This window comes from Nostoc sp., assembly GCF_036917555.1.
Classification (GTDB): Bacteria; Cyanobacteriota; Cyanobacteriia; order Cyanobacteriales; family Nostocaceae; genus Nostoc.
This window is the reverse complement of sequence record NZ_JBALDD010000012.1, coordinates 57,541-109,932: the sequence shown is the minus strand read 5'-3', so window position 1 is coordinate 109,932 and position 52,392 is coordinate 57,541. Positions and strand designations below refer to the sequence as shown.

Annotated in this window: 49 protein-coding genes and 1 pseudogene (1 of these 50 only partly in view); 18 read left to right on the top strand and 32 right to left on the bottom strand. The window is 42.4% G+C overall.

Annotated elements, in window-relative coordinates; translation table 11 throughout:
* On the top strand, window positions 1-532 hold a 532-nt coding region (locus V7K60_RS04970), incomplete at its 5' end, for a tetratricopeptide repeat protein (RefSeq protein WP_334923436.1).
* Window positions 533-1,076: 544 nt separating this feature from the next.
* Here V7K60_RS04970 and V7K60_RS04965 read toward each other — a convergent pair.
* The 3 genes from V7K60_RS04965 to V7K60_RS04955 form a co-directional block, all read right to left on the bottom strand.
* Entirely contained in the window at window positions 1,077-2,840 is a 1,764-nt protein-coding gene (locus V7K60_RS04965) for a Rieske (2Fe-2S) protein (protein WP_334923434.1), read from the bottom strand.
* Between the two features lie 417 nt (window positions 2,841-3,257).
* Window positions 3,258-5,711 carry an ATP-dependent Clp protease ATP-binding subunit gene (locus V7K60_RS04960; RefSeq protein ID WP_334923432.1) on the bottom strand — a complete coding sequence of 818 codons (2,454 nt, stop codon included), beginning with the start codon at window positions 5,709-5,711 and terminating at the stop codon, window positions 3,258-3,260.
* A complete protein-coding gene (locus V7K60_RS04955; protein ID WP_334923431.1) occupies window positions 5,704-5,940 on the bottom strand; it encodes a hypothetical protein in 237 nt (78 codons plus the stop codon). Before V7K60_RS04955 ends, V7K60_RS04960 begins: the two co-directional genes overlap by 8 nt.
* A gap of 79 nt (window positions 5,941-6,019) precedes the next feature.
* Here V7K60_RS04955 and V7K60_RS04950 point away from each other — a divergent pair, with 79 nt between their 5' ends.
* On the top strand, window positions 6,020-6,316 hold the full coding sequence (locus tag V7K60_RS04950) for a DUF3288 family protein (protein WP_094353136.1): 297 nt from the start codon (window positions 6,020-6,022) through the stop codon (window positions 6,314-6,316).
* A gap of 396 nt (window positions 6,317-6,712) precedes the next feature.
* Here V7K60_RS04950 and ypfJ read toward each other — a convergent pair whose 3' ends face one another.
* A complete protein-coding gene (gene ypfJ / locus V7K60_RS04945) occupies window positions 6,713-7,570 on the bottom strand; it encodes a KPN_02809 family neutral zinc metallopeptidase (RefSeq protein WP_334923429.1) in 858 nt (285 codons plus the stop codon).
* A gap of 577 nt (window positions 7,571-8,147) precedes the next feature.
* Between ypfJ and V7K60_RS04940 the strand changes: the two genes are divergently transcribed.
* Window positions 8,148-8,918 (top strand): GNAT family N-acetyltransferase, encoded by a 771-nt coding sequence (locus V7K60_RS04940; RefSeq protein WP_334923427.1) that lies wholly within the window; start codon window positions 8,148-8,150, stop codon window positions 8,916-8,918.
* Between the two features lie 155 nt (window positions 8,919-9,073).
* Here the strand turns inward: V7K60_RS04940 and V7K60_RS04935 are convergent, their stop codons facing one another.
* Window positions 9,074-9,241 (bottom strand): hypothetical protein, encoded by a 168-nt coding sequence (locus V7K60_RS04935; RefSeq protein WP_334923425.1) that lies wholly within the window; start codon window positions 9,239-9,241, stop codon window positions 9,074-9,076.
* A 239-nt stretch (window positions 9,242-9,480) separates the two neighbouring features.
* Between V7K60_RS04935 and V7K60_RS04930 the strand changes: the two genes are divergently transcribed.
* Together V7K60_RS04930 and V7K60_RS04925 are read left to right on the top strand one after the other, a co-directional pair.
* Window positions 9,481-9,651, top strand: a complete 171-nt coding sequence (locus V7K60_RS04930) for a hypothetical protein (RefSeq protein ID WP_334923423.1) — start codon at window positions 9,481-9,483, stop codon at window positions 9,649-9,651.
* A 260-nt stretch (window positions 9,652-9,911) separates the two neighbouring features.
* Window positions 9,912-10,874, top strand: coding sequence for a hypothetical protein (locus V7K60_RS04925; protein WP_334923422.1), 963 nt, complete (start codon window positions 9,912-9,914; stop codon window positions 10,872-10,874).
* 368 nt (window positions 10,875-11,242) lie between these two features.
* On the opposite strand, the gene V7K60_RS04920 is transcribed toward V7K60_RS04925, so the two are convergent.
* Both V7K60_RS04920 and V7K60_RS04915 read right to left on the bottom strand, forming a co-directional pair.
* Window positions 11,243-12,757 carry an MlaD family protein gene (locus V7K60_RS04920; RefSeq protein ID WP_334923420.1) on the bottom strand — a complete coding sequence of 505 codons (1,515 nt, stop codon included), beginning with the start codon at window positions 12,755-12,757 and terminating at the stop codon, window positions 11,243-11,245.
* Window positions 12,758-12,851: 94 nt separating this feature from the next.
* Entirely contained in the window at window positions 12,852-13,634 is a 783-nt protein-coding gene (locus tag V7K60_RS04915; protein ID WP_334923418.1) for an ABC transporter ATP-binding protein, read from the bottom strand.
* Window positions 13,635-14,317: 683 nt separating this feature from the next.
* Here V7K60_RS04915 and V7K60_RS04910 point away from each other — a divergent pair.
* Window positions 14,318-15,355 (top strand): threonine aldolase family protein, encoded by a 1,038-nt coding sequence (locus tag V7K60_RS04910; protein ID WP_334923416.1) that lies wholly within the window; start codon window positions 14,318-14,320, stop codon window positions 15,353-15,355.
* Between the two features lie 69 nt (window positions 15,356-15,424).
* On the opposite strand, the gene V7K60_RS04905 is transcribed toward V7K60_RS04910, so the two are convergent.
* A complete protein-coding gene (locus V7K60_RS04905; protein WP_334923414.1) occupies window positions 15,425-15,550 on the bottom strand; it encodes a hypothetical protein in 126 nt (41 codons plus the stop codon).
* A gap of 520 nt (window positions 15,551-16,070) precedes the next feature.
* On the opposite strand from V7K60_RS04905, the gene V7K60_RS04900 reads away from it, so the two are divergent.
* The gene (locus V7K60_RS04900; protein ID WP_334923412.1) at window positions 16,071-18,275 is read left to right on the top strand and encodes an ATP-binding protein; all 2,205 of its coding nucleotides are present in this window, start codon (window positions 16,071-16,073) and stop codon (window positions 18,273-18,275) included.
* A 204-nt stretch (window positions 18,276-18,479) separates the two neighbouring features.
* Here the strand turns inward: V7K60_RS04900 and V7K60_RS04895 are convergent, their stop codons facing one another.
* From V7K60_RS04895 to V7K60_RS04870, 6 genes and pseudogenes are all read right to left on the bottom strand, one after another.
* On the bottom strand, window positions 18,480-19,193 hold the full coding sequence (locus tag V7K60_RS04895; RefSeq protein WP_334923410.1) for a hypothetical protein: 714 nt from the start codon (window positions 19,191-19,193) through the stop codon (window positions 18,480-18,482).
* Window positions 19,194-19,249: 56 nt separating this feature from the next.
* Window positions 19,250-20,740 (bottom strand): nickel/cobalt transporter, encoded by a 1,491-nt coding sequence (locus V7K60_RS04890; protein WP_334923408.1) that lies wholly within the window; start codon window positions 20,738-20,740, stop codon window positions 19,250-19,252.
* Complete coding sequence (locus V7K60_RS04885) at window positions 20,737-22,149, bottom strand: tetratricopeptide repeat protein (RefSeq protein WP_334923406.1); 1,413 nt, start codon at window positions 22,147-22,149, stop codon at window positions 20,737-20,739. The genes V7K60_RS04890 and V7K60_RS04885 overlap by 4 nt, the downstream gene beginning before the upstream one ends.
* Window positions 22,150-22,154: 5 nt before the next feature.
* Entirely contained in the window at window positions 22,155-23,429 is a 1,275-nt protein-coding gene (locus tag V7K60_RS04880) for a DUF4331 domain-containing protein (protein WP_334923404.1), read from the bottom strand.
* A gap of 287 nt (window positions 23,430-23,716) precedes the next feature.
* A pseudogene (gene rpsU, locus V7K60_RS04875) lies at window positions 23,717-23,836 on the bottom strand (30S ribosomal protein S21); the annotation flags it as partial.
* Window positions 23,837-23,957: 121 nt separating this feature from the next.
* Window positions 23,958-24,368 (bottom strand): thermonuclease family protein, encoded by a 411-nt coding sequence (locus V7K60_RS04870; protein WP_334923402.1) that lies wholly within the window; start codon window positions 24,366-24,368, stop codon window positions 23,958-23,960.
* A 357-nt stretch (window positions 24,369-24,725) separates the two neighbouring features.
* Here V7K60_RS04870 and V7K60_RS04865 point away from each other — a divergent pair, with 357 nt between their 5' ends.
* On the top strand, window positions 24,726-27,236 hold the full coding sequence (locus V7K60_RS04865; protein ID WP_334923400.1) for a single-stranded-DNA-specific exonuclease RecJ: 2,511 nt from the start codon (window positions 24,726-24,728) through the stop codon (window positions 27,234-27,236).
* A complete protein-coding gene (locus V7K60_RS04860) occupies window positions 27,223-27,348 on the top strand; it encodes a hypothetical protein (protein ID WP_334923398.1) in 126 nt (41 codons plus the stop codon). The genes V7K60_RS04865 and V7K60_RS04860 overlap by 14 nt, the downstream gene beginning before the upstream one ends.
* A gap of 24 nt (window positions 27,349-27,372) precedes the next feature.
* Here V7K60_RS04860 and V7K60_RS04855 read toward each other — a convergent pair whose 3' ends face one another.
* Together V7K60_RS04855 and V7K60_RS04850 are read right to left on the bottom strand one after the other, a co-directional pair.
* Window positions 27,373-28,719 (bottom strand): NAD(P)/FAD-dependent oxidoreductase, encoded by a 1,347-nt coding sequence (locus tag V7K60_RS04855; protein WP_334923396.1) that lies wholly within the window; start codon window positions 28,717-28,719, stop codon window positions 27,373-27,375.
* 283 nt (window positions 28,720-29,002) lie between these two features.
* Window positions 29,003-29,914, bottom strand: a complete 912-nt coding sequence (locus V7K60_RS04850) for a LysR family transcriptional regulator (RefSeq protein WP_334923394.1) — start codon at window positions 29,912-29,914, stop codon at window positions 29,003-29,005.
* 231 nt (window positions 29,915-30,145) lie between these two features.
* Here V7K60_RS04850 and V7K60_RS04845 point away from each other — a divergent pair, with 231 nt between their 5' ends.
* Both V7K60_RS04845 and V7K60_RS04840 read left to right on the top strand, forming a co-directional pair.
* A complete protein-coding gene (locus V7K60_RS04845; RefSeq protein ID WP_334923392.1) occupies window positions 30,146-30,634 on the top strand; it encodes a nuclear transport factor 2 family protein in 489 nt (162 codons plus the stop codon).
* A 159-nt stretch (window positions 30,635-30,793) separates the two neighbouring features.
* The gene (locus V7K60_RS04840; protein WP_334923390.1) at window positions 30,794-32,107 is read left to right on the top strand and encodes a hypothetical protein; all 1,314 of its coding nucleotides are present in this window, start codon (window positions 30,794-30,796) and stop codon (window positions 32,105-32,107) included.
* An 83-nt stretch (window positions 32,108-32,190) separates the two neighbouring features.
* Here the strand turns inward: V7K60_RS04840 and V7K60_RS04835 are convergent, their stop codons facing one another.
* Window positions 32,191-32,400: a hypothetical protein gene (locus tag V7K60_RS04835; RefSeq protein WP_334923388.1), complete on the bottom strand. Its 210-nt coding sequence runs from the start codon at window positions 32,398-32,400 to the stop codon at window positions 32,191-32,193.
* A 65-nt stretch (window positions 32,401-32,465) separates the two neighbouring features.
* Here V7K60_RS04835 and V7K60_RS04830 point away from each other — a divergent pair, with 65 nt between their 5' ends.
* The 4 genes from V7K60_RS04830 (at window position 32,466) to V7K60_RS04815 (ending at window position 37,140) form a co-directional block, all read left to right on the top strand.
* Window positions 32,466-33,410, top strand: a complete 945-nt coding sequence (locus V7K60_RS04830) for an NADP-dependent oxidoreductase (protein ID WP_334923386.1) — start codon at window positions 32,466-32,468, stop codon at window positions 33,408-33,410.
* A gap of 317 nt (window positions 33,411-33,727) precedes the next feature.
* Window positions 33,728-35,248 carry an aldehyde dehydrogenase family protein gene (locus V7K60_RS04825; RefSeq protein ID WP_334923384.1) on the top strand — a complete coding sequence of 507 codons (1,521 nt, stop codon included), beginning with the start codon at window positions 33,728-33,730 and terminating at the stop codon, window positions 35,246-35,248.
* A gap of 272 nt (window positions 35,249-35,520) precedes the next feature.
* Window positions 35,521-36,567: an alpha/beta fold hydrolase gene (locus V7K60_RS04820; RefSeq protein ID WP_334923383.1), complete on the top strand. Its 1,047-nt coding sequence runs from the start codon at window positions 35,521-35,523 to the stop codon at window positions 36,565-36,567.
* A gap of 105 nt (window positions 36,568-36,672) precedes the next feature.
* On the top strand, window positions 36,673-37,140 hold the full coding sequence (locus V7K60_RS04815; protein ID WP_334819779.1) for a nuclear transport factor 2 family protein: 468 nt from the start codon (window positions 36,673-36,675) through the stop codon (window positions 37,138-37,140).
* A 95-nt stretch (window positions 37,141-37,235) separates the two neighbouring features.
* Here V7K60_RS04815 and V7K60_RS04810 read toward each other — a convergent pair whose 3' ends face one another.
* The 8 genes from V7K60_RS04810 to V7K60_RS04775 form a co-directional block, all read right to left on the bottom strand.
* Complete coding sequence (locus V7K60_RS04810; protein WP_334923381.1) at window positions 37,236-38,024, bottom strand: SDR family oxidoreductase; 789 nt, start codon at window positions 38,022-38,024, stop codon at window positions 37,236-37,238.
* Window positions 38,025-38,043: 19 nt separating this feature from the next.
* Window positions 38,044-38,865, bottom strand: a complete 822-nt coding sequence (locus V7K60_RS04805; RefSeq protein WP_334923379.1) for an NADPH-dependent oxidoreductase — start codon at window positions 38,863-38,865, stop codon at window positions 38,044-38,046.
* Between the two features lie 113 nt (window positions 38,866-38,978).
* On the bottom strand, window positions 38,979-40,100 hold the full coding sequence (locus V7K60_RS04800) for a sulfonate ABC transporter substrate-binding protein (protein WP_334923377.1): 1,122 nt from the start codon (window positions 40,098-40,100) through the stop codon (window positions 38,979-38,981).
* 148 nt (window positions 40,101-40,248) lie between these two features.
* The gene (locus tag V7K60_RS04795) at window positions 40,249-41,010 is read right to left on the bottom strand and encodes a class II aldolase/adducin family protein (protein ID WP_334923375.1); all 762 of its coding nucleotides are present in this window, start codon (window positions 41,008-41,010) and stop codon (window positions 40,249-40,251) included.
* The gene (locus V7K60_RS04790) at window positions 40,994-41,668 is read right to left on the bottom strand and encodes a hypothetical protein (protein ID WP_334923373.1); all 675 of its coding nucleotides are present in this window, start codon (window positions 41,666-41,668) and stop codon (window positions 40,994-40,996) included. The genes V7K60_RS04795 and V7K60_RS04790 overlap by 17 nt, the downstream gene beginning before the upstream one ends.
* Window positions 41,669-41,760: 92 nt before the next feature.
* Window positions 41,761-41,967, bottom strand: coding sequence for an RRXRR domain-containing protein (locus V7K60_RS04785; RefSeq protein ID WP_069068524.1), 207 nt, complete (start codon window positions 41,965-41,967; stop codon window positions 41,761-41,763).
* 254 nt (window positions 41,968-42,221) lie between these two features.
* On the bottom strand, window positions 42,222-43,937 hold the full coding sequence (locus V7K60_RS04780; RefSeq protein WP_334923372.1) for an RluA family pseudouridine synthase: 1,716 nt from the start codon (window positions 43,935-43,937) through the stop codon (window positions 42,222-42,224).
* Window positions 43,938-44,068: 131 nt separating this feature from the next.
* On the bottom strand, window positions 44,069-45,376 hold the full coding sequence (locus V7K60_RS04775) for a hypothetical protein (RefSeq protein WP_334923370.1): 1,308 nt from the start codon (window positions 45,374-45,376) through the stop codon (window positions 44,069-44,071).
* A 268-nt stretch (window positions 45,377-45,644) separates the two neighbouring features.
* On the opposite strand from V7K60_RS04775, the gene V7K60_RS04770 reads away from it, so the two are divergent.
* Together V7K60_RS04770 and V7K60_RS04765 are read left to right on the top strand one after the other, a co-directional pair.
* Window positions 45,645-45,761 (top strand): hypothetical protein, encoded by a 117-nt coding sequence (locus V7K60_RS04770; RefSeq protein WP_334923442.1) that lies wholly within the window; start codon window positions 45,645-45,647, stop codon window positions 45,759-45,761.
* Complete coding sequence (locus V7K60_RS04765; RefSeq protein WP_334923369.1) at window positions 45,754-46,017, top strand: hypothetical protein; 264 nt, start codon at window positions 45,754-45,756, stop codon at window positions 46,015-46,017. Before V7K60_RS04770 ends, V7K60_RS04765 begins: the two co-directional genes overlap by 8 nt.
* Here the strand turns inward: V7K60_RS04765 and V7K60_RS04760 are convergent.
* The 4 genes from V7K60_RS04760 to fdhD form a co-directional block, all read right to left on the bottom strand.
* A complete protein-coding gene (locus V7K60_RS04760; RefSeq protein WP_334923367.1) occupies window positions 46,001-46,816 on the bottom strand; it encodes a hypothetical protein in 816 nt (271 codons plus the stop codon). The two genes, V7K60_RS04765 and V7K60_RS04760, sit on opposite strands and share 17 nt — an antisense overlap.
* Window positions 46,817-46,861: 45 nt before the next feature.
* A complete protein-coding gene (locus V7K60_RS04755) occupies window positions 46,862-48,226 on the bottom strand; it encodes a DUF3696 domain-containing protein (RefSeq protein ID WP_334923365.1) in 1,365 nt (454 codons plus the stop codon).
* The gene (locus tag V7K60_RS04750) at window positions 48,226-49,341 is read right to left on the bottom strand and encodes a DUF262 domain-containing protein (protein WP_334923364.1); all 1,116 of its coding nucleotides are present in this window, start codon (window positions 49,339-49,341) and stop codon (window positions 48,226-48,228) included. Before V7K60_RS04750 ends, V7K60_RS04755 begins: the two co-directional genes overlap by 1 nt.
* 311 nt (window positions 49,342-49,652) lie before the next feature.
* Window positions 49,653-50,492, bottom strand: coding sequence for a formate dehydrogenase accessory sulfurtransferase FdhD (gene fdhD / locus V7K60_RS04745; protein WP_334923361.1), 840 nt, complete (start codon window positions 50,490-50,492; stop codon window positions 49,653-49,655).
* A gap of 143 nt (window positions 50,493-50,635) precedes the next feature.
* On the opposite strand from fdhD, the gene V7K60_RS04740 reads away from it, so the two are divergent.
* A complete protein-coding gene (locus V7K60_RS04740) occupies window positions 50,636-51,817 on the top strand; it encodes a serine hydrolase domain-containing protein (protein ID WP_334923360.1) in 1,182 nt (393 codons plus the stop codon).
* A gap of 41 nt (window positions 51,818-51,858) precedes the next feature.
* Here the strand turns inward: V7K60_RS04740 and V7K60_RS04735 are convergent, their stop codons facing one another.
* The 3 genes from V7K60_RS04735 to V7K60_RS35100 all read right to left on the bottom strand — a co-directional run.
* Entirely contained in the window at window positions 51,859-52,044 is a 186-nt protein-coding gene (locus V7K60_RS04735; RefSeq protein ID WP_334923358.1) for a hypothetical protein, read from the bottom strand.
* Between the two features lie 123 nt (window positions 52,045-52,167).
* A complete protein-coding gene (locus tag V7K60_RS35105) occupies window positions 52,168-52,290 on the bottom strand; it encodes a hypothetical protein (RefSeq protein ID WP_442944340.1) in 123 nt (40 codons plus the stop codon).
* 6 nt (window positions 52,291-52,296) lie between these two features.
* Window positions 52,297-52,392: the 3' portion of a hypothetical protein gene (locus V7K60_RS35100; protein ID WP_442944337.1), read on the bottom strand. It continues 84 nt past the right edge of the window; 96 of the gene's 180 nt are visible here — the last part of the coding sequence; the start codon falls outside the window, past its right edge; it ends in the stop codon at window positions 52,297-52,299.

Below are 52,392 nucleotides of genomic sequence, written 5' to 3'. Positions count from 1 at the left end.
CTACTCCCAAGAAAAATACAGTGAAGCCGAACCTTTGTTCCAGCAAGCTTTGGAACTGAGACAACGCTTGCTGGGAGAGGAACATCCAGATTTTGTACAAAGCCTGAACAACCTAGCAGTACTTTACTACTCCCAAGAAAAATACAGTGAAGCCGAACCTTTGTTCCAGCAAGCTTTGGAACTGAGACAACGCTTGCTGGGAGAGGAACATCCAGATTTTGCACAAAGCCTCTACAATCTGGCAGGACTCTACTACTCTCAAGGAAGATACAGCAAAGCTGAACCTTTGTACCAAAAAGCTTTAGAACTGAGACGAGGTTTACTGGGAGATGAACATCCTAACGTTGCACAAAGCCTCAACAGCTTGGCAGCACTCTACCATTCCCAAGAAAAATATAGCAAAGCGGAACTTTTTTTAATACAAGCTTTAGATATTTTTGAGCGAAAGTTAGGGTTGGATCATCCTGATACTATTACTACTCGTGATAATTTAGCAGATTTGCGCGATCGCATCCCCCCAAATCAAGAATAGACTACATGGGGATACAAATTTACAGGTTTTGTGCAAAGCATACCGTGATAAAACTGAAAAGCGCGTTAGCGTTCCTGTACCGTTCCAAAGGAAAGGTATCGCTTAGACTGAAACTCATATTGAATTAAGTAAAAATGCCTGATTACTTATGCAAAAGCAGCTTTTACTTTCTCAAAAGCAGCTTTTAATCTCGCATTTTAGTGTTTTCCACAAACAAAAGCAGCTTTTACTTCTTCAAAAGCAGCTTTTAATCTCGCATTTTAGTGTTTTCCACAAGCAAAAGCAGCTTTTACTTCTTTAAAAGCAGGTTTGAATCTCGCATTTTAGTGTTTTCCACAAACAAAAGCTGCTTTTGCTTTCTCATTTTAGTGTTTTCCGCAAGCAAAAGCAGCTTTTACTTTCTTAAACCCCAGTTTGCTTACTCATTAGAGTAATTCACGCATTCATTTTGGTATATCATTGAGCCGAAAGAAAAGCGTAGGCGTAGCCCGTCGTAAACATCGCTCTAGAAAATAGGATACAGTTCAAATTCTCTACTTTCCGGTCATGATTCCTCAAATAAGCGATCGCCTTGATGTAAACGTTCCGCAATTTGATAAGTTTGTCCTTGAGATCGCATTGTCGGAGAATGAGCAGCTAAATACCGAGACGCAGCCACTAGTATATGAATTCCAGCCGAAGTTTGACCGAGGAAAGAATACTGACGAAAAGCGGCTTCTATTTCTTGAATGACATGAAAATCACGGTTTTCTCGCAGCATCAATTTCCCCAGTTTTGCCATCAGTCTTTCAGCACTACCACCACTGTATAAATAATTAGCAACTAATTGCCCTGTCTGGTTTACTTGCTGCTGACGGTTTAATAAATCCGGTAGCTGCTGGAGTAATTGTTCGGGATTTTCTACGATGTCTTTGGGTTCTGGCAGCCTTGCTGGTGGGACATTCAAAAAACGATTTAAATATACACTCATCGCCGCATCAAACACACCTCTTAGTAGTTCGACCGTTGGTACTCTTCGTAAAGCTTGATGTACGGCATTTGCAAACGTAAATGGATGGTGGGCTGAATTCCAATCTCCAAAGTCATTATTAGTATGGAAACGAGCTACTCTTAATGCTGCTGTATAAGTAACTACACCAGCTAATTGTTCTTCAGTACAACCTGCTTTCAGTGCATTCAACAGCGAATTTGCGATCGCTTGTGGGTCTTCACCCAATAAAATTGGTACTAGTTCATCTGCTTGTGACCAATTTCCTTGTCGAGATTTTCCCACACTTAATACAGTCGGTAATTGCTCAAAAGCTGACTCTAATATTGCCACCAAATCTACAGGGTAGCGCCAGGAATTGGATTCTTCCATCCGCGAAGCATTGGCTAAACCCGAAACTAGGCTAGCCAAAATTGATTCTGCTGCTTGCCAAGCTGTAGTATCAAGTGCTTCTAATGCTTTATTGATAAAATCAAGCGTATGCCCAACATCAAGATAGCGACGATCTGTGGCAGCACAGAACAGCATATCTGCTATTTGCTTTGAATTAGCTCCCAAACGAACAGCAGATACTAAACATCTTTGTGCTGCTTCAGTATCCCGTACCTGAATAAATTGGCGAAACCAGTTTTTGAGAGTTGCAAAATCTACTTTTGAGTTGGGTAATGGGTGAACAACAAACTCTGGTGGCGCACCTGCACTATCATTAGCTACTGCCGACAGTCCGTGAAATAAAGCACGAGGTTTGTCTTCTACATCGAGATAAGGTAGTAGATTCATCATACAGGTGTGGATAGTCAAACCTGAACTCCAACCCGCTTTGTTATAACGAGTGCCAAATTCTAGCCCCATGAGAAATGGTTCTGTCGGGTTCACTCCTATATCTAAAAGTGCGAGCGTTGATTTTGCAATCACTAAAGAAATATTCTGCTCTAAACCGTCTAGCAGACGTTGGCGGTGGTGAGCATGAGGGTTAACTGGTGGTGCTAAATTTATCCAAACTTCACCATCACGGATTTCTACTGGGAAACAAGGAACATCATCTGCCCACGAGTCAAACGTTCCACCACTAGCAAGATCAAAGCGGGCATAATGCCAAGGACAGGTAACAATACCATCTTTGCAAGTGCTTCCTTGTAAGGGAAAGCCCATGTGAGGACAACGGTTATCAATTGCGTAAACTGTATTATTTGAGTAAAACAAAGCAATCGTATGCTTTTCCTTGTGGACTAACAAACTGCCTGCTGCCTGAACTTCCGCAAGTTGAGCAACACGGATATAATCGTCTGTTTTCGTCACATCTTCAAATATTTGAGTCATTTAATTACACATAGGTAAATATCAAATCCCTTATTTCTACTCTGACAAAGTTTTTCCAATTTGAGCATTTGTGCATTCTAATTTTTGTTAACTAAGGGAACTCCAAAAAATAAACTATCCAATTTTTGAAATTTTCCTTCCCCTGCTCCCTACTCCCCTGCCGTAAAAGTGATGGGATATTTTTTTATTTGGAAGTCCCTTATTGCCATATCCTAAAACTGATTATAAACAGTGGATAAGTGGATATTGACCACTCAAAAGGAATCGCATAAAAAACCCCTAGCATTTCTACTAGGGGTGGGAAATAATACCATTTCACTTGATGTTTGTCTGAGATGACCCTGTTTATGCCTCTGCTCTACGCAAAAGGCTGGAGTGTTTCTCAAATATTACAGTAAAAAGCGATCGGGTATAAAATTAGCCAACATTTGCCAAGAGCAATTCTCGTTTTTCTGATTTTTGTACTCTCACTTGAGAGTCATCATCAACATCGATAAGGGCTGTGTCTCCATCTGTAATTTCACCAGATAGCATTGCTTCGGCGAGAGAATCTTCTAAAAGACGCATAATTGCCCGACGTAATGGCCTAGCGCCATAGCTGGGGTTATAACCCTCTTGTACCACAAGCTCTTTGAAGCGATCGCTAACTTCTAAGATAATTCCCTTTTCTGTCAAGCGATTAGCAACATCGCGGAGCATAATTTCAGCGATTTGCTTAACTTCATCCTTGGAAAGCTGGGTGAAGACGATAATCTCATCAAGACGGTTAAGGAACTCAGGACGGAAGTAAGCTTTCAATTCCTCATTTACCAAGGTGCGGATGCGGTTATAACTAGCGTCGGCTTGAGTGTCAAAGTCAAAGCCTAAACCACTACCACCTTTTTCAATCACCTTGGAACCGATGTTAGAAGTCAAAATGATCAGCGTGTTCTTGAAGTCCACTTTCCGACCTTTGGCATCGGTAAGATGACCGTCATCCAAGAGTTGCAGTAGCATATTGAATACATCAGGATGTGCTTTTTCGATTTCGTCGAATAGCAGCACTGAGTATGGTTTCCGGCGCACGGCTTCTGTAAGTTGTCCGCCTTCGTCGTATCCTACATAACCAGGAGGCGAACCAATCAGTTTGGCGACGGTATGGCTTTCCATGTATTCGGACATATCTAGCCGAATCATCGAGTCTTCCGCGCCGAAGAAGTAGGCAGCTAGTGCCTTCGCCAATTCTGTTTTACCAACTCCAGTGGGGCCGGAGAAGATAAAGCTAGCAATGGGACGATTGGGATTTTTCAAGCCAACGCGGGCGCGACGGATACCGCGAGATACAGCCGAGACTGCTTGCTCTTGTCCGATGAGCCGCTGATGCAGAGTGTCTTCTAGGTGTAGGAGTAACTCTGACTCAGATTCAGTTAGCTTATTAACTGGTACGCCAGTCCAAGAAGCAACGATTTGAGCGATGTCTTCTTCGTCAACTACGCTAGAGTTGACAGGTTGCTCGTTTTGTGAAAACGTTGCTTGCAGTTGTTCTGCAAGTTTTAACTCTTGGTCGCGTAGTTGTGTAGCTTTGTCAAAATCTTGGACTCTGACTGCTGCTTCTTTTTCTTTGGTAACGCCAGCGAGTTCACGCTTCAGTTCTTTATTGGGAGAACTTTGGGAGTTCCGTAGACGAACGCGAGAACCAGCTTCATCAATCAAGTCTATTGCCTTATCTGGCAAGAAGCGATCGCTAATATAGCGGTCTGATAATTCTGCTGCTGCGACAAGTGCTGCATCCAAAATTGTGACTTTGTGGTGTTGTTCATAAGCACCGCGCAAGCCGTAGAGAATTTGTACGGTTTCCTCTACCGATGGTTCCCCGACCTTAATCGGTTGGAAACGACGCTCTAGGGCAGCATCACGCTCAATATGCTTACGATACTCATCAAGGGTAGTTGCGCCGATGCACTGGAGTTCACCCCGTGCTAAGGCAGGTTTAAGAATGTTGGCTGCATCCAAACCACCTTCTGTACCACCAGCGCCAACCAAGGTGTGAATTTCGTCAATCACCAAGATGATATTGCCTACAGTGCGGACTTCTTCCACAACTTTTTTGATGCGTTCTTCAAAATCGCCACGGAAGCGAGTTCCAGCTACCAACGACCCCATATCGAGGCTGATAACTTGCTTGTCTTGTAAGTTTTCAGGAACATCCTGGTTGATAATCCGTTGAGCTAGACCTTCTGCGATCGCAGTTTTACCAACTCCTGGTTCTCCAATCAACACTGGGTTATTCTTAGTGCGGCGACCGAGAATTTGGATTGCCCGCTCAATTTCCTTCTCACGACCAACTACGGGGTCGAGTCTGCCTTCTTGGGCTAATTTGGTCAAATTTCTGCCAAATTCTTCCATTGTTAGCGGTTGGGTGCGCTTTTGACTACCACTACCAGCAAAAGCTGGTGCATTTTCACCCAAACGGCGAACTATGGCACTGCGGACACTCTTGAAGTCAACCCCTAGATTTTGTAGTACTTTGGCGGCGACACCTTCACCAGCCTCGGTTAATCCTAAGAGTAAGTGTTCAGTGTTTATGTAATTCTGTCCTAGACTATGAGCTTCTTTAAACGATTGCTCAAAGAGGCTTTTCACTTTAGGAGTAAAAGGAATTTCTGGTGGTACAAAGCCAGAACCCCTACCAATAATTTTTTCTACCTCGCGACGTGCATCTTTGAGGGTAACGCCTAATTCAGCTAGCACTTTAGCAGCAACCCCAGTTCCTTCTCCCATCAAACCCAGGAGAATTTGCTCAGTTCCTACGAAGTTATGTCCCAGGCGACGTGCTTCCTCCTGAGCTAACATAATTACTCTAATGGCTTCGGAAGTGAAGTGTTCAAACATAATGGGTTATTGCTCCCTCGCTGCTTGGACTTTGGGTGAGATAAAATTCACCCTCATCTAAAGTTTTTTGTATTTTCTTAAGGACTAATGTAACTTTATTTAAAGTTAAGTGGCAGTGGTGAGAGCCGTAAGACATCAGGTGTACTTGCCGTCTAGTAGGAGTGCTGAGTGGAGTACGGAAAAATTCAATAGTTGCAAAGTTGACAGTTAAGTTTTCGGTATTTGACAATTTTCTTTTGTCTGTTTTATTTTCCACTGTCAGCTAAACTTAAAATTCAGGACTTAGCACTCTAAACTCAGGACTGACAATGACTGAAGCAACGGCCGGTAAAGACCAACAACATCCACTTTATAACCGCGATCGCCCCCTTATTGATATTTTACTCGCTCAAGAGGCGACAGACTATAACTTAGCAGAATTGGCTAGACTGCGAATGCGCTATCAAGGGTTTCCAGGGGCGAGAGACATCCAAAAAGACCTAGATAAAGTCTTGCAACAGTGGGGTTTAACCGAAGCCGAGCTTTTTGAGAAAACTCGTCAAATTCACGATTTGGGTGGAATTTACAAAAGCCGTGGCAAGAAAGATGAACAGGATTGGAATTAGTTATGGGGAATAGGGCATTAGTTATTCTTTTCCATTCCTAACTCCTGACTCAGCGCTGGAATGACGATCGCTAATTCTGCGCCTTTGCCTAATGTCAGATGTCACTGTGAGTTGTCCACCATGTTTTTCTTCTATAATCTACCGGGAAGTGGCTAATCCTAAATCAGTACTTTTACTTGCTCTTTTAGTAATAAATAAATAACCAAATAGTTTTTGGAATATTAAAATAAACCTTGCGATCGCTATCTCGTTTTCAGAACAAGATGAGTTTAGACAAGTCTTCTTAATAGTATAAATCGATTGTGGCGATCGCTTCCTCAATTTCTGCTCCCTGATTAGGAAAGGTTTGCCAATAAAGCTAGATGACTGCCAGAGAATCGTGAAAATTGAAATATGTTAAGAATTTGTCTTGGCAAAAGTATTACATTTCTGAGGATCGCCCGTTTGGATACCTTGTTTAAACCAACGAACCCTTTGGGCTGAACTACCATGTGTAAAAGATTCTGGCACAGTATAGCCTCTAGCTTGTTTTTGCAAGCGGTCATCTCCAATACTGCTAGCTGCGTTCAATGCTTCTTCAATATCACCTGTCTCCAGAATTTGCCGTGAGCGTTGAGCATGATTTGCCCAAACCCCTGCAAAACAGTCTGCTTGTAATTCTAATCGCACAGAAAGCTGATTTGCTTGTGTCTGATTCACTTGGTTCTGCAAACCTCTAACTTGCTGCGAAATTCCAAGTAAATTTTGGACATGATGCCCAATTTCATGAGCAATCACGTATGCTTGAGCAAAATCTCCAGGTGCTTGATATTGAGTCTTCAAATCGCGGTAAAAACTCAAGTCAATATACACCTTTTGATCGCGCGGACAATAAAACGGCCCAACTGCTGAACGTGCAAATCCACAAGCAGACTCCACCGCTCCTGAATAAAGAACTAACTTTGGTTCTACATAAGTTTCTCCGTCTTGCCGAAACAACTCACTCCATGTATCTTCTGTATCAGCCAGTACAACAGATACAAAATCCGCCATTTGATCTTGAGTTTGAGATCCTGTTGTTTGAGGTGACTCAGCTATCGGGCTATCACTTGGTGGGGAATCTTGTTGCCAAAGGGCACTGGGATCACCACCCAATAGTAAAACCAGTAGCGATATGAGTGCCGCTCCTACACCTCCACCCACGACAGGAGCGGAAATCTTCATCCCACGCCGATCTTCAACATTTGTACTCCGACGACCTATTTGCCAACGCATAATTACTGCTTACTAAATTAATAAAAAAATACGGCTTGAACTAGGTAGGATGAAATCTACACAAGCCTTTTAACTATACAAATAAATATTACTGATTTTATATATTGATCTCGTCTGCCTACGGACAAAGCATAAGTAAAGGACAGTCAGCCTTTAGGAAGGTTTTGTTAAACAGGTTGTCCATCAAATCACACAGAATTCCCGGACTCCTTATAGAGAAAACCACAGTAAGAACAGAAGCGAAATTTCAAAGACGTAATTTACATTCCATGACCAAGCCGTGAGAATTTAGGATATCAACACAGGGGAATGTCGTTATGTCTGCGTTGGACATACACATGTAGTTGAGGCTGTCCCGTGTCACTCACTAATAATAACTCTGCATCAGTTATATCATGTCCGCATAATTAGTTATGATTCCCACAGTCATTGCACTCCACACGCCAGTCGCTCATGGGGAAACCCCCAGACGCTCGGTCGCCCTATAGTACGCAACGTGTAAAATTTAACTCTAATTCTTTTGCTTAATTGTTTGTTACATACTTATACCTGTTGCAACAACTTGATAGAGGTAGATATGGACATACAATTTAGCCCTGTTTCATTTTCTGACATTCGTGAAGCGGTGCAAAGCCACCTTGCGGCACTCCCCGCACGCATTGATTCGTTCCTGGAGGAACATATCCTTGCGTCGCACCATTATCACATCTTCATTGCTCGCCAATCTGCAGGCTTTGCGTCAATTCATGGTGAAAGTTTGCTTACCCAATTTAGCCTGACTGACCAACATAAGCGCTATGGACAAGCCGTGTTTCAGCAACTACGCAAGCTAGAACACGTCGAATCGGCGTTCGTTCCAACGTGCGACGAGTTTTTTCTCGCTCATGCGCTTGATGATTACCGCCAACTTACAAAACAAGCATACTTTTTCAATGTCGTTCCACATACACAAGACCATACAGCAACTCAATCATTTTCGTTGCGCTTGGCTAACCCCGAAGATATTCCCTTCATTCAACAGTACGCGGGTGAGTTTTTCACGCCTGTTGAGAAGCATCTCGCAGCACACACATTGTTTCTGGTACGATCTAGCGATGAGTATGTCGGATTTGGGTTGATCGAATCGAGTAGCCTTTATGGTGATGTCGCCAGCATCGGCATGTACACGATCGAACACTTTCGGCACATTGGTATTGCAACTGCCACAATCACGCTATTAATAGAGGAATGTCGGCGACGGGAACTACACCCAATTGCTGGGTGCTGGTATTACAACCATGTGTCAAAGAAGACTTTGGAGCGGGCAGGTATGTTCACCCAAACAAGGCTGCTAAAAATCGATTATTAGTCGAAGGCTTATTCAGAATAATTGAGATTTGTTCATTTTCGGTGGAGCAGCCGCCCAATCGGGTCGAGAAGGGCGTTTAACCCTTCCCTCCCACACCACCCATCATGCAGGTCCGCAATGGGCGGTTCATGAAGACGCGCAAACAACACTGATGACTAAGCGTAACCCTGAACTTTCATCCAGAGTTGGCGAACCGATAACAATCCCTGTTGTTCCAACCACTCATTGGTCATTCCTGTCTGCGTTGCTAAAATCTTTGACAAACGCCAGTAGCCTTTATGACTAATGCCTGTCAAGATCGCATGACGCTTACTTGTGCCCAATTTGAGCAAGTTGGCAATGCGCGTTCTCGGTCTGCGCCACTGTTTCCGAATAATATATGCGAATCCGTCGCCTCAGCCAACCCTCTAGCTCCTCAATGGGTGTGTAATGCTGGGAAATGCCTGCATTTGCTCATCCACCCTTGTAAGTAACTGTTCAATCGCTCGAAGCGCTCTGCCATTGAGACTCCCCAACTGCGCGACGTGAAGCCTCACAATCGATGTTTGAAGTCCTGTAGAGCTTGATCACAGACAAAGATGTGAATCCCTCGGAAGGTAAAACCGAGATAGTTCAGATTCTCAATCTTGACCACTCGACTCTTTTCCCGATTCACTTTGAGCTTCAGAGTCTGAGTCAAGTAACGGCTGATTTTCGCCATCACTCACCGCCCTGCCCGCCTGCTTTTGACTAAGATTACTAGGTGTTACCTCGTTAGATATATTATCCGTATTTACCTATCTTTACATAGTTTGGTTTTTTCACCTCGTTCTACTTATTGTTTAGCAAAATGACTTGCACCGTTGAGGGTGTTATTGCCTACCTAATAAGGGAAAGAATATATTTTATTACTAAGGATAGTTTTGAGTTGAAGCAACTCGTATTTAATATAACAGGTACTGAAGAATCAACTTTGTCAGTAATTAATCTTTCCCCTGCGACTAAGGAGTAATAATGGTTTTAATTCAATATCAACGTGCTGTAGGTGTATTTACTCATCGGATAGATGCAGAGCGGGCAATACATGAGTTGAGAGATTCTGGCTTGGCGATGGAGAAAGTATCTGTAGTTGTACAAAATTCAGATCGTAATCATGAGATTGTCGATAATGAAGTTAAAGAGGGCACTGGTGATAAATCTGACGAAGGTGCAACAGTAGGAGGGCTTTCAGGGGGCGCTGTTGGTGGGTTAACTGGTTTATTAGTGGGTCTTGGGACTTTAGCAATCCCTGGAGTTGGCCCAATAATGCTGGCTGGGGCAGCAGCAACTGCTTTGGTTACAACCCTTGTTGGGGCAAGTATTGGTGCTGCCACTGGGACTTTTGCTGGTGCATTAGTTGGTTGGGGAATGTCGTCAGAGCAAGCTAGAGCATATAACGAGCGAGTAGAGGACGGACACTATTTAATAATCGTGGATTGCACATCTTTTGAAATCGCTAAAGTACAAGAAATACTACAGCGTTGGGGTATTGAAGAGTTTGGCATTTACGAGCATCTCAATAGTGAATATGAAACTACAAATTCTCTGACCACAACGACTTCTGCTACTGCCATTCCTAATAAAAGTGGGATGATGTCTAAGTATGGTGTTAGTTGCTTTAATAGCATAGATAATGCTGAAGCGGCAATTAAGGATATGTGTGTCGCAGGTTTTTCATTAAACCAGATTTCCTTAATTTGCAAAGACTTTTCTCAATTGGTTGGGTTAACAGGCATTAATTTAAGTGAACGCTTTGACGCTATGAGGTTAGGAATAGCAGATCAGTGGGCACGCTTTTATAATGAGCAAATAGAGCAAGGAAATTACATACTTATCATTAGTGGCACAGATAATGAGCAAGATATAGCTAGCTCTATTCTGTGTAATTACGGTGTTCAAGAGTCTCAAATTTATGACCCAATGTTAATTCGTTCTTAAAAGCAGGTGCTGTGATTAATGAGAGCAAACTTATTTGAGTTTTGGAAGATACAGCAGAATTCAGGAGTAAAATATAATACAGTCCAGAATGAGCAACAAAACCCAGGTGTAGAGACGCGATAAATCGCGTCTTGAAAGACCAATTATCTACACCAATAACCTTTAACCCAAGCGTATTGGAGTAAAACACGCTTTATATCTGGGTAACAGACTTAGCTTGTGTATCTCACTTTCCTTGAAATCTGCTGTATCAATAAGCAATGGGTTTTGCAGCCTGAAAACTCTACTATGCAGACAATCGACACCTTTCAAAGTTATAGCGAGTGGTGTCGATGAGCTTCAACACATTCACCTGACAGTAAAATATCTTACTTAAAATTTTCAACAGTTTGGCTTTGCTTAGGGTCAGCAGTGAGCGAAGCTGAAGGGTCAACCTGTATTGCCTCTTTCTCCGTCTCCAATTGCTCCCGTTGCTTACCATAGTCCCGCAGCTGCTTCAAAAGGTTTTCTTGGGATGAGTTCGGGATAGACAGACTAGGACTTGGTTGAAGGTCGGTGTTGGTACTTGTAAAATTAGCCGCTGAGGGATTCATTTCGTAGACTGGTAGCGACTTGTCATTAAACATCGCCTGTTGGGTTGGTGCTGGGGTAGGAATTAGATTCTTTGGTTTGCTCACAGCAGCTTTTACCGAATCTAGAGTAGTAGCAACCTGCACTTGTTGCTGCATCTGTTGTGTAGAAGATACTAAACCACTTAAACCATTCACCAATTGCCGCAGATTTTTACGGAAATTAGGATCGCCTGTCAATTCATCTAAATCAGATGTAATTTTTTGGGTATTTTCAAAGGTTACTCGTGCTGAATCTAAAGTTTGTTGCAGCAACACCGCATTCTTGGGATCGTTTAAGGTTTTAGAAGCATCACGTAAATTAGCTGAGGCTTGGGCTGCATTTGCTGAAAGCGTTTCTAAATTGTTGAGTAATTCTCCTTGAGTCAATCGATTCACAGATGGTGATAAGCTACTGACTGTAACCCGCAGTTGGTTACTGGTTTCGGTGATATTATTCAATGCACCAACCAGCGTCGAACGATTTGTTGTCAACAAATTATCCAGGTTGTTCAGCAACCGATTTGCTTGAGTTGCAGTTGCACCAAATTTATTTACTGTTTGATTTGCAGATGCATTAAGTTGGTTTGTTGCCCGTTGCACTGAATTAGCCGTAGCGGAAAAGGTAGTAAGTTGTAGTTGTAAGCTTTTGGTCAAACCTTGTAAATCCTGACTTAGCTCAGTAAAACTGGATGCTGCGCCTGTGGTCGTTTCTAGAACCCTATTGACATTTCGATAAAATTTTGGATTATTGTATGCACCAGCTAGCTCAGTTGAACTGCGAATTAGTGCATCAACACTGATGCCGACCTGACCTTTTAAGCGAGAGCCATTACAGACGATGAGGCTGGTATCACAACTTTTATCTAGGGGTTTAGCAGTCACAACCCCAGCAGGCAAGGTTGTTTTTGGTGTGATGTCGATAATACTTTCGCTAATTAACCCGCTTTGATTAGCTTCCACCACGACATTACGGGGGATAATGAGGTTAGTTTGGGGAATTTCAATCTCTACATCAATGGCATTTGGCCCTGGTCGAAGTTGGGAAATAGTTCCTACCTTAACGCCACGATAGCGAACTGCTGCTCCCTTTTGCATTCCGCCAGCGTTAGCAAATTCTACAATAATTTTGTATGAACGGCCAGCAGCGGTAAATCTATTTAACCACAGAAAGAGTAATCCAAATACCCCTAGTCCTAGCAGGAGTAATAATCCCACAGAACCTTCTCTAAATGTTCGCCCAGACGCGAAGCGACTTGTCATAAGACCTCGCATTTTTTTGCCTCCACCAACAACCAATAACCAATTAGGAGTTAAAAGTTAGGAGTTAGTAGTTAAATTTAACTCCTTACTCCTCACTTTTAAGTTTCTAGCCGGCGACTTTAATCGGGCCTTGAACACTTCCACTAATAAATTGTCTGATCAAGGGATGTTCTGTGTTGTATATTTCACTAACTGTACCTTGCCACTGCACTTTACCTTCATAGAGAAATATAAGTCTATCAGATGTACGGCGGATAGTGCTGTCCTGGTGGGTAACAACAGCATAAGTACTACAAACTCCATGTAAACATTGCAAGTGGCGGATTAAATCTTCGATGACTGTCGAGGCAATAGGATCGAGTCCGGCTGTTGGTTCGTCGTATAGTAGAACTTCTGGCCCTTCACTGGGACTATCGGGGTTAGACATAATCGCACGGGCAAAACTTACCCGTTTGCGCATTCCCCCAGAAAGTTCAGCTGGGTAGAGGTCGCCTACTTCTGGCAAACCTACCATCTCCAATTTTTCTTTTACCAAATCTCGGATGCGCGATCGCGGCAGCTTTGAATTTTGATAAAGTAAAAATCCGACATTTTCCTCTACTGTCAGCGAATCAAATAGGGCCGCCTGCTGAAACACCATACCAATGCCAACCTGCTGGCCACCATCCTCAATCAAACCGTCTCGCCGCACTCCTTGCACATAAATTTCTCCTTCATCAGGACTAAGTAACCCCGCTACTACTCGTAAGATAGTTGATTTCCCAGTCCCTGATGGGCCAATAATCCCCAGTGCTTCTCCCCGGTAAATAGTCAAGTCTACATTATCTAGAACTTTATGGCTACCAAAGGACTTAGAAACACCTTTCAGTTCAATCAATGGTTCAGTCATTAGTTATTAGTCACTTGTACTGAGCGCAGCCGAAGTATTGGTCATTGATCATTGGTCATTAGTCAGTAGAAAATAAACAAATGACTACTGAGAACTAACAAAGGACAAATATGCCAAATAGTGATTTCATAGTTATTGGTAGGACATTGTATAGTGTATTATAAGTACATAATTAGCATTCTGATTAGCAAACTTTATTTTTTTAGTATAATTTTAGTTATTGGCGATGTTTATCGGCTCAAAATACCCTCAACGCAAGGCTGACGAAGACACCGTAGTAATTAAACATCTCAGTGATGTTAAAATAAGATTCCAGTTTTCTATAGACATTAGCAAAGTCATTTAATAGTATTACTATACTACTTAAGATTCTAACTATTTCAGAGAAAAGCTGCAGCAAAAAAGCTAATTAATAAGTTGATACAAAATATAAAAATCAGATTTAATTTGTGAAAATCAAAAGGTTCAAACTTCCAGCTTTCTATATAAGTCAAAAACCTGTTTTTCATAAACGATTAACTATGGCTATAAAAAATTTTATCACATCCAAAGTTATTGAAATTAGCATAATTATTAAATAATTGGAGATGTTAATAGTATTATCCGTCAATCTTAGAATTGGCAAAGTCAAAAATTATTTACTAGTATTGTAACAATTACTGTTAAAAATCAAAGTATAAATTATGAGTAGCCAATTAGAACAGTTTGCAAGTGATAATTCCTCTGGTATTTGTCCTGAAGCACTGGAATATATGATTAGGGCAAACCAAGGTAGTGTTCCAGCTTATGGAAATGATGAATGGACTCAAAAAGCAACAGATTATTTTCGGGAACTCTTTGAAATTGATTGTGAAGTATTTTTTACCTTTAACGGGACAGCGGCAAATTCTTTATCTTTAGCTGCTCTCTGTCAGTCATATCACAGCGTCATTTGCCATGAAACATCTCACATAGAAACAGATGAATGTGGCGCACCGGAATTTGCATCTAATGGCTCTAAACTGCTACTTGCTCACGGTAAAAATGGCAAATTAACATCAGAGTCTATAGAGTCAATTGTCACCAAACGCACTGATATTCATTATCCCAAACCTAAAGTTATTAGCATTACACAATCAACTGAATTAGGAACTTTATATTCTATCGAAGAACTTTTAAGCATTAAAGAAGTTGCAAAAAAATATAACTTAAAGATTCACATGGATGGCGCTCGTTTTGCAAATGCAGTTGCCGCTATGAATAAAAGCCCTGCTGAAATTACTTGGAAAACTGGAATCGATGTATTGTGTTTTTGTGGCACCAAGAATGGAATGGCATTAGGTGAAGCCATTATTTTCTTCAATAAAGCGCTAGCAGAAGATTTTGATTATCGATGCAAGCAAGCAGGTCAGCTAGCTTCAAAAATGCGGTTTATTTCGGCTCCTTGGTTGGGTTTATTAGAAACTGGTGCTTGGCTAAAAAATGCTAGACATGCTAATCAATGTGCTGAATACTTAGAAAATCAACTATTAAACATAGAAGGTGTTGACTTGATGTTTCCTAGAGAAGCCAACGCCGTATTTGTGAAATTACCTGAAGAAGTCGTTCACAGCTTAAAAGCCAGGAACTGGCAGTTTTATACATTTATTGGTGTGGGAGGAGTACGTTTTATGTGTTCTTGGAACACTACTCAATCAAGGATTGATGAATTGATTGGTGATATTAAAAACGCAAAAAAGTAAGCGACTTAGCCTACTTGTATCATGTCTGCATAAGTTAGTTATGATTCCCATAGTCATTGCACCCCACCATTAAATCTGACTTTTCACGGGATGTGGAAAAGTCAGATTTAATGTTGTTTTGGGATTAGAGAAAAATTCGTAACCGCGTTTGCGATCGCAGGACAAGCACAAATTTTTCTCCCACCAGTCCAACATTTTTTGTCACTTTTAGCACCTAATTTAAATTTCTTTACGTATATATTGTGCTTTGTCCAGAATCCTTTATGAGCAAGCTTTTTGAGACTCAACAGGAAAAGTCAGGTCTAGCAGAAAGAAAAAGGTAAGAAATGCATAAAGTGTAAAGTATTGTTGCACAAGGGTTTCTTTTAGGTGCGACCTTGCAACACTTTTGCAGGGTTTTACCAGTCGCAATTGGGGGAGCCAAACCAATGCTACAAAGAAGGTTATCTAATACTGGTTCGCTAGTAAGTAGGTAAGCACAATTAAACCGAACTGTATAAACTTATATAAAGCACCAGAAACGCTTTGAATATAAGCTCTTAAGCGATTTAAATTTATTAATATATTCGTATTTTTTTTAGCGTCCACCTACTTATTACGCCTTTAAGCTTGGATGTAAAATTTATAAATTTTCTCAAAGTAGATTTTATAAATCAACAATATCCTTCATACTTTAAAACAGTAATCCTACGTAAAATTTGAGGAAGGGATGCCAATGACATCTCTATTACAGCGACTAAGTGCAGAACGAAATCGCAGATTTGTAGGACGTGGGCGGGAAGTGGAGCTATTTATTGATGCGATCGCATCAACAGAATTACCTTTTCACATTTTGCACGTCTTTGGCCCTGGTGGTGTGGGCAAGACAACCCTCATGCAGCAGTTTTTACGGTTTTGTGAACGGTCAAAAATATCAACTATCTACGTAGAAGGACGTAATATAGAAGCTGCGCCAGAATCTTTTGTTAGCACGTTGTGTTCGTTGATGGGATTGAATGAATCAGATTCTCCTTTGGATGTGCTAGCCCAAAGACAAGAACGGAATGTAATTTTAATTGATACCTATGAAGCTATTACCCAGCTAGATGAATGGTTGCGAGAAGTATTTTTACCCCATTTGTCTGTTAATACCTTAATTGTGATTGCTGGACGCAATCCCCCCTCATCTGGTTGGTGTAGCGATCCAGGTTGGCAAGCTTTGATGCACACATTGCCCCTACGCAACCTTACCCCAGAAGAAAGTCAAACTTATCTTACCACACGAGATATTCCCACCACACAACACCGGGCGATTCTAGATTTTACCCACGGACATCCTCTAGCATTATCTTTGGTTGCTGAGGTGTTTGCTCAAGGAAAAAAAATCTCTTTTCAAGCAGAATCTGCTCCCAATGTTGTTAAAACATTGTTGTCAAGATTCATAAAAGAAGTACCAACACCCGCACACCGTATGGTTTTAGAAGCTTGTGCGGTGATCCGCCTGACTACCGAAGTCGCACTAAATCAAATATTGGCTGTGCCTCAAAATACTTTGGCTGGTGAGGCTCACTCTTTAGGGGAAATACTTGATGTTCACGATTTATTTGAGTGGTTGCGCGGACTGTCGTTTATCGAATCAGGGCAATTGGGTTTATTTCCCCACGATTTAGCACGCGAAGTTCTAATTGCTGATTTGCGTTGGCGTAATTCGGAATTCTACACTGAGTTACACCACCGAGCGCGTCAATATTATACTAAACGACTAGGACAAACCCAAGGGCAAGAAAAGCATCGAGTGCTACTTGATTATATTTTTTTGCATCGGGATAACTCGGCGATTCGATCCTGTTTCACCTGGGGTGAGGAAAGTAGTTTATTGACGGACTCACTACGGGAAACTGACAAAACCGCACTGCTGGGGATGGTGGCAAAATACGAAGGCGAAGAATCAGCAAAAATAGCAGATCACTGGTTGAAGCGCCAACCGCAGAATGTAGTAGTATTTCGTGACTTGCACTCCGAACCTGCGGGATTTGCAATGATGGTGGCATTGCAGACAGCAACTGTTGAAGATTTGAGTGCAGATCCGGGCGCTCTGGCATCTTGGCAATATCTCCAAACCCATGCACCATTACGCCCTAGTGAAAGCGCAACTATTTTCCGCTTCTGGATGGCGCGGGACACTTATCAAGCTGTTTCCCCCACCCAAAGTCTAATTTTCATTAATTTTGTGCAGTATTTTCAGAAAACACCGGGGTTAGCATACACCTTTCTACCTTGTGCCCAAGCAGATAGTTGGACAGCAATGTTGAACTACTTCGACTTAACACGACTTTCTGAAACTGATTTTACAGTTGAAGGAAGACACTATGGTGTTTATGGGCATGACTGGCGAATTGTCTCACCTGCCGCATGGCAGGAAATTTTGGCCCGAAAAGAGGTTACAACTGCCGGAGAATCTGTAGATAATACTCCAGTCGGTGAACCTCTGTTAGTTCTTAGTCAGCCTGAATTTGTGGAGGCGGTGCAGAATGCGTTACGTAACTTTAGTTGTCCTGATGTATTACAGAATAATCCCTTAGTGCGATCGCGCAGCGTGTACAAAGTACTCTCGCGCAGCGTGGAAGAACAAGTTACCACAAAAGCAAGTATGAGCGCGAGTCCAAAGGACACGCAACTCTCCGATAAGCTGTCCTCTGGGTATCTACGCGAACGCGTTAACGTTTTACAAAATCTGCTAAAACAAGCAGTTGAATCCTTACAATCATCACCGCGTGCTGAAAAACTCTACCGTGCTGTTTATCGAACTTATTTGAATCCTGCCCCCACCCAAGAACAAGCAGCTGAGTTGCTAGATTTGCCTTTCAGTACCTATCGCCGCCATCTAAAAGCTGGAATGACGAGAGTGGCAGATATTTTATGGCAAAGAGAAATTAGCTAATCAGCGAAAATTACGAGTGCTGAGTGGAAAATGATTTTGCGAGAGAGGATTTTAAAGACTAAGATTGAGCCAAAAAAGTTTTTCAGCTTGAGACAAGCTAATTTCAAAGTAGCCGATTATGCACAAAGCAGTTATTAAAAAGATAAAGGCAAATCGTTTCATGTTTTCCTCAAAATAATATTTTCTAACAAACTCATCAGGAGGTTAGTTTACAGATTTTAGCTTTTTCAGGTTGCGTTTTAGTATTAAGCTGCTACCAAAAATACCAAAGATGACTATGCTGGCAATTGAAGAAGGTTCGGGTACTACTGTAATATTGCCAGGGCCTGTGATGGTATTGGTAAAAGTACCAAAACTGTTATTGCTATTATCAAATCCAGTAGTGACTAAAAAGTATTGATTATTGGCAGTTAAGCTCAAGCCGCTAAAACCAGATGTGCCTTCATCTGGGAAAGGATCATTCCCACTAAGTAAATTAACTAATGGTGTAGTTGGATTGAAGCTGTTCTCGTACAAGAACTGGATGCCCAAGAAAGCTTGAGAACCTTCAATATCATAAAAGCCAGTAGTATCAACTAAGAAAGGCTGGCTGTAATAAGGAACGGTGGTACCATTACTAAAAAGTGATGTGGGTGGGTTAGTACCACCTTCAAACCCTTCCGTTTGAGGACGGTTAAAAATTGGTGCGTTTGTTGTGTCACCCGAATATGAAATAGTGAATGCCTCAGAGGGTAGGGTAATACTTAGAGATAGAGCGATCGCAGCAGAGGCAATAGGGATTGAACGTCTTAGCGATTTTTGCCAAAAATTAAATGAACACTCACTCAAACTCTTAAGCTTGGCTATTTGTGAAAACTTGGTACAGTGATGAGATAGATTGTTTTCTGAGACGATGGATTCTTTAATTGCTTGTGACATCTAGTTGTTCTAGGTTGTTTTATAAAACTAAGTGCTTTTGTCTTTTGTACTTTCATCTAGTTCCAGGGATGAGCAAGCAAAGCCTGTGAAGTAATACCTAAGCCAATTAAGGTGATACATAAGGCACTTGCTACGGGTAACATTTTGATCCTGGGTATCTGGAGTGGCAAATGCTCAAACTGATTTTTGGCGTAGACTAGCATTAAGCCGATTCCAGTTAGTACTGCTGCTAAACCTAAGCTAAAGGCAGACACCAGTGCTAGTCCAAAGCCAACTCGTCCCATTGCGATCGCACTCAGCAATACTACTAAGGCTGAAGGACAAGGTAACAAGCCGCCCGATATTCCCAGCGCAAGTAGGCTAGACCACTTCATGGAAGCACCGTCAGGTGGTAGATGTGAATGCTCATGATGTACATGGTCATGGTGATGGTGATGATGCAAGTCGTGGCTGTGTTGATGACTATGTACATGGTCGTGTGAATGAGAGACTTGAGTCCCTTGCAATCGACTAATAAACAAATTCAGACCAATTACAGTTACCAGCACACCAGAGAGTACGCTTAACCAAGGGTACAATTGCTCTGTCAAGATAAACTTGGATGTGCCAAGAGTGACCAGCCCTAAAGCAAATATGCCAGCAGTATGGGTAATCGTCATAATTAGCCCCAGGAATAGGGCGTGTTGGGCATTACTACGGGAACCAACCAAATAAGCACCGACTATCGTTTTTCCATGACCAGGGGACAGGGCGTGTAAACCACCCCATAAAAAGGCGATCGCTAGAGCTATTAGGATAGTAAGGAAATTATGATTTTCCTGGGTAATCAGGCTAGTAAAAACATCGTTGCTTCTTCCTGTCAAAGCATTATCTAAACGGCTGGATGATTTAACAGACGGTGGAGGCGCTTGTTGACTCGATGTCAGAGACGAATTAAGTTTAAAGTCAATCCGACGTTGGTCGAGAGGACTGCTGAGTAACTCAGTGGGGTAATCTCTCAAGCGGTTGGTGATACTCAAAGAGCTGAAATCACCTTGAATGGGAATGCCATTTGCGGCCACAGTAATCTCACGCCAGCCCAAGCGCTGTGGATAAAACTGATCTTCAAACTCGATTAACTGATTCGCGCCTACTAACTCCGTTGTTCCCTGAAAATTACAACTCAGCCGCAGTGTAGATAATCCTCCAACACCTGGAGGAAATTCGACTGTTGATTTGATCAAAGATAGTGCTAAAGCCTGTTTATCGATCAACAGTTCCAGATATGAATTGACTTCCTGGCATTTTTGGTCAGGGTATTGAACCGTCTCTACAGGTTCAGCTTTGCGATCGCGATTAGTATCTAAGTGATTAATTTCCTGAAAAGCAGGTATCTCTGCCATGTCTAGAACATAATCAATCCCCACACCATCCGGCGCTACCTGCACTCCTGCGTAGTGATTGATGGTAAAATTACCTAAAGGATGGGCATCCGCCCTTGGCATCCAAAATAAACATATTGCGATGATTGCAGTACTCCAAGCTAAGTAATGTAGCAGCTTTTTCATAAAGAACTCCCTATAGTGTTAGGAGTGGGAAAAGAGACAGAGGGTACTAAGTTAGCCAAAACTTGACGAGCTTCATCAGCATACTTGTGATGAAATTGAGGATTGAGGCTAACAGCTTGAGTTAATCGGTTTATTGCTTCCTCACGCTTACCTAAGTAAAACGCAATCATGCCAGCATGAAATTGCAGCAAAGCATCTTCTGTTCCGAAGCGAGTTGCCCGTTGTGCTGCCCCTTGTGCTTCTTGCCATTGCCCATTAGCCGCAGCTGCCCAAGCCAAGGTATCCTCTGCATATACATCGTCTCGTACTGCTACTTCACTACGGGCAATCTGTAGCGCCTCTGGTAAGTGGATTCCGTGTTCGGTGTAGTAGACTGCCAAAGCGCGATCGTAGATTCCTTTAACCTTGCTCAGGTAAGCAACTACCCCGATTAAATCTTCAGTTTCAGTTGCGCCTTTTTCGTCTCCCAGAGCCAGTTGAGCATCTGCTTTATACCCCAGCGTTTCTACCAACGGCATCAGTTCTATACCCTGGTTTGCAATATTTAGAACATCCTGCCATCGATGCTGTGCCGCATAGAGGCGGGCCAGTCCTGTAAACGCAGCTATATGCCGTGGGAAAAGGTCAAAGCTCTCCCGATATCGCTGCTCAGACAGGGCAAAATCACCGGCTGCAAAAGCAAGATCCCCTGTCCGCACATGAAACCAAGCGCGAGTTTCTGCGCTTGTCGTGTAGAAAGAGTCCATCTCCTGCATAGCCTCATCTAGCAGTTGTCGCGCTGAGGCTAAATTGCCAGTTAATTCTAAGTAACGAGCTAAAACCGCGTTATGACCAGAGTTCGATTTTTCCTCAGCAAGATTCTGCAATAGTTGATGAGTTGCTTCATAGTCGCCCAACTCCATCTGAATCGATGCCCTCAGCGAGACAATATTGGGATTATCAACAGATGAATTATTTAACACATTTAAAGCTGATCGAAACTGGTGTTGAGATAGTAAAGCTGATGCTAGGAGCATGGAAGAAATCTCATTATGGCGCGGCTGTATTGCCAGGGATCTATGTGCCGCTTGTTCTGCTCGTAACACATCGTCTATATCTCCAATTTCTCGAAAGCGCCTCAAATATTGATCGGCTAACAGACGTAAAAATATTGAGGAATCGGGAGATTGGGCAACTTTCTCCTCATAGACGCTGATAATATGCGATCGCTGTAAATAATCGGGGAAGACTAAATCTGACTGCTGAACTGGTAATATCTGCTTAGAGTTAACAGTCAGCAGTTGTACAAGAGAGGAATATGTACCTAACTTACCATTGGTGTAGCCTAAACTTAGCGCTTGTGTATCACAGGGTCTTAGTAAAACCAGTAGGCTAGTCAGCACTAATACCCATAGTATTCGTAGATACATAAACCTTACAAAGGATTGCCTAAATAAGGGAAGGTAGGAAGAAAGTTGGCATTATTAGGCCCAACATTATCGCTAGTCAGCCCCGGAATTTTACCTGTAGAAATGCCTGTAACTGCATCACCAAAGACAACAGATGCTGTTACATCGATTACGTCATCTTTTGGTCTTCTACCACCAAAATTTTTGCCTAACTGAGTACCAAAATAACTACCGCTAGGTTTAGAAAGGTCAGATTGGATAACATCAGGAATCGCCACTGAGATCACTGCATCGGCTATGCCTTTAGGTCTACCGATCGCTTTCACAAAGGCTTGAATGAATTGGGATTGATTGCTAGCGTCTTTGGTTGGTGTCTGAAGATTACTATTATTATGAGCTTTAAAGTCCATAAAAAGTTCATTCAGGGCTGGAACTGCTAACCGCTCAATCTGAGCAAAATGCCCGTTTCTGAGTCTAGGAGTTTTAACACTAGTTGTCATCCAAGCACCAATCTTGCCTTTACCAAGCAGTTTCCTGGGTAGCTCGACAATAATTGAGTGGACATTGAATGGGGCTAGAGTGTCTTTTGCTTGTCCAGGTGGTCTAAAGGTAAGAACTGTCAAGGGAGGACTAGGATTAGGCTGAAGGCTATAGTTCCGATCCGGGATGATTTTAAAGAACTGTTCCAAATCGAAAAAGAATGGGTCTTTGCGTATGCCAACAAAGAACTTCATGCCGTTATATGCGGCGAATGTTTGATTGAGTTGCCCTGTCCAACTGACTGGAAGCAAAGCTGACTCTGTTCCTACTATGGTTGGACGACATGGGCCGCGGACTGTGACAGTTTGCTGTGAGCCTTTACCATTTATATTGAATTGGAGTACGACATCTTCAATACTGTCGCCAGTGTTATCAATCTTGAACTGATAAAGAACGTTTGGATCGAATGGTCTTTTTTCACCAGAAACGATCAGAGGGTCGAAATCCATCACTAAGACAACATTTTTGGGGTTTGTCGGACTCTCAAACACAAACAAATCTGTGAGATCCGCAGCAGTCAGCTTAGTGGCAAGAAAAGTTGTGTCCTGGTGATCTGAAGCCAAAGCTTTAGGGGTTGCATAGGTTAGGACTACCAGCAAAATAGCGACAAATGCCACTATAGGACGAAAAAAACGAGTAGCTTTAGTCCAATATAGCGATCGCTTGATGGGAAGAAATACCATATTTTGGACTAGTTTATTTATGAGCAACCTGCCTTCAGTTGGTAGAAAAGAGGTGATACTCCGAGCATTTATTCTCATAGTTGCCCTTCTTGAGGTATTTAGCCTCTACTGTTGATGTGGAAATAGGAAGTTGATTTGGATTTCAAAAAAGACTGCGGCTATTACCGAAGCGCTCCACAGCTTATTTGCTCTTACTACTCACTTTCCAGACCAAAACTTGCTCATTTCTTGCTCACCCTTATCTATATTGATTTTCTGCTAAGGAATAAAAATTCCATTCTGACTTTTTGATTACTTGTGCTGATTTCCATCAATAAAGCCCTTATAAAATCTCTGAGGGCATTGATGAATATCTATGTTACTCATCAAATGCAGAAATGTCTTTTACCCTGCCTGTGCTTGGCAATTTCTTTACGCTTGCGTTTTTCAATAGGCGTTTCAAAGTGACAATGCTTTCTCATATCTGGAAAAATCCCAGCCGAAGAACATGGAGTAATTAGGTTTTTAACGTTTTAACCACCTTATCCACAAGTTCCATTGGATCAATTGGCTTGGTAAGAAAAAGTTAAAACCCTGCTTTTAAAATATGATGTTCATTTGCAATTTTTATTTTTGCCACAAACCCAAATGCTTATTTTTAGCATTAGCTTCTGCAATTAAAAGTTGGGTTTTGCTCTCATAGCAATTTTGTAAAGATTCTTGGTCAACGGCGGCATTACCTGACTTTACCAAAAGGAGATTTACTGACCGATTATCTACAAACACTTCACCCGCTGGGCGACCACTTTTAAGTTGTTCTGTACTTCTAATTACGACAGGAGTTTGAAGTGGTAATAGCTGTTTTAGCCTTTGTGTTGCTGCTAAACCATAGCGCTTGTCAGTTGCCTCTGGTGCATTAATACACGCTAACTTGACTATAGTTGTTTGTCCTACATTATCTTTAACCAAAATTGTGTTCCCGTCTGTAACACCAACTACTGTACCTAGCACCAACATTAGTTGAAGTAATTCCATCATTTTATATGTAATATTTTATGCACAAATAAAATTTTATTTAGGTGCTTAGGTTATTAGTGTGATTTAGCTCACAAGTTGCAAGTAAAAATAAAAGTAATAAATATTATCATTGCAAAAACCTGGCGTTTATATCAATCAAAACTTCATTTAATAACTACCTTTACACCTTCCCAGATTCATAGTCACAAAGATGAAGCTTTCTCTATTCAAGAGGTAGAATTATAATTTCAGCTTGATGACCAGATTATCTTAGCAATTCCTGGAACTTTCTTCACTTTTCTAAAGGTCAACTCCACAGGGTTATAAATTATCCTTGTATTTTAAGAGTTTTAACTTCTAAATCCTAACTTTGTTTGTATGCCAGAACAACAGCAGTGGACTATAACAGCAACTGAACAACCACCAGAGTGGTTTATCCAAGCAGTGAAACAGTATACACCTGCATCAAGTGGACTGTATGCAGCGCAGTTGTTATGGCAACGAGGTATTAAAGATCGTCAACAATTAACAGCTTTTATCAACCATAAAGCTTATCAACCAGCAAGTCCCTTTGAGTTTGGGCAAGAAATGCATCTGGCGATCGCACGCTTGCAACAAGCATATAATACTAAAGAAAAAATCGCCATTTGGGGAGACTTCGATGCCGATGGGATTACCGCCACATCTGTACTTTGGGATGGATTGGGGCAGTTTTTCGCTCAAAATACTCAGTTAGTTTACTACATTCCCAATCGCCTGAAAGAATCTCACGGACTTAATAATCAAAGAATTGATAACTTAGCAAAACAAGGTTGCAAATTAATTGTTACTTGCGATACAGGTAGCACAAATGTTGAGGAAATTATCTATGCCAAACAGCTAGGTATAGATGTAATAGTTACAGACCATCACACCTTACCAGCCGAACGCCCACCCGTCGCAGCAATTATCAATCCCCGCTATTTTCCAAAGGAACATGAGTTATTTAATCTTTCTGGGGTGGCGGTAGCTTATAAGTTGGTGGAAGCACTATATCAAAGCCTGCCCAATGTTGCCAAATATCCTTTAGAGGATTTATTAGATTTAGTTGCAGTTGGATTAATTGCCGACTTAGTACAGTTAAGTGGAGATTGCCGCTACTTGGCACAGATGGGAATTCAACGACTACAAGAAGATTTTAAACAGCCAGCAGCAGCGCGGCGGCGGCCAGGGGTAGGAAGATTATTAGAATTGTGCCAGAAAAGCGGCGATCGCCCCACAGATATTTCTTTTGGTTTGGGGCCAAGAATTAACGCCGTTAGTCGCATCCAAGGTGATGCCAGTTTCTGCGTGGAATTATTAACTAGTCAGGATGTCAAACGTTGTAACGAACTAGCCGAAGTTACAGAACTCGCCAACGCCCGCCGTAAATCTTTACAAAAAGATGTGCAAGCACAAGTGGCGCAAAAACTTACCCAATTAGACTTATCAACCACCAGCGTCATTGTCTTAGAAGATGTCCAATGGCCTGCGGGTGTATTAGGCTTAGTTGCGGGACAGGTAGCACAAGAAACTGGTCGCCCGACGATTTTGTTGAGTACAGAAGGAGCAGAGGAGCATACTTCGACTACGCTCAGTAACCAGGGGAGCATACTTCGACTACGCTCAGTAACCGGGGGAGCAGGGGAAGCAGGGGAAGCAGGGGGAGAAATTACTCCTTTATTTTCTAACTCAGAACTCAGCACTCAGCACGGGCTAAACGCCCCGCTTCCGCTAACAGCACTCGCATTAGCCCGGGGTTCCGCCCGTTCGGTGAATTCTGTCGATTTATACCAATTGGTGAAAGACCAAGCACATTTATTACATCGCTTTGGGGGACATCCCTTTGCAGCGGGTTTGAGTTTGTTAGTGGAGAACATTCCTTTATTTACAGCGGCGATTAATCAGCAATTGCGGCAATCTTTAGGTAGTACAACTCTAACGCCAACTGTACAAGCAGACTTGACGGTAACAGTTGCAGACTTGGGGAAAGAGTTATTTTTGGAACTGAAACTGCTAGAACCTTGTGGAATGGGTAATCCTGTTCCGAAATTGCTAATTCAAAACTGCTGGTTTGAAAATTCTTGGCATCGCAATCAGCAGGATTGGCAAGGGAAAAAGGTACAGTACATTAAAACTGAGTTTGATATTCGGGATGATTCTAGCAGAAGTGCTTTTCCTGGCTTATGGTGGGGACACTACAAAGATGAATTGCCCATAGGAAGGTGTGATTGTATAGCAGAATTAGACTACAACACCTTCAAAAAACGTTATGAAATCAGATTAATTGCCGTGCGTTCTTCTCTTAACTCAGCACTCAACACTCAACATTCACCCTTCATCCTAGACTTACGGAATCAGGAACACTCAGCACCCACCACTCAGGACTCAACACTGATTATTGAAGATTGTCCCACAAACTGGGATGATTTACGTATATGGTTGCGGCGATGTTTGGCAACAAGCCGCTCTACATCTGGGCTTGAGAATCAGCAACAATTAGCGATCGCTTGGTCTAAACCCAACCACCAACCACCCAATCAAATTTGGCTGACTCTTGTCGGAATTGCCAAATATCTCAGTCGCACAAATCAACTAGTTACCCGCGGACAACTTTTAGAGAAAATCGGCATCAGCGACCAAACTTTACTTGTCGGAATCAAAGCTTTAAAATATTTAGGGTTTACAGTTAAACGACAAGACCGTTCTTTACAAATTACCTGGCATCCAAGCGATAGTGCCGAAAACCTTGCTGATGAAGCCGTTGCAAGATTTTTAGCTGCTGTCCGAGAAGAACAATTTCAGCAACAGTATTTTGCGGAAGTTCCTTTATCTACGATTGTGGCGATCGCTAGCTATGACAGTAAATAATTTAAAGGGTTTATGGCGTTCGCTACACCAACAAAATAGGGATTTTCAACCAAGTCTCAGCTTGTGTAGTGCGATCGCGATCGCACTAAATTACAGCAGTTTGCAAGTATAGAAATTACTTAGCTGAACCCTGAAGTTACAGAGGTGTCCCAGAAGGCTGTTGCACCCTAGTGTTAACAGTTTTTGTTTCTACAAAAGCTTCTCGACCTGTAATCAATCTAGAGCGACGATTACGAGTGATATAATTCCACCCCCATTGAATTGCTACTACTACTTTAGTGTCAAACTCGATTAAGAAGTAGATGTGAATTACTAGCCAAAAGAGCCAAGCAATGAAACCTTTGAGTTTGATTAAGCCTAAATCTACAACAGCTAAATTTTGCCCAATCATCGCCAAAGTACCCACGTCGTTGTAACGAAATTGTGGCAAAGTCTCACCTTGAAGCCTGCGTTTAATCAGTTTAGCTACATACTCTCCTTGTTGTTTGGCTACAGGTGCAACACCAGGTAAGGGTTTACCATTTTGATGGGAGAAGTTACCTAAATCTCCCACTACAAAAATGTTTTTATAATCCTTAATAGACAAGTCTGGTTCTACAATCACACGTCCGTCGCGATCGCACTCTACACCTGTGCTTTTTGCTAGGGCTTTCCCCATAGGCGAACCTTGAACACCTGCTGCCCACAAGATAGTTTTTGAGGTAATTTCTGTCAATTCATCGCCTTGCTTGAAAGTAACGATGTTACCTTCAATATTTGTCACTCTGGTGTTAGTGTAGACAGCCACACCCAACTTTTGCAAAGATTCTGCTCCTACTTTCGATAACTCTGGCGCAATGTGTGGGAGGATGCGATCGCCCCCTTGCAATAGTAAAATTCTCGCTTCTGAGGTGTTGATGCTACGGAAATCTTCTGTGAGAGTTTGGTATGCCAATTCCGCGATCGCCCCCGATAATTCAACACCGGTAGGCCCACCCCCCACAATCACAAAAGTCAACAAAGCACGGCGTTTTTCTGGATCGGTTTCTTTTTCTGCCGCTTCAAATGCCGAAAATATCTGGCGACGCATTTCTATGGCATCTTCAACAGTTTTCAAACCAGGAGCAAATTCTTTCCAGTTATCCTTACCAAAATAGGAATGGTTAGCACCTGTGGCGACAATTAATGTGTCATAAGGTATTACTTCATCACCCAGAATAACTTCTTGTGCTTTTGGATCGATATCATTTACCTCTCCCAACAGCACTTTTGTATTCTTGCTTTTGCTGAATACAGATCGCAATGGTGCCGAAATATCAGCAGGTGATAGCGCACCTGTGGCAACTTGATATAAAAGCGGCTGAAATAGGTGAAAGTTACGTTTATCAATGAGAGTAACATTTACATTTGCTTTCTTCAAAGCTTTTGCTGTATACAGTCCACCAAAGCCGCCACCAACGACAACAACCCGATGTGGTACATTCTTTTCAAGTGAGACTACCATAATCAATATTTCCTTGTGTTAAGAAGTTGTAACTATTCTTAACAAAGATGTAACAGCATTATGATAGTGATTGCTGTTTCTTTAGAACAATTGAAAAAATGATGAAAGTAATCAAAGTTAGTTTTTATTCAGGAAGGCAGGAGATAGAAACTCTTTTTATCTAATGTTGAGTCTTGCATTTTGTACCGCATTTAAAAAGCAAACTGCTGTACCTTATGTATTTGGCGAAAACAAACGTGCCATTCGCCGCTAAACCCTCTTTCACATTCGGGATGCTTTGATCTCAAACGTTGTTTTCCAGCTCGGTGATGCCAGAAAAATGTTCAGCGAGAAAATCTACGAAAGTACTTATTTTGGGTGATAGGTATCGCTGATTCGTATAGACAGCATAAAGAGATGAGGTTGCCAACGTGAAGTCCAGCTTCAGCACCTCCAATCGTTGGCTGGTAAGATCATCTTCAATCAACCACTTTGGCAAAACCGCCAACCCCATACCGGCTAGGGTTGCCTGATACAGCATGGTAGTGTTGTTGGAGCGGATCGAGACTGGCAGTTTGACTGTCTCCCGCCCGTTAGAATCCTCAAAGAGTATCTCATCGGCAAACTGCGAGTAGTAATAACTGATGCTTACATGCTTCGACAGTTCGGTGGGAGTTTTTGGGTATCCATTTCTTTGCAAATAGTCAGTTGAGCCAACCAACATGAGTTGAATTGGGCAAATGCGTCGCGTGAGCAGTGAAGAACCGGGTTCCTCAGGCGTGACACGTAACGCCAAGTCAAATCCTTCTTTCACCAAGTCCACCAACCGATCATTCAAATTCATATCTAGCAAAACGTCTGGATAGCGAGAGCGGTACTTCGCCAAGGCTTTAGTAAATAACGGGTTAGCAAACCAAACTGGGGCGCTGATCTTGAGTACGCCACGCGCAACGACGGCTGATTGCCTCACCGTTGCCTCCACCATTTCCAATTTATCAAGCATTTCCCGGCATTGCTCATAATAGACCCTTCCGGCCTCGGTTAGGCTTAAATGTCGGCTGGTTCGATTCAACAAACGTGCGCCAAGGTTTCGTTCCAAGTGCATCACATGCTTGCTGGTCATGGCTGTGGATAAGTTGAGCCGCTCGGCGGCTGCCACAAAACTTCCCGATTCCACCACCTGAAGCAATACTTTCATGCTCGTTAAGGTGTCCATCGTAGTTCTAAAGTTTACTAAGAAGAAACATCGCATCAACAAAATGATACTTGTACAACGATGAGAAATAAATGTAATTTGAGGAAGACGGCAGCATCAACTAGCTAGGCAAGTAAATAGTGATGACTGAAGAATTTATGCATTGGACGTTTCAGGAGTCTTAACAACAAATCTAGAACACTATCAACTCGTCGAGCGCCCGCAAGAATTTCAACGTAGAGGAGAATTTCAATGTCTCAGAACAACGAACTTACAGCGATCGACCGCTTTACCATCTTCGAGCAGTTGAACATGCATCAGCGATGTATCGACAAGGGTTGGGGGCGCGAGCAGGTCGACCTATACAACCGCCTTTACTGGCCGGAGGCCAAATTCCACGTCAACGATCTACGTACTTCAACCTTCGAGGGTTTTGAGGGCATGAAGCAGATGTTCGACTACGCGCACAGCGTCTTCCCGATGGACAAGTGGTTCCACTCTCTGGGCGCATTTGAAATTTCCGGATCGGGTGACAAGGCCGAAGCGCACTGGCGATGGTTCGTGTACTGGAAGGCTGAACACGTCGGAATCGTTTCAACTGGCACCTACGACGACATCTTTGAACGTCGCGATGGCGTCTGGAAGTGTCTGGAGCGCACCTCCAAGAGCGATCCTAACTGGCCGGTAGACTTGTTCCAGCCCTTCCTCGATCAGGCAGACATCACCTTCAAAGCGTCCTGATAGTCAGACTTTTGTAGGTTAGGTGGAGCTTTGCGAAAACCGTTTACATATCGCTCATGGAAATGCGCGTCAATTGTTTTCACTCTAACTAAAGGTTCAACACCAAGTAAACCGTTGTGTTGTGAGTGAGGTAAATCCAACCACTAATGGGAGTCGTTTATGGCACATAGCACAGTTGGCACTCATGTAGTCGTTGAGGACGCAGTTTCTCTGGCTGAAGCAGTTCAACGTACACATGTTGTAATTGAGGTGGCTGGTCGCCTTCATGACTTAGAGAAATTTACACTTCTTGAAGGCTCAAGTTTGGTGGGTACAACTTCTGACGCAGAATTGGTCTTCAAGCCAGATTCAGACGGGGTAGCGCTCACGGCAAATAACACCCTCCAGAACCTAACCCTCCGATCGCATCCGAGCCGATTAACGCTCAGTCTGGAATCGGCAACGACTACCCTTGGACAACTCAAGTTACAGCATCTCGTCGTCTACGGTCGGCTGCACTTGGAATCGAGTATTGTGATGACCGCTGACCTTGTGCTCACTGACGTTCAAGTGTATGACGGCGACAGTACCTCAGCGCTGCATCGTCCAGTCGGTTACGGTGTAGAGGTCGTTCCGGGTTCCCTAACGATCTACAATCGCTGTACCGATCCCCAAAGTCGCTGGACACTGCGTGCCGAAAACCTCTCAGGGGGAACGCCAGATGTGCCGTTGAGGGGTAGTGGCATCTTTATTTTTGGCGGCATGACTGTTCCCGCAAACGCTGATCCTCAAAGTGGACCAGCGCCCAGTTCTCCTGGTGGCATGATTGACCTGAAATTATTGACCACAGGCGAAATCCATACTAATGGCAATATCCCGGCTGGTACTGGCAATCTGATCTCAGGCGGGGTGTTCGTTGGCTCAGGCGTGAAGGCTCAACAAGTGATCAATAACAGTCCTGTAACAACTTACGGGACAAATGACATGGTGTTGGATAACTGGGGCAATGTCCGTTTTTGGCTTGCTCGGCAGTCCATCATATCTCATGGAACCAGTGGAATCGGATTCGTAAATTTCGGAGATTTGCAGACTCTGATTGTGCAAGGCGACCTGGCGACCTATGGCGAAGGGGCGCGGGGGTTCAATCTATACGATGGAACCTTGGCTTATGCAGAATTCAAAAGCATTACCACTCATGGCAATGGCTCGATCGGGATACAGACCAGTAAACCATTTGGCAATATCCTCGTGCTTGGAGACGTGATCACAAAAGGTGGTAGGGGTAACAGTTTGGTGCGTGGCGTGGTCGTACAGCTTGATGCACACGCCCTGAGTCTCAAACCGGGCACAAGTGGAAAAGAGATCATTGTACTGGGTCGAGTCGAGGCTCAAAGAGAGGAAATTACCTCATTGGATTTCGCTGCTCCAGCCAACACAGTTGAATTCATTACGATCGGTGGTCAGCAGTATGTCGATGGATCGTCAACAGAGTAGGAATTGAATGGCACTAAGAAAAGGTGAAATTTCATTAGGGCAGGGTGTTGGGGGTAGGGGGTAGGGTGTAGTGTTTAAGACAATTAAATTTTAGTTGCTCCTTGAGGGATACATCTTCTTAATTCCCCACACCCTACACCCACAAGCCAGTTATAACAAGGGTTTACACTTAACAAGCGTGCCATTCGAGTAGGAATTGTAATTACCCAGTAGGTAAGTAAGGGTTTAACGCTGAAACAGCGCGATCGCAGTTCAGCATTCCAAGCGACTACGAATCTTTTTCTTGGTAACATTCAAAATTTTGATCGCCAGTGATTGATCAAATGCCGATCCATTTTATGAAAAGGAGTACGTCACAATGGCAACGATGAAAGCAATCCGAATTCATGCTTACGGCGGGGCTGAAAACCTCAAGTACGACGAAGTATCCCGTCCTGAACCGCAAGCAGGGCAAGTCCTCATTCAAGTGTATGCAGCAGGCGTAAACCCAATCGATTGGAAGATTCGTGAAGGGTTTTTCCAACAAGTCTATGATTATTCGCTGCCCGTGATTGCTGGCGCTGATGTGGCTGGTGTTGTTGCAAGTGTGGGCGATGGTGTCACCACACTGCAACCAGGACAAGCGGTTTATGGAACAGCAGACATGGCGCTTTCGGGAGCTTATGCCGAGTATGCAGTAGGCTATGCAGACGCGATCGCCCCGAAGCCGAAAACGCTCGACTATATTCACGCGGCTTCTGTCCCAATTGTGGCAATCACCGCATGGCAAGCATTGTTTGATGGTGCAAATCTCCAGCCAGAGCAGAGTGTGCTGATTCATGGTGGTGCGGGTGGAGTAGGTCGCTATGCAATTCAGCTTGCTAAGTGGAAGAGGGCACGAGTCATTGCAACGGCATCGGCAGCAAACCTTGATGATGTGAGAAACCTGGGTGCTGATCAGGCGATCGACTATGCGAGTCAACCGTTTGAACAGCAGGTAAAAGATGTAGATGTGGTGCTTGATTTGGTTGGTGGAGAAACACAAGCGCGATCGTGGCAAATCATTCGTCCCGGTGGCGTTTTAGTTTCAACACTTGGTGTGCCTGAATCAGGCATTCCACAGGGCATTAAAGCAGTTCCTGTTTTTGCCAATCTCAGAGCAATTTCCCAGCTCCAGCAGATTGCTCAATTGATTGATGACGGACAGATCAAAGCGTCTATTGAGCAAGTTTTTGAACTGGCAGAAGCTGCTAAAGCACAGGAAGTTAGCCAGCACGGACATCCACGCGGCAAGCTGGTTTTGCAAGTTGTTCATCCAGCTTGAAACAGGCTTTTGTAAAACTTTGGTTCATCGAACTTTTTTCCTGTCAGGGCGAAGCATTCGGGCAAAAATCTCTATTTCAATGGGTTATTAACCAAATGCTTCGTCCCTACGCAGAGTGTATCTCAGGCAGAGTTCATTAACGAAATCTTTGGAGTTATTGCTTAAAAAATGCGAACGAGACCTGTTCGTTTATCATTTGAAAATTTCTGCAACACAACCAATTAAGGCTGAACATTACCTGCTAATCGAACAAGAGTACGTTGAGCTTCGACTGTGAGTAGAAACTTAGTTATGCACAAAAGTAAGGAGCGGCTATTATGGCAGCAACGACAAATAAGAAATCCTCAGCATCAAACATTGAACTAGGAACACCCGCACTGAACTGGATTGATGGCGAGTGGATTGATTCAAAAAAGCATAGTGATAGCATTGATCCAGCTACAGGCAAGGTGATTGGAACTTATGCAGATGGTGGGCGTGACGAGGCTGTTCAGGGGGTTAATGCTGCGGTGCGGGCGTTCCGAGAATTAGACTGGAAGGAAAATCGGGCACTTCGGGCGCGAGTGCTGAATCAGATCGCCGATCGCTTTGAAGCCCAAAGAGATGAACTGATCGCGATTCTCTCGCTTGAAAACGGCAAAGTCCATGATGAAGCAGCATTTGAAGTCGATATGATTCCCAGCAAATTTCGATACTGGGCATCGGTTGTGCTGACCGATTATGGACGGGCGATGGAAGTCCAACCCGGACACCTATCGGTTGTGACTCGATCTCCAATCGGAGTTGCTGGAATCGTCGCACCGTTTAACTCGCCGCTTGTCCTGACTGTGCGTTCTCTGGCACCTGCTCTTGCTGCTGGTGTTACAACTGTTATTAAATTGCCAGGTAATACAGCACAGATCAACTATCTGTTTAGTAAAACCCTCGCTGAAGCTGCCGATTTACCGAAGGGCGTGATTAATGTTTTTAGTGAAAGCAGAGGCAGAGGCGGATCATCTTTTCTGATAGAGTCAAAGGATGTTCGAGTGATTAGCTTTACAGGAAGCACGAAGACCGGGATAGCAATTTCTGCAACAGGGGCAGCGACGCTCAAGCTGTTTCAGACCGAACTTGGTGGCAAGACGCCGATGATCATCTTCGAGGATGCCGATCTGGAGGCGGCTGCACCAAAAGTTGAGAAGGCACTCACGACCTTCGCAGGTCAGTTCTGCATGACAGGTTCCCGGCTGTTGGTGCAACGTGCTGTTGCCGATCGCTTTCGCACGCTGATCACCCAGCGACTGGAGAACGTTAAAACAGGACCTGCGTCTGATCCGTCCAGTGATATGGGACCTCTGATTGATAAGCCGAACGTCGCTCGTGTTGACAAGATGGTGGAGAAGGCGATCGCAGCGGGCGCGAAGGTACTTGTACGCGGTGGCCCAATTGTTGAAGGCCCACTCGCCAGCGGTGCATTTTACCGTCCGACCCTGCTGGAAGTGACCGATCCGAAAATGACGATTGTTCAGGAAGAGGTCTTCGGTCCAGTCCTGACGATGCAAATCTTTGATACTGAGGCAGAAGCGGTGCAGCTCGCAAACGATAGTGAGTATGGCTTGGCTGCGAGCATTTGGACTCGCGATGTTGACCGCCCATTGCGCGTCGCCCGCGAGATAGATGCAGGCACGATCTGGATTAACGATTGGGCGATCGTTTGGGACGAGTTTGAGGAAGGCGGATTCAAGCGCAGCGGCAACGGCAGGCTCAATGGTCTAGCGGCGATGGATGAATTCCTGGAGTACAAACACATCGCCTTCAACTCAGGCACGATCTCTGGTGCTGGCATTTCTGCTCAATAGTCGAGCTCGAAGCCAAGTTTTGAGTTCTTCCTAAATAAGCTTCACAACCATCAAACCCAATAATCAGGTTCGCTTAAGCGGCCTTACAAAAACATTGTCGAGTACGCCCGTAGAAATCGTTCAAGCCCTTCTCAAAGACCCCACCAACCCTGAGGTCGTCAACCGGCTCGTCTCCCCTGACGCTGTCTACGTATCGCTCAACTACAATGATCCCGACTTGAAAAAGCTCATACCTTGGGCAGACATCCATAGGAACCAAGTGAAGACTAATTATGAACGGAATTAATAAACGCCTGAGTTTGACTTTGTCTGCCGTGTTACTTGCTCTTGCTCCACTCAGTGTAGTAGCTCAAGAAGTCAGTCCACCATCTATAGATACACCAGCTGCCATGTCCAAGCTGGCCCTTGCCAGGGTAAAAAAGCAGCGTCGCGGGCAATATGCCTATCCAGCCGGGTTTAAGAGTGACTACGTGGAAAGTAACGCCATCAAGCTGCACTACGTCAGCGCCGGATCGGGCAGTCCCATCGTGTTTGTCCACGGTTTTGGTTCGACCTGGAAAATGTGGGAACCCGCCCTGAAAGCATTTGTTGGCACGCACCAGGTCATTGCCATCGATTTGCCCGGACTTGGGCAATCGGAAGCCTCCCAGACTGGTTATAGCGCACAGGCTCTCTCCAGCTATCTGTTGACAGCCATTAAGAAATTGACGAGAGAGCCCATCATATATGTTTCCCATGATCTGAGCAATACAGCCTCTTATCCAATGGTCGCCAACAACCAGGATTACATCAAAAAAGTCGTATTCATGGATTCGCCAATTCCGGACAAGGCGATGTGGACCTATCCGGGCTATACCCCGAAAGGTCCTGGCCTTGGTTGGCATTTCGGCTTTTTTAGCTACGGGGATATCGCCGAAAAATTGATATCGAACGACCCTAAACTGTTTATGGCTTACTTTATACAAAGCTATGCCGGAAAAAAGGGTATTTTCACTGATGCGTTACTCGACGAACTAATTGAGCCTTACTCGAGGATCGAAAATTTGCACGCTGCTTTTAGCGGCTACTACAGATTTCACTCTGAATCCATCAAACAGAACGAAGCGCTGCTATCTGCTAATAAGCTGATTAGAATTCCATCCATGTCGATCAGCGGTGGCAAGGGCGTAGGAGACGTATTGCCTAAGCAAATGGCAGCACGTTTCGTGGAAGATAAAAAGAAATTCAGGGCCGTGATCTTGCCGGAATCTGGTCATTGGCTGATGGAAGAATCCGGCCCTGAGGTGATTGCTCTTCTAGCTGAATTCATCAAAGATTGAATGCGTCTTCCCCGTGAATCGCGGGACCCGAAGAGTTCTTCCGAGGCACTGACTTGCCGCAGAATCACTACTAGAAACCAACTGTAACTGAAAACGAACACACCCATGTCAAACACCAACGTAGAAATCGTTCAAGCCCTTCTCAAAGACCCCACCAACCCTGAGGTCGTCAACCGACTCGTCTCCCCTGACGCTATCTACGTATCACTCACCTATGATAATCCCGACCTAAAAAAGCTTATGCCTTGGGCAGGCACGCATAAAGATGGTCCAGCCAGCGTCCTCAAAGTTTTCCAGGAACTCAATACCTTTTGGAACATCGAGGAGTTCGATATTCAGCAGATATTTGGCGAAGGTGAGAACGTCGCTGTCTTTGGCAGCTTCACCGTCCATTCGGTGAAACTCGATAAAACGTTCATCTCTCCCTTCTCTGTCTTGGCGAAGGTGAAGAATGGCTTAGTCACCTACATGCAGTACATGGAGGACACCTTTGGCACAGGTTCGACCTTCCGATCGGGTGGTACTTGGACATTCCAGGGCAACCCAGACGGCAGCGAAGTATCGGTGCCGTAGCAAGGTGTCCCAGGTGAATGGTACGCTTGAAAAGCCGAAAAGTCTGTGGTTTAAGCTCACTATTGCCGCTCATTGTTTTTTATCAATCAAGCCGCTCAAAATGTGCTTTGAATAATTCCGCCATCTACTTGCAGCATGACTCCATTCACAAATGAGGCTGCTGGTGAACTCAGAAATACCGCAACATTGGCAAACTCTTCTGGTGTCCCGATACGACCCAAAGGAACTGTCTCATTGATTCTAGCAATTTCTGCTTCTTTGGTTTCACCACTTTTACTAATGCGGGCATTGAGCAATTCTTCTACCCGTTCTGTATATGTCCAGCCGGGTAGAATACTGTTGACGCGAATTTTATCGCTACCCAGTTCTTGGCTGAGAGTTTTCGTTAAACCAATCACTGCTAATCGAATGGAATTAGATAAAACCAGATTTTCGGCTGGTTGTTTAGTTGAGGTTGAAGTGATGGTCAAAATTGCTGGTGCGATAGATTGGCGTAAGTGAGGTAAAGCGTACTTTACCAGACGTACCGCACTCAGCAAAGTCAAGTTGATCGAAGTTTCCCAAGTTGCCAAATCGATATCATCAAAAGTACCAGCGGGTGGACCTCCCGCGTTAGTAACGAGAATATCCAACCCGCCGAATTTTTCTACTGTGGTGTTAATTACCCGTTCAATATCTTCTTGACTGGTAACGTCTGCACGTAGAGATAGTACTTCTATACCTGTTTCGCTTTCAATCTCCGCAGCAGTTTTGTCAATTAACTCACTGCGGGCGCAGATGGCAACTTTTGCACCCTCACGGGCAAATTGCCTCGCTGTAGCTTTGCCCAAACCTTTACTAGCAGCTGTCACTAAGGCGACTTTGCCACGGAGTTGCAAATCCATAATCTTGATTCTTCTTAATTTACAGTAACTTGAAGCCAAGGTTATTGAGAGCTTCACGCAAGCGATCGCGTCCTCTCAAAGCCTCAACAGTTGCGATGCGCTGGGCTGAGTGTTCTGACCAATTGCCAGCAACATCCATCTTTTGTTCAGTATAGAATTCTTTGATGATGTCGTTGTAATGAGCGATCGCTTCTTCTTGTTCTGCCAATTTATAGGTTTCACGATGCAGTATTGCTGACTGGGGCAACCTTGGCTTAATCGCCGCTTCGACTTCAGGATTCGGATAGCCCACACACAATCCAAATACAGCATACACAGAGGAGGGCAAATTCAATATCTGTGCTACCTCTTGCGGGCGGTTCCTGATTCCGCCAATATATACTGTTCCCAAACCGAGTGACTCGGCTGCAACTGCGGCATTTTGCGCCGCCAACGTTGCATCAATTGTTGCCATCACAAACATTTCCAAATATTCCAGCGCATCATGAGATATGCCGCGACTGTCAGCAACGTGACTTAGACGCGCCAAATCTGCTAACCAAACCAGGAATAAAGGCACTTGCTTAATATGTGCTTGGTTTCCCGCTAGCTTGGATAACTCATCTTTGCGCTGTTGATCTTCGACTGCTACCACACTCCAAGTTTGCAAATTAGAGGAAGTAGATGCAGATTGGGCGGCTGCAATTAGCAATTCCAGAGTTCCTGGTGGTAAAGGATCGGATAGATAAGACCGAATTGAACGGTGAGATAGTAGTGCTGTTAGCGAATCATTCCATTCAATTTCGGGGTTGAAGGGAATTTCACCGTAGCGCGATCGCAGTAATTCTGTAGGATTAGTCATAATCAATTCCAAGATTTACATTTCCAATATTGTCAGTTGTTTTGCGACTAATACCAATTTCATCTGTAGGTGCATAAATCTCTATGCCCCTACAGCCAATTCATTGTACTAGTTTAAGTTTTTGGTGAAAATGCAGCGTATTCTTCTTTTGTCAACACTGCATCCTTCACATTTACCTCTTTGGGAATTAGCTTCAATTTATAATATGTATCCGCAACACCTTGTTGTAGATTTATTAAATTATCGTCAATTGGTACAAGACCAAAAGTCCGTCTATTAGTTGCTTTTTTCATTGTCTCTAAATCAATTCCTAATACAGGTGCAAGAGTTTTTGCTACTTCTTCTCGATTCTGTTTAGACCATTCTTCTAGATTTTTAATTTCTTCCAGTATTGCCTTGACAGTTTGGGGATTTTCAGTGACAAATTTGCGAGTCATCAAATAATATCCTCCCTGTTTATTAATTCCTGTGCCATCAATCAGGACTCTGGCTTTAGTTGCCTCTTGAGCCGCTGCATAAAATGGGTCCCAAATTACCCAAGCATCCACACTTCCTTTCACAAATGCAGCACGGGCATCAGATGGAGCCAAATATTTAGGTTCAATGTCTGTATATTTTAATCCGGCTTTTTCTAAAGCTTGGACTAACAATAAATGGGCACTTGATCCTTTCTGAAAGGCAACTTTTTTGCCTTTCAAGTCAGTAACTTTTTGAATTTGTGAATTTTGAGGAACAAGAATTGCGGAACTAGCCGGAGTAGCCGCAGTCCCAACAACGTAAGTTAGTGATGCTCCCGCTGCTTGGGCAAATATTGGCGGTGATTCTCCTACGGGCCCGATGTCAATACTACCCACATTCATCGCTTCTAGTAGTTGTGGCCCTGCTTGAAATTCAGTCCACTTTACAGTGATACCTTCTGGTGCCAAACGCTTTTCTAAAACACCCTTAGTTCTAAGTAAAATAGTCGATTTTTGATAGCCAAATCTGACTACTGTTGCTTTATTATTGGAAGCCGAATTGCTAACAGATGTGGCACTGGGATTAGGGGCATTAACAGTCGGTGTCGATGAACAAGCAGCAAATAGCAGGCTCAGACAAAGACCTGTAACAAAAGCCCCCACTGTTGGCAAAGGAGAAGAAAAGAATAATTTATGTTGGTTGTTAAATGGGATATTCCTGAATTTTATCAACGATATCCACTTGGGAATAAAACGGCGAAAGATTTGGTTAATCATCAAAATGATTTCTCTGAGCTATATGAGTACTATAAACTTATAGGTTTACCGGAGTATATAAATAAATTTTTAATTGATATCAAAATAGCGGGAAGTAGGTTAACTGGAAACTTCCCCGCCTATTATTCCAGTGTCAAAAAACACAGTACTAATTTAGCAAATCAGGTTCTTCACGCACAATCCGGTCGTAAAGGGGCTGGAAACTGAACCACCCACTTACATGTGACCCCACTTGAGTTTGTGTTAAACGGGCTGTTTCGTGTTTGATTGTAGTGGGTCTACCTGCAGCTTCAGCCAACAGTTGGGCTTGACAGGATCGCTCTAAGCTAATGTACCAGAAGGCAGCTTCATCGACTGTATGTCCTACAGTTAAAATACCGTGGTTACGCAAGATTACCGCTTTATTACCGCTCAAAACTTGAGCTAGTCGTTCACCTTCAGAGGTATCTAATACGACACCTGTATAGTCATCAAATAATGCATGATCTTCGTAAAAAGCACAAGAATCTTGAGTCAAGGGGTCAAGGATACGCCCCAAACTAGACCAGGCTTTACCATAAAGTGAATGGGCGTGAGCCGCAGCGATTACATCAGGTCGAGCTTCATGAATCTGAGAATGGATGGCGAAAGCAGCTTGATTTACTTCAGCATCGCCTTTAACCACCTCACCTTCTCTGTTAACTAAAACCAGATCAGAAACTCGGATATGACCGAAGTATCCCCCGAATGGATTGACCCAAAAATGGTCTGTAAACTCCGGATCGCGAGCCGTAATATGGCCTGCGATTCCCTCGCTGAACCCAAACTTACCAAACAGGCGAAAGGCGGCGGCGAGACGTTGCTTGCGGTGGAGGCGTTCGTCTTCAACTCGCTCGAATACAGGGGGCTTTGGTCTAATATACTTGGCCATGTTCTTTTTCCTCCTCTTCTTTACAGGGAGCGTTGGAATATCCAGAGCGAAAGGATTTGACACTGTGAGATTCTGGGATGAACTGGTGACGCAAGACGCAACCAGTATCATTACCTAAGACATGAATGGATACTGATGCGCTCTGGGATGTGGTTTTGACGGCGTGGATATCACCATCTGGGGGTAAGAGGCGGTAAATATCTCCTGGTTGAAGCAATCGCACTTCAGTTACTTGTAATTGTGCGTGTCCTTCTACATCACCGCTATCTACACGGCGATAGACTGTTTCTTCTTGATTACCCTTGTATAAACCAATCAATCCCCAGGCTAGATGATCGTGGACAGGAGTTGTTGAACCTGGGGGAATTACCAAACTGAATACTGACAGGGAACGGTCTTTAGCGCGATAAAGCAGCCATTGACCAATACCGCCACCCATCCGGCTTTCGGGATTGACTTGGATAAACTTTTCTGGTAGCCATTGCTGTTGGGCAAGAAGTTCTTGAAAATAGGGTTCTAGTCTGGCGAGAGTTTGGGTGCGATCGCCAACAGTACTAGCGCTAATTTCCCGTACTGTTGCTACAAAGGATCGTAGTTCCTGGCTCTCAATAAACCATTGGTCTTCTGGTAATAGTTCTAAAATAGTGTGGTTCGTCATTTATATTCCTCTGTTTAGGAGGCGACTAAGATTAACTAATTACTAAGTCGTAATACTTCGGCTACGCTCAGTACAAGTTCGTAGTCAAGAATTCAATTACGATTTATTTTAATACCAGGATGAATCTTAAAGCCAAGTTGCTCAAGTTTTAGATGAGAAAGGGACTCCTTCAGAATAATAGTAAAAGGATATCGCTGAAATACGGTAGCTTTACCTTGTGACAATAGTAGCCTAGCATGGCTGATGCGTACTGGATATAACGGTTGTTGGTTGGCATCGAGAATGAATACTTTAGTCATATAATTTTGAATTTTAGATTTGCGATCGCCAATTTTTTGTAGTTGGATATTTTTATTGGGAAGCCTGTTAACTGTTATATTAATTTTCTTTAAGTACTATAAATCGGTCGGATAACCGTTGAATTAACTACAAGCAGAAATTATCACATACAAATTTAAAAAGCAATAGGCTAGCAATTAGGGGAGACAAAGCGTAGCTTTAGCTCTTTGGGTTCTTGGGATTTCAAAGAATCAAGCTGATATAATATGACACGTTAAAAGGGTGTAATTGCTTGTAAATGCAGCGTTTGTCTCAACTGCGGATGCTCGAAGCGAAGTTCTCTAGCGTGCAGATGTAACCGACTAGTAACTGCACAGCATCCATAAAGGCGATCGCCTAAAATAGTTATCCCAAGTCCTCGCACATCAGCGGCATGAACTCTCAACTGATGAGTGCGTCCTGTTAGTGGTGTAAATTCTACGCGAGTGTAGTCTCCTTCTCTCGCCATTACCTGGAAATGTGTCAAGCTAGGTTTACCATACTGCCAATCAACTTTTTGCTCAGGGCGATTTTCAGGATCTCCCCACAATGGCAAGTCAATTTTACCTTGCTCAACTGTCACAGCACCGGAAAGTATGGCTTCATAAACCTTGTGAACCTGGCGTTGCTGAAACTGCTGGCTGAGTTGCCGATGGGTTTGACGATCGCGCGCCAACAACAAAATCCCGGAAGTTTCTTGATCTAGGCGATGCACAGATATAAGCGCCATGCCATCAGGTAACAAATGACGTAAGCGACTCAAGACACTATCTTGGCGATCGCGATAACGACCAGGTACTGAAAGTAGCCCAGCAGGTTTGTTGACAGCAATCAACCATTCATCTTCATAAATAATCGGTATGACCTCTCCCCAAACCCTTCCTCTATCAAGGCAGGAAGGGCTTCTTACTGCTTTTTCCCTAGCTGGCAAGAGAGGTTTCAAGCCTGAGAGCAAAAACCCCATCAATGGCTGACATCGCTCGGTACACGCTCCATAAAACTCTCCCGAAATTTTATCCTGATTTGCGGAAGACGTACCCCACCAAAATTCTGCCATTGCCAATGGTTTGAGATTATGTGTTGCCGCATAATGAAGCAGCTTTGGGGCACAACAGTCTCCTGTGCCTGTGGGCGAACCTCCTGGCATCAATTCTTGCAATGATTGCGATCGCCCGGAAAAATTAGTCAGGCTGTAGCTAGCCTGCATTTGAGCTTGTAATTGACGCGACAGTGCTTTACGCTGTTGTTTCAGTTCGCTAATTCGCGCATCCGTCGTTGCAATTAACTGCTGAAGGGGCTGTAATACGGCATTTTGCTGGCGTTTAAGTTGTCGTCGCTCAATTCCCTGCTGACGACTTTCTTCGTCAAGTTGTTCAAGAGCAATCGTGAGTGCTTCGGGAGAGAGTGTATTGCAGATTTGCTGACGTTTTTCTTGTCGTTGATGTTTGCAATAGCGATGGCGATCGCTCATTGCTTGTAACTGCTGCTCAAAGTCATTAAACAGGATTTCATACTGCTGACGTTCCGTCAGTTGCTTCAAAGTAATAATTTCTTGCTTAATCGCGTCCAACTCAGCCAAAGTACGGGCTTCCTCAAAAGCAACTTCGTCTCGTCCGGGAATTGGCGGCACCCAGCCCTCAACCACACTGCAACCATTCAAAAGACCAGAAAAAGCTTTTAGTACCCGTTGTTCGCCATTAGGCAGTTCAACCAATAGTATTCCATACATCTTGCCTTCACGAGAATAAGAGTCATTGTTTGCAAGATGTTGCATTAGTCCGTGGGCGATCGCTTCAGACATTGAGGTGCGGGGTAATTTTAGGCGATGTCTACGACGGGCTACGCCTACGCCACTTTGGGAACAATGCCCTTCGTACCAATAGCTACAAGATGAGTCGCCGATCGCAAAATCGCAGTCGATGAAATCTGAAAGTGCGTGCAGAACTACCATACAAGGTATGATTGCAAATCTAGCTGATCATAATATTTTAAATTATTGCCCATATTAACAAGTTTGTAGTAAGGACTTCAGTCTTTATTTTTTAAGCACTAAAGTCCTGACCACAAACCTTTAAAACTAGCTTACAAAGTATTAGTTGGAGTGCGCTCGTCTTCTGGTGTAGGCAGTTGTTGAGATAAGTTAGCTTCTCCAGATGGAGGTTCTGGATCTTTTGTCATACCATGCTGCTCTTGCCCTCTAAGTCCAAGATATGTTGCAGCACTGATTCCTTGTAGCGCCAGAAGTGTATCATCAAATTCTGGCATTGCTAGATTTTTAATCACCTCCCAAATAAAAAATAGTCCGATGGCAACTGTCCAAATAAATGTTTGGAATCGATGAAAGTTGACTCCATTAATATCTGATAATATATCGGTGAAAAACCCTTCCGAAACGCCTTGACTACCTTTTCTATTTTTCTCATTACCCTGCCCATCAATTAACGAAGTAGCAAATGCAGTTACAGAGTTAATTCCTAATAAAACTAGTGATTGTCCAGTTAAAATATTAGTGTAATCTCCTGTTATGCCGTAGATAAGCAGGTAAGCAGAAAAAATCAGAAATGTCCAGAAAGCAAGTTGAGATATCGATAGGCTGAAGGGATTTCTATACTCTTCATTTGAACCAAGAAAATACTTAGCAATTCCCGAACGAGCTTCCTTTTCAGGCATAAACTCTTTTGTAATTAACGCTTCCTGGCCATTGATTACTTCTTTTTTAGAGTAAATTCCTTCTATTCCAGCACTACGTAGACTGTCTCGACCATATCTGATAAATATCAAGACAATAGCTATAACTAGAAGCAAACAAAGCCAAAATCGCCACGAAAACAGAACTATTTTTAATTGAGGAGGTGACAGAGGATCGCTTACCAAAATCGCAACTTTGCCGGGACAGCCTACCCCAACGATCGCATTAATACTAGGTTTGGGCCTGCCACCAAGCAGCGAATTCCATGCAGTTTCAGATACATCAGTACGTTCAAGCTGAAAAGCTAACCAATCATTATTAAGAGTTTTCTTTTGATCCTCACCCTCCTCCATAACGCTGACTGGTTCTCCGTGGACATTCTCTAGCTGATAGCCATTTAGGTACAACACTAATTGGCGAGGATCGAATGAATTGCCTTTAGGGGTTGCACTTATGGCTGCTGCTGACAATCCTCTAACTTTTACCCTGATGCGATCGCCCATCTTAACTTGGCTGCGATCGTTATCAGCAATGACTCGTTCAGTTCTGAGAGTCGCAGGAACATAACAAGCGCGAGACGATGCAAAATTTACAGAAGGGATACCTGAACTATCTTGAGCGATCGCAGAAAAGTTGATAGAAACAATCAGAGAAAACACCAATAGAAAAATAGCAGTAAATCTTTTAGTCTTTCTATACATTGCTCAGTATTACCAAGTAAACTATGTCGTAGTTTACTCCTACTTGAGCCATTCGGAATATTAAAAAACTTGTCTGAAAAACAATACCTCCGCCAAAGAGAGAGTGCCAATGCCTGGGGTAGGCTACGCTTACGCCTTTATCTTTTTGGCTGTAAAGCGGCAGTCATGGGGCAAAAATAGGTATTTATGGAAAGTCAAAATTATGACTAGTTAATGCGGACTCACACTAGGTAAATACGCGCCTCTCCATAAAGGGCACCAATTAGTGATTGAAACAGCCTTAGCAGAGATGGATGAAGTACTTGTGATGATTTATGACTGCTATTCCTTTAACAATTCGAGCGAATTGACTGTGTCAAATTTATCCACAAATCCAGGTGATTAAAGCGTGGGATGAGCCAACTGAGGTTGGTGATACTCCTGAGATTAAGCAAAAGCACGAAGATTACATCCTGAAACAATTAAAATCAAAAAAAATTACTCATTTTTACTGTAGTGAATTTTACAGAAAACACGTAATTCAGGTGCTAGGGGCAGTTAATCGGCTTGTGGATTGCGATCGCCAAACTTTTCCGATTTCTGGAACGCAAGTAAGAAGAGACATAGCTAAGGGACAAGCATTTACTAAGATAAATCAATAGTTTTATCTTTATCTTTTTTAGCAGTATCAATATTACCTTGCAAATCAGCTTCTCCAAGATGAAATCCTCTTTTATCAAAAACTTCTAAATGAGCAGCTTTACCCTCATGCAAATTGTCTACATACCAATACCATGATGTAGTAAATTCACAGTAAACAAATCTTCCATCATATCTAAATGATGTTTTTCTAAATCTTGTCGTATCTCGTAAAAGTGTTTGTTCATCCCGTGGCGATTCAGTAGCGTCTAGAGAATATTCTAGTGAGCTTAGATTGAATTTATTTTCTAACCAATATTCCAATGCTAGTTTACTATCAATACTATCTATACATATCTGATTTTCCTCTAAATTATTTTTAATAACTGTAATTAAACAACATTTAATAATATGTGGGTGAGTAATTTTAAAATTAGAATTAATAAAATTAACTAACAAGTATTCCTTTTTTTCGTTTTGAATTTTTCGTTCAGCTACTTCCGCTAAAGAGGTGTCCCCAACATTTTTATAATCATTGTCAATAGTTAAGCAATCAAATAAATCTTCTGAAGAATGCAACTGCTCTGTACGCCATTGTTTGGGATTTGACTTATTGAAGACGATATTAATAAAAGCAGTTTTCAAGGATCTATCTTTCAGTTGATTAAGACTAGCATTGAAGTTATATCCTTTGATTGCTTCATAGTTAGCATATATATTGCTATCTTCTTTATAAAGTTCTCTATCTTTAATTCTTTGATTGATTAACTCAAAAATAGAATTAAAAATCTTTATAGCATCCCGGAATTCTGCCTCTGTCATAAACTGTCCTTCTAGGGATACTTCGTTAATAAATATTTCCATTACTTACATTCCAAAAAGCCTAGAGAAATCTTTATCCATTTGGTCAAAAAATCCTTCTGGCCATTCTTCAATTCCTCCATCTGGCTGAACAATAATTTGCACTACTGGCTGTTCTGGATTTCGCTGGAAATATAATATACTTAAATCTTTGGGAGTTATAATTTTATCAAGAACGGCTATCCGCAAGGCATTCAAGATATGGTCGCTATGTGATTCAATAAAAACTTGTACGCCACAACTGCTCACTCTGGCTAAAAATTGGGCTAATCGAGATTGTGCTCTTGGATGCAGATGCGCTTCCGGATTTTCTACTATTAACACTTCTCCTTCTTTTGCAATCAATCCTGAAACAACAATAGGTAAAATGCAATGATACCCAAATCCAACATTTGCTGGTTTAAAACGGTCTTTTGAGTTATTCGTATTAAATAAAAGTTCGAGTATATGACTATTAGAACTAGGAATTTCGACTTTTGCTCCATTAAAGATTTCGTTAAGCCATTCTTCTGTTTGATTATATAAAGTTTTGGCATCTTGACCTAGACATAACTTTTCATTGATTAAATCATCTCTCTTCTTATAGAGTAAGTTAACTGTAAATTCTCCTTTGGCTCCTACATTTGGAAATTTGTTCAAAGTAGCTTTAGGGTAAGATTCTTGTGGTCCTAAACGGTCTGCTGAAATGTAATGTATCTTGTAAAAGTACAGAGATTTATGTAACGAATATACATCCAATCTGAGGTTGTATTTTTCTGGGGTTTTAAAGTCATATCCCTCACCATAGAAAGGTAATAAATTAAGAAGACGACAAGAGCCTGTTCGTTCCGGTACTAGCTCTGGTAATTCATCTCGCTTTCCTTCATTAAAATCAAATCTATTTATATTAAAAATATTTGAATCTTTAATCTTTTTGTATACTCCTTTAAATCCATAATCAGATTTTTTTCCATTAAAATTTATGATACCTTGAGCACAAAAAGTAATATTGCTTATCTGAGTTACCATATCATCTTCAATATTTTCCTCAAAATCATATTCTGTGTAGCCGTGAAGCTTGAGATTATCTTCTTGATTAAGATTCAGAATATGTTTATCTTCATAATGGTATATAAACTTGATTGACTCATTTCTGGAAGTACTACTGTTTTTAATATCTGTAAAGCTACCTAAGTTGACACAACTACCATTTAATACCACTTGAGACGCACTATCATTATGCTCAATAGATTGCCTCATTAATAGCAAAGACTGAAGAAGCGTAGACTTACCACATCCATTTATCCCTGTTAACAGAGTTATTTGACCTAATAGAAAAGATGTTCTTTCTTTAAAAACTTTAAAATTTTCTAATTCTATTTGTGTTATCATTATACGCTTCCTAAAACCTCTTGTGCAAGTTTAAATCTAGTAATTACCTTAGCTTTACTACTCGTAGCATATCTTATAGCATCAATATATTCTGAATTTTGTAGTAACTTATCAAAGTTATCTTGGATATTTTTTTTATTTGTTTGTAGAAAATCATCACTGTTAATTGAGAAAAAATAAGAAACAGATTCAAAAATAGCAATATTTACTCTTCCTCTCCTTTCTTGTGCAGGTAAACGGAAGTTTCTTTTACCGAAAAACTCTAGACTAAAATTCATAACTCTCTCAAAATCATTTTTCAATAAATCTATTTTCTCATCTGACATCAAATTAAGTTTTTTCATTGTATTTTCCACAAAATCACTCAATTCTCCTTGATATTCTATTTCATAATCAAAGATTTTAAATGCTAAGTAGCGCAAGATAACCTCCCTGTCTTTCATTCTTCTAGGGGATATTCCATAATCAATAGCTCTTTTGAAATAGTCTTTTTCTGATAACTCTTTGAGGAGTCTAGTAGATTTACCTGAAAAAATGCAATTTCGGACTTCTTGACGCTCAAGATTTGTTCCACCTGTATTAATTCTATTAAAAATATCGTAAACAACTTTGGCTGGCACAGAAGGTTTAATAATATATATATATAGTTTTTTATCTTCTATTCTTGTTTGATAGTCATCTGGCAACTCTTGAAGTTCTGAAAAATTATATCCATTTAAATCTGTTAAAGCTTCTAAGCCTGTTAAGTTAAATTCATCATTTACAAATTGATGCAATGTGGATGTTCTTTGTAAACCGTCAACAATAATATACTTACCTTCTACAGTTTGATTAACATATAAAGGAGGTAATGGAAAGTTAAGTATTACTGATTCGACAAATTTACTTTTCTTTTCTGGTGTCCAAACTAGATTACGTTGAAAATCAGGATCAATGATCAGTTTTTTATTATCATATTTTCTCATCAACTCGAAAACTGTTTGAGGGTCTTCTCTAATGTCAATATCTGCTGTAGTTGGATCATAAGGATACAACCCACCATTATCACTTCTATCTTCTTCAGCAGTATCTTCATCTTTTTCAATAACATCACTATCTTGTACTTCACTATCCATTTATCTTTATTCCTTTTGTTAGCTGATATACGCGATATAGTTGGGACTTGCAGTGGATCTTAAAGCACCTAATAATTTGATTATGACATCTCCTAGCTACCTAGAATGCCCTCTTGTTATATCCACTACAGCCTAAGTTAAACTTTTGCCAAATTTCCAACTTACTCCAAACAATCTTCGCCGCTTAACTCAGCAACCGCAGTCAGTGCATGTAGACTCGTTTTCCCCTGTCGATTTTACATCCCTGTTACGGTAACACACCCTACTTGCGGTGCGTTACGCTTGGCGGTAACACACCCTCAAAAGTGTTCTTAAGCAGCGTTTATTCTTTGCAAACCAGTGTAAATGTTGAACCGTTCTCTGCGCAGGAATCCAATTAAGGTAATCCCGAATTCCTTGGCGACAGACACCGCCAAACTACTAGGAGCAGAAACAGAGCAGACAATAGGAACTCCAGCAGTTGTAGACTTTTGCAAAATCTCAAAACTAGAGCGTCCGCTAACTAGAACAATACAATTATTTAAAGGCAATTCGTCAGTGAGCAAAGCTGTACCAATCAATTTATCCAAAGCATTGTGTCGCCCAACATCCTCCCACAGGTTTAACAGTTGTCCTTGCGCATCAAAGATAGCCGCAGCGTGCAAACCCCCTGTTGCAGTGAAGATACCTTGAGCAGCCCGGAGTTTATCTGGTAGGCTGTATACGATTTCAGGTTTTACCGTTGGACCAGAAGAAATTACTGGACATCCTCGCAGACGTAAAGCTTCAAGGCTAGCTTTACCACACACTCCACAGGCGCTACTTGTGTAGAAATGACGCTCCAAAGGCTGTAAGTCTGGAATCAACCCATCCCGCAGTTCCACATTTACAATATTATGGCGCTGTTCACCATCTACTAATTCATCTACGCAGTAGCTGATACGTCGAATATCTTCTCTGTGGCTAACGACTCCTTCACTGTAGAGGAAACCAGCAGCTAGTTCAAAATCTGCCCCTGGCGTCCGCATTGTTACAGCTACCGTCTTCTGGAAAGGGAGAAGACGAATTTCTAAAGGTTCTTCGGTGGTAAGTTGGTCTAAACGAGACCGTATTTGACCTTTTTCCACTACCCAAACAGTGGCTTTGGTTTTGCTTTTAGTTACGATTCTCATATTTGTGAAAGTTGATGAATTGAAATTTTGATACTAATCTGGAAACAAAGTAATGCTATTTATATGTCAGATTTCAGGTTGATGCTTACCAACTACTTTGTGCCATTGAGCTAGAGCAGCTATGTTTCTGTTTAGGAAGTAAAATGAACCTAAAACTTTTGGCTTTCAGTAAAATTTTATTTGCAATAGTCTTTGTGATTTCCCTTGGTTTTACAGGATATTTAGTAGCTAATAACATTAGTCACAGAGTAATTGAAAAATCCCTTGCTAAACAAGTCATATCTACCTCCACTGTAGGAAAAAGTTCTCAATTACAGAAGCTTTTAAATGAGATAATTGTAGAACAGAAAATCCCTGGTGCAGTAATGTATATTACTACACCTAAAGGTTCTTGGCTGGGAGCATCTGGTGTGAATAACTTGTCAACTAAAACCCGGATGAAACCCACAGATGGCTTTTCTATTGCCAGTATGAGTAAAACTTTTATGGCGGTGGTTGTACTAAAATTAGTGGAACAAGGGAAGATAGAATTAGATCAGGCGATCGCAACCTATTTACCAAGAGACATCACTCCTCATATTGTCAACAGCGACAAAATTACAGTTCGTCAACTCCTCAACCACACCAGTGGTGTTGCTGAATACCTAGAAACAAAAGAGTTTATTCAAGCTACAGCGAAAAGAAGTCGCTCACAGCCTTGGACAGCCAGAGAAGCGATTCAGTATATGTATGAAGAAGAACCGCAGGCAAATCCCGGAGAAAAATTTATTTATACTGATTGCAACTACATTCTTTTGGAACTGATTGTCGAAAATATCACTAGGGGAACTCTCGCCCAAGCAATCCGCAGTCAGATTTTAAAACCATTAGGATTAAAACATACCTTCACAGAATTGCGCGAACCGATAATTGGAGAAGTCGCTACAGGTTATAGCGATCGCAATAAAGATGGTAAGCTAGATAGCTACGCCGCAGTCAATGATGGCAATGGTTTGGGAGATGGTGGATTGGTTTCAACAGCAGAGGATTTAGCGAAGTTCGCCAAAGCGTTATTTGTCAAAAAAACCTTACTTTCCTCAAAGATGATCAAAGAAATGCTGAAATTTAAAGATAATGGCGCAGACTATAGCTACGGGTTGGGTGTAGAAAGGTTTTCATCTCCTTTGGCAAAAGCAATTGGGCATAGTGGTATAGCTTATGGCTTCGCAACATTGCTTGCATATTTACCCAATGAGAATACCACTATAGTAGTGCTGCTAAACAATCAGAATGTTGATATTAAATCAGTAGCTAAGACAGGTTTAGAGGTTGTCGAGAATAAATGATAGTAATTATTTGTAATTATGCTTGTAGGTTTCATCTCAACTTAACTGTTACCGCCAAATGCAACCCTAATGCATCCAGCAAAGCACTCAGACAATAAAATTCTATTTCTTTCTTCTTTCTCGGCTAATATCTGTTCGAGTTTGTCATAAACTTCCTTAACTTGTACAGAAAGCTTATCAATTCCACCTTGTGCCTCAATCACATTTTTCAGAGCCTTACTTAACATTTTCGGGTCGCCTTCTTCTAAAACAACTTCGATATAAGCTGCGGCTTCTAATGGGTCGTTGAGGTCTTCAGTTTTTCATGATAGCTTGCGCTTTTAGACATCATCTCTACTCCTATAATCTTCCTAATATTCTTTTGCTTTATTAATATCTTTTTCTTGAGTATTTTTATCGCCACCGCACAAAAGAATAATAATTGCTGACCCTTCTTGCCCAAAGTAAACACGATAGCCAGAACTGTAATCTATTCTTAGTTAAAAAACTCCATCTCCCACTGATTTACAATCACCAAAATTACCTGCTTCTACTCGGTCAAGCCTTGCTCTGATTTTAGCCTTTGCTCTTTTATC

Coding starts and splice junctions, on each gene's coding strand:
- V7K60_RS04965 (WP_334923434.1), bottom strand. CDS start 2,840: ATGACTCAAATATTTGAAGATGTGACGAAAACAGACGATTATATCCGT.
- V7K60_RS04960 (WP_334923432.1), bottom strand. CDS start 5,711: ATGTTTGAACACTTCACTTCCGAAGCCATTAGAGTAATTATGTTAGCT.
- V7K60_RS04950 (WP_094353136.1), top strand. CDS start 6,020: ATGACTGAAGCAACGGCCGGTAAAGACCAACAACATCCACTTTATAAC.
- ypfJ (WP_334923429.1), bottom strand. CDS start 7,570: ATGCGTTGGCAAATAGGTCGTCGGAGTACAAATGTTGAAGATCGGCGT.
- V7K60_RS04940 (WP_334923427.1), top strand. CDS start 8,148: ATGGACATACAATTTAGCCCTGTTTCATTTTCTGACATTCGTGAAGCG.
- V7K60_RS04925 (WP_334923422.1), top strand. CDS start 9,912: ATGGTTTTAATTCAATATCAACGTGCTGTAGGTGTATTTACTCATCGG.
- V7K60_RS04920 (WP_334923420.1), bottom strand. CDS start 12,757: ATGCGAGGTCTTATGACAAGTCGCTTCGCGTCTGGGCGAACATTTAGA.
- V7K60_RS04915 (WP_334923418.1), bottom strand. CDS start 13,634: ATGACTGAACCATTGATTGAACTGAAAGGTGTTTCTAAGTCCTTTGGT.
- V7K60_RS04910 (WP_334923416.1), top strand. CDS start 14,318: ATGAGTAGCCAATTAGAACAGTTTGCAAGTGATAATTCCTCTGGTATT.
- V7K60_RS04905 (WP_334923414.1), bottom strand. CDS start 15,550: ATGTTGGACTGGTGGGAGAAAAATTTGTGCTTGTCCTGCGATCGCAAA.
- V7K60_RS04900 (WP_334923412.1), top strand. CDS start 16,071: ATGACATCTCTATTACAGCGACTAAGTGCAGAACGAAATCGCAGATTT.
- V7K60_RS04895 (WP_334923410.1), bottom strand. CDS start 19,193: ATGTCACAAGCAATTAAAGAATCCATCGTCTCAGAAAACAATCTATCT.
- V7K60_RS04890 (WP_334923408.1), bottom strand. CDS start 20,740: ATGAAAAAGCTGCTACATTACTTAGCTTGGAGTACTGCAATCATCGCA.
- V7K60_RS04885 (WP_334923406.1), bottom strand. CDS start 22,149: ATGTATCTACGAATACTATGGGTATTAGTGCTGACTAGCCTACTGGTT.
- V7K60_RS04880 (WP_334923404.1), bottom strand. CDS start 23,429: ATGAGAATAAATGCTCGGAGTATCACCTCTTTTCTACCAACTGAAGGC.
- V7K60_RS04870 (WP_334923402.1), bottom strand. CDS start 24,368: ATGATGGAATTACTTCAACTAATGTTGGTGCTAGGTACAGTAGTTGGT.
- V7K60_RS04865 (WP_334923400.1), top strand. CDS start 24,726: ATGCCAGAACAACAGCAGTGGACTATAACAGCAACTGAACAACCACCA.
- V7K60_RS04860 (WP_334923398.1), top strand. CDS start 27,223: ATGACAGTAAATAATTTAAAGGGTTTATGGCGTTCGCTACACCAACAA.
- V7K60_RS04855 (WP_334923396.1), bottom strand. CDS start 28,719: ATGGTAGTCTCACTTGAAAAGAATGTACCACATCGGGTTGTTGTCGTT.
- V7K60_RS04850 (WP_334923394.1), bottom strand. CDS start 29,914: ATGGACACCTTAACGAGCATGAAAGTATTGCTTCAGGTGGTGGAATCG.
- V7K60_RS04845 (WP_334923392.1), top strand. CDS start 30,146: ATGTCTCAGAACAACGAACTTACAGCGATCGACCGCTTTACCATCTTC.
- V7K60_RS04840 (WP_334923390.1), top strand. CDS start 30,794: ATGGCACATAGCACAGTTGGCACTCATGTAGTCGTTGAGGACGCAGTT.
- V7K60_RS04835 (WP_334923388.1), bottom strand. CDS start 32,400: ATGTTACCAAGAAAAAGATTCGTAGTCGCTTGGAATGCTGAACTGCGA.
- V7K60_RS04830 (WP_334923386.1), top strand. CDS start 32,466: ATGGCAACGATGAAAGCAATCCGAATTCATGCTTACGGCGGGGCTGAA.
- V7K60_RS04825 (WP_334923384.1), top strand. CDS start 33,728: ATGGCAGCAACGACAAATAAGAAATCCTCAGCATCAAACATTGAACTA.
- V7K60_RS04820 (WP_334923383.1), top strand. CDS start 35,521: ATGAACGGAATTAATAAACGCCTGAGTTTGACTTTGTCTGCCGTGTTA.
- V7K60_RS04815 (WP_334819779.1), top strand. CDS start 36,673: ATGTCAAACACCAACGTAGAAATCGTTCAAGCCCTTCTCAAAGACCCC.
- V7K60_RS04810 (WP_334923381.1), bottom strand. CDS start 38,024: ATGGATTTGCAACTCCGTGGCAAAGTCGCCTTAGTGACAGCTGCTAGT.
- V7K60_RS04805 (WP_334923379.1), bottom strand. CDS start 38,865: ATGACTAATCCTACAGAATTACTGCGATCGCGCTACGGTGAAATTCCC.
- V7K60_RS04800 (WP_334923377.1), bottom strand. CDS start 40,100: ATGATTAACCAAATCTTTCGCCGTTTTATTCCCAAGTGGATATCGTTG.
- V7K60_RS04795 (WP_334923375.1), bottom strand. CDS start 41,010: ATGGCCAAGTATATTAGACCAAAGCCCCCTGTATTCGAGCGAGTTGAA.
- V7K60_RS04790 (WP_334923373.1), bottom strand. CDS start 41,668: ATGACGAACCACACTATTTTAGAACTATTACCAGAAGACCAATGGTTT.
- V7K60_RS04785 (WP_069068524.1), bottom strand. CDS start 41,967: ATGACTAAAGTATTCATTCTCGATGCCAACCAACAACCGTTATATCCA.
- V7K60_RS04780 (WP_334923372.1), bottom strand. CDS start 43,937: ATGGTAGTTCTGCACGCACTTTCAGATTTCATCGACTGCGATTTTGCG.
- V7K60_RS04775 (WP_334923370.1), bottom strand. CDS start 45,376: ATGTATAGAAAGACTAAAAGATTTACTGCTATTTTTCTATTGGTGTTT.
- V7K60_RS04760 (WP_334923367.1), bottom strand. CDS start 46,816: ATGACAGAGGCAGAATTCCGGGATGCTATAAAGATTTTTAATTCTATT.
- V7K60_RS04755 (WP_334923365.1), bottom strand. CDS start 48,226: ATGATAACACAAATAGAATTAGAAAATTTTAAAGTTTTTAAAGAAAGA.
- V7K60_RS04750 (WP_334923364.1), bottom strand. CDS start 49,341: ATGGATAGTGAAGTACAAGATAGTGATGTTATTGAAAAAGATGAAGAT.
- fdhD (WP_334923361.1), bottom strand. CDS start 50,492: ATGAGAATCGTAACTAAAAGCAAAACCAAAGCCACTGTTTGGGTAGTG.
- V7K60_RS04740 (WP_334923360.1), top strand. CDS start 50,636: ATGAACCTAAAACTTTTGGCTTTCAGTAAAATTTTATTTGCAATAGTC.
- V7K60_RS04735 (WP_334923358.1), bottom strand. CDS start 52,044: ATGTTAAGTAAGGCTCTGAAAAATGTGATTGAGGCACAAGGTGGAATT.